The 54,674-nt window shown below is 69.2% G+C and carries 65 protein-coding genes (1 of these 65 running past the window's edge); 41 read left to right on the top strand and 24 right to left on the bottom strand.

The annotated features are described in order from the left end of the window. A protein-coding gene (locus D1J51_RS13185; protein ID WP_119075900.1) for a DUF3560 domain-containing protein crosses the window boundary here: on the top strand, positions 1–96 show its final stretch. The gene continues 864 nt to the left of window position 1, outside the view; 96 of the gene's 960 nt are visible here — the last part of the coding sequence; its start codon lies beyond the left edge, outside the window; the stop codon is at positions 94–96. Between the two features lie 366 nt (positions 97–462). Further along, a complete protein-coding gene (locus D1J51_RS13180) occupies positions 463–873 on the top strand; it encodes a hypothetical protein (protein WP_119075898.1) in 411 nt (136 codons plus the stop codon). Between the two features lie 64 nt (positions 874–937). Here D1J51_RS13180 and D1J51_RS13175 read toward each other — a convergent pair whose 3' ends face one another. Together D1J51_RS13175 and nrdH are read right to left on the bottom strand one after the other, a co-directional pair. Continuing rightward, entirely contained in the window at positions 938–1,162 is a 225-nt protein-coding gene (locus D1J51_RS13175) for a helix-turn-helix domain-containing protein (protein WP_119075896.1), read from the bottom strand. Then, positions 1,159–1,497 (bottom strand): glutaredoxin-like protein NrdH, encoded by a 339-nt coding sequence (gene nrdH / locus D1J51_RS13170; protein WP_119075895.1) that lies wholly within the window; start codon positions 1,495–1,497, stop codon positions 1,159–1,161. Before nrdH ends, D1J51_RS13175 begins: the two co-directional genes overlap by 4 nt. 404 nt (positions 1,498–1,901) lie before the next feature. Between nrdH and mobC the strand changes: the two genes are divergently transcribed. The 18 genes from mobC (at position 1,902) to D1J51_RS13080 (ending at position 18,606) form a co-directional block, all read left to right on the top strand. Then, a complete protein-coding gene (mobC, locus tag D1J51_RS13165) occupies positions 1,902–2,300 on the top strand; it encodes a plasmid mobilization protein (protein WP_119075893.1) in 399 nt (132 codons plus the stop codon). Next, the gene (locus D1J51_RS13160) at positions 2,300–3,871 is read left to right on the top strand and encodes a relaxase/mobilization nuclease domain-containing protein (protein WP_240423266.1); all 1,572 of its coding nucleotides are present in this window, start codon (positions 2,300–2,302) and stop codon (positions 3,869–3,871) included. The genes mobC and D1J51_RS13160 overlap by 1 nt, the downstream gene beginning before the upstream one ends. 9 nt (positions 3,872–3,880) lie before the next feature. Beyond that, positions 3,881–4,681: a hypothetical protein gene (locus D1J51_RS13155; RefSeq protein WP_119075890.1), complete on the top strand. Its 801-nt coding sequence runs from the start codon at positions 3,881–3,883 to the stop codon at positions 4,679–4,681. A 72-nt stretch (positions 4,682–4,753) separates the two neighbouring features. Further along, positions 4,754–5,059: a hypothetical protein gene (locus D1J51_RS13150; protein ID WP_162903836.1), complete on the top strand. Its 306-nt coding sequence runs from the start codon at positions 4,754–4,756 to the stop codon at positions 5,057–5,059. 548 nt (positions 5,060–5,607) lie between these two features. After that, on the top strand, positions 5,608–5,964 hold the full coding sequence (locus D1J51_RS13145) for a hypothetical protein (RefSeq protein WP_240423250.1): 357 nt from the start codon (positions 5,608–5,610) through the stop codon (positions 5,962–5,964). 93 nt (positions 5,965–6,057) lie between these two features. Then, the gene (locus D1J51_RS13140) at positions 6,058–6,669 is read left to right on the top strand and encodes a TlpA family protein disulfide reductase (RefSeq protein WP_240423248.1); all 612 of its coding nucleotides are present in this window, start codon (positions 6,058–6,060) and stop codon (positions 6,667–6,669) included. After that, a complete protein-coding gene (locus D1J51_RS13135) occupies positions 6,666–7,430 on the top strand; it encodes a cytochrome c biogenesis CcdA family protein (RefSeq protein ID WP_119075887.1) in 765 nt (254 codons plus the stop codon). Before D1J51_RS13140 ends, D1J51_RS13135 begins: the two co-directional genes overlap by 4 nt. Continuing rightward, positions 7,411–9,126 (top strand): cytochrome c biogenesis protein ResB, encoded by a 1,716-nt coding sequence (locus tag D1J51_RS13130; protein WP_119075885.1) that lies wholly within the window; start codon positions 7,411–7,413, stop codon positions 9,124–9,126. The genes D1J51_RS13135 and D1J51_RS13130 overlap by 20 nt, the downstream gene beginning before the upstream one ends. 70 nt (positions 9,127–9,196) lie before the next feature. Beyond that, entirely contained in the window at positions 9,197–10,204 is a 1,008-nt protein-coding gene (gene ccsB / locus D1J51_RS13125; protein WP_119075883.1) for a c-type cytochrome biogenesis protein CcsB, read from the top strand. 39 nt (positions 10,205–10,243) lie between these two features. Next, complete coding sequence (lnt, locus tag D1J51_RS13120) at positions 10,244–11,830, top strand: apolipoprotein N-acyltransferase (protein WP_119075882.1); 1,587 nt, start codon at positions 10,244–10,246, stop codon at positions 11,828–11,830. A gap of 24 nt (positions 11,831–11,854) precedes the next feature. Further along, the gene (locus D1J51_RS13115) at positions 11,855–12,451 is read left to right on the top strand and encodes a signal peptidase II (RefSeq protein WP_119075880.1); all 597 of its coding nucleotides are present in this window, start codon (positions 11,855–11,857) and stop codon (positions 12,449–12,451) included. A 186-nt stretch (positions 12,452–12,637) separates the two neighbouring features. Then, on the top strand, positions 12,638–12,847 hold the full coding sequence (locus tag D1J51_RS13110) for a heavy-metal-associated domain-containing protein (RefSeq protein ID WP_119075878.1): 210 nt from the start codon (positions 12,638–12,640) through the stop codon (positions 12,845–12,847). Positions 12,848–12,888: 41 nt separating this feature from the next. Then, positions 12,889–13,788 (top strand): hypothetical protein, encoded by a 900-nt coding sequence (locus tag D1J51_RS13105; protein WP_240423246.1) that lies wholly within the window; start codon positions 12,889–12,891, stop codon positions 13,786–13,788. A gap of 52 nt (positions 13,789–13,840) precedes the next feature. Then, positions 13,841–16,117 carry a heavy metal translocating P-type ATPase gene (locus D1J51_RS13100; protein WP_119075874.1) on the top strand — a complete coding sequence of 759 codons (2,277 nt, stop codon included), beginning with the start codon at positions 13,841–13,843 and terminating at the stop codon, positions 16,115–16,117. A gap of 48 nt (positions 16,118–16,165) precedes the next feature. Beyond that, the gene (locus D1J51_RS13095; RefSeq protein WP_119075953.1) at positions 16,166–16,435 is read left to right on the top strand and encodes a hypothetical protein; all 270 of its coding nucleotides are present in this window, start codon (positions 16,166–16,168) and stop codon (positions 16,433–16,435) included. A gap of 62 nt (positions 16,436–16,497) precedes the next feature. Continuing rightward, a complete protein-coding gene (locus D1J51_RS13090) occupies positions 16,498–16,830 on the top strand; it encodes a metal-sensitive transcriptional regulator (protein ID WP_119075873.1) in 333 nt (110 codons plus the stop codon). A 25-nt stretch (positions 16,831–16,855) separates the two neighbouring features. Beyond that, positions 16,856–18,049 carry an FAD-dependent oxidoreductase gene (locus D1J51_RS13085; RefSeq protein ID WP_119075871.1) on the top strand — a complete coding sequence of 398 codons (1,194 nt, stop codon included), beginning with the start codon at positions 16,856–16,858 and terminating at the stop codon, positions 18,047–18,049. A gap of 245 nt (positions 18,050–18,294) precedes the next feature. Then, complete coding sequence (locus D1J51_RS13080; protein WP_119075869.1) at positions 18,295–18,606, top strand: metal-sensitive transcriptional regulator; 312 nt, start codon at positions 18,295–18,297, stop codon at positions 18,604–18,606. Positions 18,607–18,669: 63 nt separating this feature from the next. Here the strand turns inward: D1J51_RS13080 and D1J51_RS13075 are convergent, their stop codons facing one another. The 4 genes from D1J51_RS13075 to D1J51_RS13060 form a co-directional block, all read right to left on the bottom strand. Further along, a complete protein-coding gene (locus tag D1J51_RS13075) occupies positions 18,670–19,188 on the bottom strand; it encodes a carboxymuconolactone decarboxylase family protein (protein WP_119075868.1) in 519 nt (172 codons plus the stop codon). Between the two features lie 20 nt (positions 19,189–19,208). Next, positions 19,209–20,093, bottom strand: coding sequence for a WD40/YVTN/BNR-like repeat-containing protein (locus D1J51_RS13070; protein ID WP_119075866.1), 885 nt, complete (start codon positions 20,091–20,093; stop codon positions 19,209–19,211). Between the two features lie 141 nt (positions 20,094–20,234). Beyond that, positions 20,235–20,843 carry a DUF305 domain-containing protein gene (locus D1J51_RS13065; protein WP_162903834.1) on the bottom strand — a complete coding sequence of 203 codons (609 nt, stop codon included), beginning with the start codon at positions 20,841–20,843 and terminating at the stop codon, positions 20,235–20,237. Positions 20,844–20,937: 94 nt separating this feature from the next. Next, on the bottom strand, positions 20,938–21,432 hold the full coding sequence (locus D1J51_RS13060; protein WP_119075865.1) for a DUF6153 family protein: 495 nt from the start codon (positions 21,430–21,432) through the stop codon (positions 20,938–20,940). A gap of 259 nt (positions 21,433–21,691) precedes the next feature. Here D1J51_RS13060 and D1J51_RS13055 point away from each other — a divergent pair, with 259 nt between their 5' ends. The 8 genes from D1J51_RS13055 to D1J51_RS13020 all read left to right on the top strand — a co-directional run bounded on the left by D1J51_RS13055 (position 21,692) and on the right by D1J51_RS13020 (position 27,996). Beyond that, positions 21,692–22,615 carry a metal ABC transporter solute-binding protein, Zn/Mn family gene (locus D1J51_RS13055; protein WP_119075863.1) on the top strand — a complete coding sequence of 308 codons (924 nt, stop codon included), beginning with the start codon at positions 21,692–21,694 and terminating at the stop codon, positions 22,613–22,615. Continuing rightward, the gene (locus D1J51_RS13050; RefSeq protein WP_119075861.1) at positions 22,612–23,460 is read left to right on the top strand and encodes a metal ABC transporter ATP-binding protein; all 849 of its coding nucleotides are present in this window, start codon (positions 22,612–22,614) and stop codon (positions 23,458–23,460) included. Before D1J51_RS13055 ends, D1J51_RS13050 begins: the two co-directional genes overlap by 4 nt. Before the next feature lie 2 nt (positions 23,461–23,462). Further along, on the top strand, positions 23,463–24,338 hold the full coding sequence (locus D1J51_RS13045) for a metal ABC transporter permease (RefSeq protein ID WP_119075859.1): 876 nt from the start codon (positions 23,463–23,465) through the stop codon (positions 24,336–24,338). A 183-nt stretch (positions 24,339–24,521) separates the two neighbouring features. Next, a complete protein-coding gene (locus D1J51_RS13040) occupies positions 24,522–24,905 on the top strand; it encodes a DUF6153 family protein (RefSeq protein WP_240423262.1) in 384 nt (127 codons plus the stop codon). 245 nt (positions 24,906–25,150) lie between these two features. Continuing rightward, complete coding sequence (locus D1J51_RS13035) at positions 25,151–25,381, top strand: hypothetical protein (RefSeq protein WP_162903832.1); 231 nt, start codon at positions 25,151–25,153, stop codon at positions 25,379–25,381. Then, on the top strand, positions 25,378–26,145 hold the full coding sequence (locus tag D1J51_RS13030) for a M23 family metallopeptidase (protein ID WP_240423244.1): 768 nt from the start codon (positions 25,378–25,380) through the stop codon (positions 26,143–26,145). Before D1J51_RS13035 ends, D1J51_RS13030 begins: the two co-directional genes overlap by 4 nt. A gap of 65 nt (positions 26,146–26,210) precedes the next feature. After that, positions 26,211–27,716: a multicopper oxidase family protein gene (locus tag D1J51_RS13025; RefSeq protein WP_119075854.1), complete on the top strand. Its 1,506-nt coding sequence runs from the start codon at positions 26,211–26,213 to the stop codon at positions 27,714–27,716. 31 nt (positions 27,717–27,747) lie between these two features. Next, complete coding sequence (locus tag D1J51_RS13020; RefSeq protein ID WP_119075852.1) at positions 27,748–27,996, top strand: hypothetical protein; 249 nt, start codon at positions 27,748–27,750, stop codon at positions 27,994–27,996. Positions 27,997–28,026: 30 nt separating this feature from the next. Here the strand turns inward: D1J51_RS13020 and D1J51_RS13015 are convergent, their stop codons facing one another. After that, positions 28,027–28,644, bottom strand: a complete 618-nt coding sequence (locus D1J51_RS13015) for a TetR/AcrR family transcriptional regulator (protein ID WP_119075851.1) — start codon at positions 28,642–28,644, stop codon at positions 28,027–28,029. Positions 28,645–28,802: 158 nt separating this feature from the next. Between D1J51_RS13015 and D1J51_RS13010 the strand changes: the two genes are divergently transcribed. After that, positions 28,803–30,362, top strand: a complete 1,560-nt coding sequence (locus D1J51_RS13010) for an MFS transporter (protein ID WP_119075849.1) — start codon at positions 28,803–28,805, stop codon at positions 30,360–30,362. A 60-nt stretch (positions 30,363–30,422) separates the two neighbouring features. Continuing rightward, the gene (locus tag D1J51_RS13005) at positions 30,423–32,348 is read left to right on the top strand and encodes a multicopper oxidase domain-containing protein (protein WP_119075848.1); all 1,926 of its coding nucleotides are present in this window, start codon (positions 30,423–30,425) and stop codon (positions 32,346–32,348) included. A gap of 99 nt (positions 32,349–32,447) precedes the next feature. Here the strand turns inward: D1J51_RS13005 and D1J51_RS13000 are convergent, their stop codons facing one another. The 6 genes from D1J51_RS13000 to D1J51_RS12975 all read right to left on the bottom strand — a co-directional run bounded on the left by D1J51_RS13000 (position 32,448) and on the right by D1J51_RS12975 (position 37,556). After that, entirely contained in the window at positions 32,448–33,284 is an 837-nt protein-coding gene (locus tag D1J51_RS13000) for a CPBP family glutamic-type intramembrane protease (protein ID WP_119075846.1), read from the bottom strand. Positions 33,285–33,424: 140 nt separating this feature from the next. Continuing rightward, positions 33,425–34,663, bottom strand: a complete 1,239-nt coding sequence (locus D1J51_RS12995) for an MFS transporter (protein ID WP_162903831.1) — start codon at positions 34,661–34,663, stop codon at positions 33,425–33,427. A gap of 111 nt (positions 34,664–34,774) precedes the next feature. After that, positions 34,775–35,419 (bottom strand): GlxA family transcriptional regulator, encoded by a 645-nt coding sequence (locus tag D1J51_RS12990; protein WP_205547892.1) that lies wholly within the window; start codon positions 35,417–35,419, stop codon positions 34,775–34,777. 80 nt (positions 35,420–35,499) lie between these two features. Further along, positions 35,500–35,853, bottom strand: coding sequence for a VOC family protein (locus D1J51_RS12985; protein WP_162903830.1), 354 nt, complete (start codon positions 35,851–35,853; stop codon positions 35,500–35,502). 47 nt (positions 35,854–35,900) lie between these two features. After that, positions 35,901–36,710 (bottom strand): helix-turn-helix domain-containing protein, encoded by an 810-nt coding sequence (locus D1J51_RS12980; protein ID WP_119075841.1) that lies wholly within the window; start codon positions 36,708–36,710, stop codon positions 35,901–35,903. A 324-nt stretch (positions 36,711–37,034) separates the two neighbouring features. Next, complete coding sequence (locus D1J51_RS12975) at positions 37,035–37,556, bottom strand: AAA family ATPase (protein WP_119075839.1); 522 nt, start codon at positions 37,554–37,556, stop codon at positions 37,035–37,037. A gap of 145 nt (positions 37,557–37,701) precedes the next feature. On the opposite strand from D1J51_RS12975, the gene D1J51_RS12970 reads away from it, so the two are divergent. Together D1J51_RS12970 and D1J51_RS12965 are read left to right on the top strand one after the other, a co-directional pair. Then, on the top strand, positions 37,702–38,331 hold the full coding sequence (locus D1J51_RS12970) for a hypothetical protein (RefSeq protein WP_162903829.1): 630 nt from the start codon (positions 37,702–37,704) through the stop codon (positions 38,329–38,331). A 16-nt stretch (positions 38,332–38,347) separates the two neighbouring features. Then, positions 38,348–39,223 (top strand): alpha/beta fold hydrolase, encoded by an 876-nt coding sequence (locus tag D1J51_RS12965; RefSeq protein WP_240423243.1) that lies wholly within the window; start codon positions 38,348–38,350, stop codon positions 39,221–39,223. 13 nt (positions 39,224–39,236) lie between these two features. Here the strand turns inward: D1J51_RS12965 and lgt are convergent, their stop codons facing one another. After that, positions 39,237–40,118 (bottom strand): prolipoprotein diacylglyceryl transferase, encoded by an 882-nt coding sequence (gene lgt / locus D1J51_RS12960; protein ID WP_119075836.1) that lies wholly within the window; start codon positions 40,116–40,118, stop codon positions 39,237–39,239. A gap of 403 nt (positions 40,119–40,521) precedes the next feature. After that, a complete protein-coding gene (locus D1J51_RS12955; RefSeq protein ID WP_119075834.1) occupies positions 40,522–40,968 on the bottom strand; it encodes a DUF6153 family protein in 447 nt (148 codons plus the stop codon). 108 nt (positions 40,969–41,076) lie between these two features. Here D1J51_RS12955 and D1J51_RS12950 point away from each other — a divergent pair, with 108 nt between their 5' ends. The 5 genes from D1J51_RS12950 (at position 41,077) to D1J51_RS12930 (ending at position 47,445) form a co-directional block, all read left to right on the top strand. Then, positions 41,077–41,385, top strand: a complete 309-nt coding sequence (locus tag D1J51_RS12950) for a metal-sensitive transcriptional regulator (RefSeq protein ID WP_240423242.1) — start codon at positions 41,077–41,079, stop codon at positions 41,383–41,385. Positions 41,386–41,504: 119 nt separating this feature from the next. Further along, entirely contained in the window at positions 41,505–43,928 is a 2,424-nt protein-coding gene (locus D1J51_RS12945; protein ID WP_119075831.1) for a heavy metal translocating P-type ATPase, read from the top strand. 40 nt (positions 43,929–43,968) lie between these two features. Continuing rightward, positions 43,969–45,636 (top strand): ABC1 kinase family protein, encoded by a 1,668-nt coding sequence (locus tag D1J51_RS12940; RefSeq protein ID WP_119075830.1) that lies wholly within the window; start codon positions 43,969–43,971, stop codon positions 45,634–45,636. Positions 45,637–45,675: 39 nt separating this feature from the next. Further along, the gene (locus D1J51_RS12935) at positions 45,676–46,734 is read left to right on the top strand and encodes a type II glyceraldehyde-3-phosphate dehydrogenase (RefSeq protein WP_119075828.1); all 1,059 of its coding nucleotides are present in this window, start codon (positions 45,676–45,678) and stop codon (positions 46,732–46,734) included. 315 nt (positions 46,735–47,049) lie between these two features. Continuing rightward, entirely contained in the window at positions 47,050–47,445 is a 396-nt protein-coding gene (locus tag D1J51_RS12930) for a hypothetical protein (RefSeq protein WP_119075827.1), read from the top strand. A 33-nt stretch (positions 47,446–47,478) separates the two neighbouring features. Here D1J51_RS12930 and D1J51_RS12925 read toward each other — a convergent pair whose 3' ends face one another. From D1J51_RS12925 to D1J51_RS12910, 4 genes are all read right to left on the bottom strand, one after another. Next, positions 47,479–48,237: a hypothetical protein gene (locus tag D1J51_RS12925; RefSeq protein ID WP_119075825.1), complete on the bottom strand. Its 759-nt coding sequence runs from the start codon at positions 48,235–48,237 to the stop codon at positions 47,479–47,481. Beyond that, on the bottom strand, positions 48,234–49,160 hold the full coding sequence (locus D1J51_RS12920; protein ID WP_119075824.1) for a hypothetical protein: 927 nt from the start codon (positions 49,158–49,160) through the stop codon (positions 48,234–48,236). The genes D1J51_RS12925 and D1J51_RS12920 overlap by 4 nt, the downstream gene beginning before the upstream one ends. 88 nt (positions 49,161–49,248) lie before the next feature. Beyond that, positions 49,249–49,632, bottom strand: a complete 384-nt coding sequence (locus tag D1J51_RS12915; protein WP_119075822.1) for a hypothetical protein — start codon at positions 49,630–49,632, stop codon at positions 49,249–49,251. Positions 49,633–49,634: 2 nt separating this feature from the next. Beyond that, positions 49,635–49,889 (bottom strand): hypothetical protein, encoded by a 255-nt coding sequence (locus D1J51_RS12910; protein WP_119075821.1) that lies wholly within the window; start codon positions 49,887–49,889, stop codon positions 49,635–49,637. Between the two features lie 66 nt (positions 49,890–49,955). On the opposite strand from D1J51_RS12910, the gene D1J51_RS12905 reads away from it, so the two are divergent. Further along, complete coding sequence (locus D1J51_RS12905; RefSeq protein ID WP_119075819.1) at positions 49,956–50,204, top strand: hypothetical protein; 249 nt, start codon at positions 49,956–49,958, stop codon at positions 50,202–50,204. Positions 50,205–50,215: 11 nt separating this feature from the next. Here the strand turns inward: D1J51_RS12905 and D1J51_RS12900 are convergent, their stop codons facing one another. Together D1J51_RS12900 and D1J51_RS12895 are read right to left on the bottom strand one after the other, a co-directional pair. Continuing rightward, complete coding sequence (locus tag D1J51_RS12900) at positions 50,216–50,629, bottom strand: type II toxin-antitoxin system VapC family toxin (protein ID WP_240423240.1); 414 nt, start codon at positions 50,627–50,629, stop codon at positions 50,216–50,218. Next, complete coding sequence (locus D1J51_RS12895; protein WP_119075818.1) at positions 50,626–50,880, bottom strand: type II toxin-antitoxin system Phd/YefM family antitoxin; 255 nt, start codon at positions 50,878–50,880, stop codon at positions 50,626–50,628. Before D1J51_RS12895 ends, D1J51_RS12900 begins: the two co-directional genes overlap by 4 nt. A gap of 362 nt (positions 50,881–51,242) precedes the next feature. Between D1J51_RS12895 and D1J51_RS12890 the strand changes: the two genes are divergently transcribed. The 3 genes from D1J51_RS12890 to D1J51_RS12880 all read left to right on the top strand — a co-directional run bounded on the left by D1J51_RS12890 (position 51,243) and on the right by D1J51_RS12880 (position 52,517). Beyond that, entirely contained in the window at positions 51,243–51,548 is a 306-nt protein-coding gene (locus D1J51_RS12890; protein ID WP_119075816.1) for a hypothetical protein, read from the top strand. Continuing rightward, entirely contained in the window at positions 51,545–51,913 is a 369-nt protein-coding gene (locus D1J51_RS12885) for a hypothetical protein (protein ID WP_162903827.1), read from the top strand. The genes D1J51_RS12890 and D1J51_RS12885 overlap by 4 nt, the downstream gene beginning before the upstream one ends. A 139-nt stretch (positions 51,914–52,052) precedes the next feature. Beyond that, complete coding sequence (locus tag D1J51_RS12880; protein ID WP_119075813.1) at positions 52,053–52,517, top strand: hypothetical protein; 465 nt, start codon at positions 52,053–52,055, stop codon at positions 52,515–52,517. Here the strand turns inward: D1J51_RS12880 and D1J51_RS12875 are convergent. The 3 genes from D1J51_RS12875 to D1J51_RS12865 all read right to left on the bottom strand — a co-directional run. Beyond that, complete coding sequence (locus D1J51_RS12875) at positions 52,507–53,214, bottom strand: sigma-70 family RNA polymerase sigma factor (RefSeq protein ID WP_119075811.1); 708 nt, start codon at positions 53,212–53,214, stop codon at positions 52,507–52,509. The genes D1J51_RS12880 and D1J51_RS12875 overlap by 11 nt on opposite strands. A gap of 57 nt (positions 53,215–53,271) precedes the next feature. After that, complete coding sequence (locus D1J51_RS12870) at positions 53,272–53,922, bottom strand: SOS response-associated peptidase family protein (protein WP_240423239.1); 651 nt, start codon at positions 53,920–53,922, stop codon at positions 53,272–53,274. 414 nt (positions 53,923–54,336) lie between these two features. After that, on the bottom strand, positions 54,337–54,674 hold a 338-nt coding region (locus tag D1J51_RS12865; protein WP_162903826.1), incomplete at its 5' end, for an integrase core domain-containing protein.

Genomic DNA, 54,674 nt, shown 5'->3' with positions numbered 1-54,674 from the left:
GTCGAGACCGCCTATTCCTGGACGGATCGCAGCCCGTGGGTCGAGGTGCAGGAACACCGACCCGCAGGCGACCCGCCGCCCGAGTCGAGCGAATAGCCGCCTGCAGCCCGCCGCCCCGCACGGGCGGCGGGCGAGGGGCGCACCCCTCGCGCTCCCCACGACGGCAGCTCGCCGAGCTGCGGCGGCCGCCGACGGAGGGCGGCCGCGTCGACGCCCGAACCGGGCGACGCCTCCCTGTGCTACGCACGAGTGTTTGCCGTTGATGCCTGCGGCAGCATAGCGGCCCCTCCGCTCCACGCCACCGCCCGGTCGCGCGCTGCACGCGCTCCCTCCACGCAGTGCCCTCCCGCGTCTCTCCCGACGGTCGGCCTCGCGGGATCCCCGCTGCAGTGGCACTCCGCCGTCGTGCCCGCGCTGGCACCAGGTGCCATCAACGGCACAACAACTAGGAGGGAAGAGCCCATGATCCAGATCCCATTCACCGCCGCAGAACTGTTCACCGATGACCCGGAGGTGCGTGAGCGGGCCGCTCACATCGGCAACTACTTCCGCCAGGCGCTCGGCCCCGGCATCCTGTTCTCCCTCGGCGCGCGCGAGCTGCGCGCCGTCCCCGGCACCGACCAGATGGGCGGCCTGATGTTCATCGCGTCGATCCTGCCGATGACACAGCGCGGACGCGGCCAGGCCGCCCGGCGCATGGCCGTCATGATCAGTCTTACCGCCCTCGACCTCATCGACGTCGAGGTGCGCGTGCTCCGCACCGGGAGCGTGCACGCGAAGATCGACGAGATCACGATCGACCGCCTCGGACACGCCGTGCTCGCTCTCGACTACGACGGCGACACCGTCCTCAACCCGCGCTACTGGAACTGACCCGGCAGCCGCTGCAACCCGCCGCCCCTCGCGCTCCCCAGAGAGGAACCTCTCGCATCAGCTGTCACGCCGCTCGTCGACGGGGGATCTGCACCCCATCGGGGTGGTCGCTGCGCCACTGCGCGACGTCGGCGGCGAGGTAGCGGATGCGTGAGCCGATCGTGAAGTAGGCCGGCCCGACCTCGGCCTGCCGCAAGCGGCGCAACTTGCGCACAGAGACCCCCAGCTGCGCCGCCGCCTCCGTTGGGACAAGGAACAGCTCGAGCGGCTCAGGAGCCTCGCCGTTCACGACCGCACCTCCTCAGCCAGTACCCCCTGCTCGAGCAGTCCGGCGGCCGCCCGGTCGATCTCATCGGGCCGGAACCCGGCCCAGTGATCGCGGCCGCCGACGACGACGACCGGCGCCGCCGCATACCCGAGCTCCTCGGTGACGTAGGCCAGGGCCTCGGTATCCTCGGTGAGGTCGACGACCCGGTAGGGGACGCCCTTACCGTCGAGCGCCCGATAGGTCATCTGGCACTGCATGCAGCTCGGCTTGCTGTAGACCACCACCTCGACTGCTTCCGCCGGAGCCGCGCACCCCTCGGCGACGACCTCGATTCGCTCAGCGATATTCGCGTACATGGCGCTCTCCTCTCTCAGATCTCCATTGCCTTTCGGCACCTGCCGAACTTCACGCAGGGAGACGGCCGTCAAGGGAACGTGGAATACCGGACTGAGCGCAGCGAGGGAGGATATGCCGCGAAAGCCCTTGACGGTCGGGGAACTGCGCGTACCATCACGCAGTCGAAAGGCAACGGAGTTGCCCGCCGGCGCAGCCGGCCAACAGATCGCGGAGCCGCAGGCTCCCGCTCTCACCGCTCTGCGAGCGGAGGGCCGCTGACGCGGCTTCTAGCGGAGTCTCTGACGGAGCAAGCTATAGACTTAGTTGCACTAAGTCGCTTGCCCTTTCGGGAGCCGAGGCGCATACTGGCCTCAGACGCCCCGCACGGAGGCGGGGTCGCTGCGCTGGCGGAGGAGGTGCTGGGATGCCTGATCAGGAACACGGAGGGATCCTCGGCCGCCGTCGTCGCGCGAACGCGCCGGCGGGGGAGAAGCGCGCGAAGCGCTACACCGTGAAGGCCTCGGCGCGCGAGCAGGCCGAGCTCGAGGCCCGCGCGCGAGCCGCCGGGGTTGACGTGCCGCGGCTCATGTTCGAGGCGGCGCTCGCGTCCGATGTGGAGACGAGCGCGGAGCGCAAGCAGGCGATCGCGGAGCTGTTCGCGCTACGGCGCGAGGTGGGGTCGATCGCGAACAACGCGAACCAGCTGGCGAAGTATGCGAACACCGAGAGCCGCTTCCCGAAAGAGGCGGAGGCCGTCATCGCGGAGTTCCGCGCGCTCTACCCGAGGCTGAGCGCGGCGGTGGAACGGCTGGCCGAGCCATGATGCCGAACGTGACCCGCGGTGACCGGATGGGCGGGCTGCTCAGTTACCTCGCGGGGGAGGGGCGGCGCAACGAGCACACCGAGCCGCACCTGGTGAACGGCGACAGCGCCACCTACACGTTCTACGGCGACGCGGAGCTTGACCGGGCGACGGCGCTCGCGATCGCGCGTGACCTCGACGAGCCGCGCACCGCGTTCGGCGTCGAGGTGGCCGGCGGTCACGTCTGGCACTGCTCGCTGAGCCTGCGCGCCGTGGAGGGGCAGCTCAGCGACGAGCAGTGGTCGGCGATCGCGCAGCAGTTCGTCGACCGGATGGGCTTTACCGAGGCCTCCGGGAAGGCTCAGTGCCGCTGGGTTGCCGTGCGGCACGGGCTCTCCGCGCGCGGCAACGATCACATCCACGTCGCGGTGAACCTGATCCGGGAGGACGGTACGAAGGCGTCGATCCACCACGACTACTCACGGGCGCAGAAGGTCGCCCGTGAGCTCGAGCAGGAGCACGGCTTGCAGGTGCTCGAGTCGCGCGGCTCCGACATGGCGCTGCGGGGCGAACGGCCAGGGGAGCGGGCCAGCGCCGAACGGCGCGGCGAGCAGACGGTCGCGTCGGTGCGGCTCGAGCGCACCGTGCGCGCGGCCGCAGCCGCGAGCACCGATGAGGCGGAGTTCGTGCGCCGGCTGCACCAGTCCGGGGCGATCGCGCGCCCCCGCTTCGCGGCCGACCGCGACGATGTGGTCGCCGGCTACTCGGTCGCGTTGCGCCCGAAGCCCGGCGAACCGATCGTCTGGTACGGCGGCGGCCGGCTCGCCCGCGACCTCACTCTGCCCCGGCTGCGGCAGGGCTGGCCGGACACGCCGGCGTCGGCGCAGGCCGCCGTCGACGAGTGGCGGGCGACGTGGCGCAACCCGCTGCGCTACACCCCGGTCGCGCCCGGCCGCGAGCAGCACGAGCCCGGCCCGGATCTCTGGCGCGAGTACACCGACGACGTCGCCGCGCTGCGGGAGCAGCTGCGCGGCGTCGACCCCCGCGACCGGGCGACGTGGGCACAGGCCGCGCGCGAGACCTCCGGGGCGTTCGCGGCCTGGTCGCAGCGGCTCGAGACGGAGCCCGGGCCGCTCGCCGACGCCGCCCGCACTCTCGCACGCACGGCGCAGATCCGCGCCCGCGACACGGCGCCGAGGGGCACGCACGCGCTGCGCTCGATCGCCGGCGTCGCCTCGCTCATGGCGATGGCCTCCACCGGCGGTCGGGGCACGATGGCGGAGGCGATGCTGTTCCGTCAGCTCATGCGCACCGCGCAGGCGATCCACGACATGCACCGCGCGGTCGAGGAGTCGAGGCAGGCCGCGCAGATCCGCAATGCGCTCGGCGTCCGGCTCGACGCCGTGCGCGAGCGACTGCCGGAGCTGGTGCCCGCGGCACCGGTCGGCCCCGAGACGGAGGCCGTGCAGCGGGCGACCTCCGGGTCGGCACTGGCCCGGCCGGGCAGTCCGCTGCCGACCCCGCTGCAGCCGCACCGACCCACGACGCCGACCGCGCGGCCGGCGCAACCCGAGCGAGGCTCCGAACGATAGGGGATTGAGATGGCCGAGCAGCAAGAATCCGACGGCGTCACCGACGAGGCGCAGGGCAATCTCCGCATGGGGCTAATGACCGCCGCGCAGCTGGCCCGCAGCGCGAGCCTGCGTCGCCGCAGCACCCTCGAGCAGGCCACCCGCCGGGATCTCGACGAGGCCCGACAGATCCAGGCCCGCCTCGACGTCGACCGTATGACCGCCCGCGCCGAGCTCGCGCCGGTGCACGAGGCGTCCTGGTGGGAGCAGGCCGAGACCCGTGACGTCGCCCGCGCCTACGAGACGGCGGTCACCTGGCGCGACGAGGACGAGGCGGCCCGCGCAGCTGAGGGCCGCATCCGGCACGAGCTGCGCGAGCGCTACCAAATCGAGGTCAACGAGACGGGCGCGGATCCCGCCACCGTGCGCGACGCCCTCGCCCGGAACAGGGCGCCGGGGCAGGAGGCGGCCGGCGAACGCGAGAACGCCCGCCGCGACCGCGACGCCACCCTCGGGCTCGTCGCCGAGTCCGAGATCCTCGAGTACGAGATCGATCGAGAAGACGAGCGGGGACAGGCCGAGCGATTCGACGAGGCGCTCGCCCTCGAGGAGGACGCCAACCGCATCTGGGACTCGGCCGCGCGTCGCGAAGAGCACGCGGAGCGGATCAGCCAGGCAGGGGAGCCCGAGGCCGCGGCCGCCTGGAAGCAGGCCGACGTCGACCAGGCGCGCAGCCCCAGTGAGGCTGTCAGGAGCACCCGGCCGAAGCAATCCCTCCGACCCAAAACGAAGACCCGCCCGAACCGCGCGATCGAACGCGGCGGCAGATGACTCCCAGCGGGGATCGAGAGAATGATCGTGGAGTCGGCAGGGACGCCGACGTCACCAGAGAAGGGCAGAACGATGGAGATCATCGACCTCATCGCACGAGTGGGCGCCGCGATCTGCTCGAAGGGCGACCCGACCGGCGCACGCGCCATCACGACGTTCGAGGACAGCAACCCGCACACCAAGGATCTCAGCGCCTACGACCTCGGCCGACTGCTCTCCACGCTCCACGGCCTGCGACCTGAGAACGTCGATGCCGTCTTTCGGATGATGCTCGTCACCGCCGATCGCGCGGGAGGGATGGGGCCGGAGGATGAGCGGGTGCGCGCTGCGCGTCGCGCCTGGATCGAATACGAAATGGCTGCGGCCGAGCGCGAGTAGTCAGCGCGCAGTCCAGACACCGCTCATGCGATACCGAGTGCGCGTGCTCTGCGAGGACTGCACCGGCGCCCTCAGCGGGTGCTGGGACGGCGGGAGCGCCTGGCTGCACTGGCATCAGCTCGGGCGAGACGATTCGCGGCAGCAGCGCACGCATCATGCAATCTCCCCATCTATCGAACAAACTTTCGATACATCATTATCCGCGAAGGCCGGCCCGGATGCGAACCGTGAGCCTCTCGCGCCTATCCTCGGGGCGTCCTCTGACATTGGTCACATCGATTCCCTCGACCGTGCTGCAGGGGTGTCGGGAAGAAGTCGCTGCGCTCCAAGATGAAGACCCGGCCGGACCGGGCGATTGAACACGGCGGGCGGTGAGGGCCCCGAGCTTTACTGAGCTGCCGGGTATCCGGGGCCGAACCAAACCCACAAGTCAGGTTGCTCAGACGCGCCTAGGACTCGCTCGGTACAATCGGGGTCTGCTCCACGCCTTCCGTCCTGGCCGCATGACGCGGCGGAGCCAGGTGCTGCGTGCGGCGACGCTTCTCCTCGTGGCTGTTGTCACGCTCGTCGGGCTCTGGGGAGCCACCCATAGCGAGGAGCTCGGGATCACCGCCTCTGCAGCGGAGTCGGCCCCGGCTTCCGCTCAGACTGTCGGTGAACATTTCGTCACTACGGCGGCGGTGACCGCGATGGACGAAGACATGGTGATCGGGGTCGTCACCTGCATTCTCGGGATCCTCTGCGGGATGGCATTGGCCGTTCTGCTCTCCCTCGCGCTGCGCTTCCGTCTGGTGCGATTCCAGCGGCAGCGACCCGTGCCCGCCCCGATCCGGTGCTCGCCTGCGTTCGGCCATTGCGGCCGACAACGATTCGGGCTGCTCGAACTGAATCTTCTGCGAATCTGACTCCTCCTCACGCTGCCCGCACGGGCAGGAACGGGCCGGTCTGTCCATCGCGGCCCGCGACTTACGCGTTGAGGAACAAGGAGAACCGAGAAATTGAGGACGTCTAGAGGGACGATCCTGCTGGTAACCGCACTTGTGGCGACATCCGCGATCAGTATCGGCCTGATCGGATGCGCCGCCGCCGCACCACTGTCTGAGCGGTACCAGCAGGAGAACGAGCGCACTGGCGCCGCCGACGGCCGGATCGTCGAGATCCCCGTCGATGAGCGCGGCGCTCCGGTGACCTTCGCCGGCACCACCGAGTACGGCGAACCGGTCGCCAGCGACGACTACGCCGAGAGCGTGTATGTCGTGAACTTCTGGTACGCCGCGTGCGGACCCTGCATTGTCGAAGCGCCGATGCTCGAAGAGAGCTGGCAGAAGCACCAGGGCGACGAGGTCGGATTCCTGGGGGTGAACATCTACGACCAGCCGGCGACGGCGCGGGCTTTCGCCGAGGATCATGGCATCACCTACCCCAGCGTGATCGACGTGACCGACGGCCGCGTCAAGCAGGCCTTCGCCGGGGTGACGCCGATCCAAGCGACCCCCACCACGCTCGTGCTCGACCGTGAGGGTCGCGTCGCGGCCCGCATCATCGGCCAGCTCGAATCGGCCTCCATCCTCGACACGCTCATCACCGACACGCTGGCGGAGTCGACATGAATCCCAGCGATCTCGTGTTCGATGGAGCGCTCTGGGTGGGAGTCCTGGTGGCGGTGCTCGCTGGTTTCGTCTCATTCGCCTCTCCCTGTGTGCTCCCTCTTGTCCCCGGCTACTTCGGTTACCTCGGCTCCACCGTGAGCGGTGCCGAGGACGGGGGGTCTCCTAGCGGGAGCAGCGGGGTGCAGCGACGACGCCTGTTGTGGGGTGTGCTGTTGTTCATCGCCGGGTTCTCCGTCGTGTTCGTCTCCGTCACCGTACTCGGCGGGCTCATTGGTCGGGTCTTCATCGCTTACGCGGACCTCACCACCCGCATCCTGGGAGCCGTGGTCATCCTCATGGGGCTTGCGTTCGTGGGCGCCTTCCGGGGGATGCAGCGCACCATCCGTCCACGTTTCCGCTCGCGATTGGGGCTGGCTGGGGCACCGCTGCTCGGACTCGCCCTCGGCGTAGGCTGGACGCCGTGCATCGGGCCGACGCTTGCAGCGATTCTGTCCGTGTCCTGGAACTTCGGCGATCCCGCCCGTGCCGCGCTTCTCGGCATCGCCTACTCGCTGGGCCTCGGCATCCCCTTTGTTCTTCTCGCGCTCGGACTGGGGTGGGCGAGCCGGTCAATGTCGTTCCTGCGCCGCCACATCCGGAGCATCAACATCGCCGGCGGCGTTGTGCTGGTACTCCTCGGCGTGCTCATGGTGACCGGGTTGTGGACCCGGCTCATGTCTGCCCTGCAGGGGGTGATGGCGAGTGTCCAGCTCCCACTCTGAACCGGACACGCTGCCGGCCCGACCGAGTGACCATATCGACTCGATCGAACGGGACCGCGTCGGCGGGCTCGGCTGGCGCGGCTGGCTGCGGTGGGCCTGGCGGCAGCTCACCAGCATGCGCACCGCGCTGCTGCTGCTCCTACTGCTGGCGGTCTCGGCGATCCCGGGATCCCTCGTCCCGCAGCGACAGGCCGACCCGAATGGTGTCGTCCAGTACTACGACACCAATCCCCAGCTCGCCCCCATACTCGACCGGTTCCAGCTGTTCGACGTCTACAGCTCGGCATGGTTCTCCGCCATCTACCTGCTGCTGTTCGTCTCCCTGATCGGCTGCATCATCCCGAGGATCGCCCACCATGCGAAGGCGCTGAGGGCCCCCGCGCCGAAGACGCCGTCACGTCTGCAGCGCATGGCCGCCCATGTGTCGCGCGAGCTACAGTTCGACGGAGAACGTTCCGTGGCGGACATCGATCGAGCGATCGAGATCGCCGCGTCGGAGCTCCGCCGCCGCGGATACCGCATCGCTCGATACGACAGCGAGCAGAGCTGGTCGGTGTCCGCCGAACGCGGCTACCTGCGCGAAACCGGCAACCTCGTCTTCCACTCCGCACTGGTGGGGGTCCTCGTGAGCGTGCTGTTCAGCAGCGGACTCAACTACACCGGTGATCGCGTCATCGTTGCCGGTACCACCTTCGTGAATGCCCAGAGCGCCTACTCCTCGTTCTCACCGGGGCGATTCTTCGACCCGAACTCGCTCGCCCCGTACGCGATAAGCCTCGACGGGTTCGACGTCGAGTACGTCGAACCCGGCCGACCGGGCGCGGGTCAGGCGGGGAACTTCGCCGCCCGACTCACGATCCGAGAGCCTGACACCCCGCAGACGCGCGCAGCGACGGTCCGCGTCAACGCCCCGATCGAGGTGGACGGCGACCGGATCTACTTGCTCGATAACGGGTATGCGCCGATGATCACCATCCGCAACGCCGACGGCGGCATCGTCTACCAGGAACCCCAACCGTTCCTCCCGCAAGACTCCGCGATGACGTCTCTGGGCATTGTGAAGGTCCCCGACGGACTGCCCGAGCAGATCGGACTCGTCGGCTTCTTCTACCCCACCCAGAGCACGCTCGACACCGGCGCCTCCTACTCGGTATTCCCCGATCTCATCAACCCACGGCTCACCTTCAACGTGTTCACGGGCGACCTCGGCATCGACGACGGCACCCCGCGCTCGGTCTACCAGCTCGACACCGATGCGATGACGCAGATCACCGGCGGGGATACCGGGGTCGACTCGATCGACCTCGCCCCCGGCGATACCGCCGATCTCCCGAACGGAATGGGTACCATCACCTTCGAGGATCTCACCGTGACCGAGGGCGCCAAGGAGCCGGTGAAACGGTTCGTCTCACTGCAGATCCAGCGCGACACCGGCGCCACCTGGGTGCTCGTCTTCGCCATTCTCGCCACTGCGGGGCTCATCACCGGGCTGCTCGTGCCGCGCCGCCGGCTCTGGGTCAAGGCCACCCTCACCGACCCGATCGTCGGAGAACGCAGGGTCAGACTCGAATACGCCGGCCTGGCGCGCGGCGAGGATCCGAGCCTCGCCCGCGTCGTCGCCGAGTTCAGTGACCGGCATCTCTCGGTCGTCGCCGAGGCGGCGCAGACGCCACGGTTCACGAAGGGAGCACCGTGACCGAGTACGGCGCCCCGATCGCCCACCGCACCAGCATCACGAGGACCGCGATTGCGGCAGAGGAGTAACGATGGATCTCGAACTGCAGACTGCGCTCGACGCGTATTCGGTGCTCGCCGTCTGGTCGGCGATCACGATTTACGTCCTCGCGTTTCTCGCCTTCGCCTACGACCTCTCACAACGCGCCGCTCCTGCGCCGGCGAGGGAGCGCGAGGCGGCGCTCGTGGGGGCGAGGCCCAGCACCCTGGCCGCGCCACCGGCTGGGCGCGAAGCGCCCAGCCTCCGGATTCCACGAGCGGAGCGATCGCGGCGGCTCTGGGCGCGCCTGGCCCTCGCGCTCAGTGGCCTCGGCTTCGGCCTGCATCTTACCGCCACGCTCGCGCGTGGCATCGCGGCGGAGCGGGTGCCGTGGGCGAACATGTACGAGTTCGCCCTCATCGGCACCCTGCTGATCGTCGCCGTGTACCTCGCCGCACTGCGCTGGTACGATCTGCGGTTCCTCGGCGTGTTCATCGTGGGTATGGTCGTGTTCTTCCTCGGCGGTGCGACGCTCTCCTTCTACGTCGAGGTCACCCCCCTGATGGATCCGCTCAAGAGCATCTGGCTCATCATCCACGTCTTCGTCGCATCACTCGCGACCGCGCTGTTCGCGATCGCCGCTGGCCTCTCCACCACGCAGCTCCGGCAGTCCAGGCAGGAACATCGATCCGCCGAGCGCACCGGCCCGCTGAGGCCGGGCCGCGGCTACCTCCGGGGGCTCCCGGATGCGGAGGCGCTCGAGACGCTCGCCTACCGCTTCGCGATCCTCGGGTTCATCTTCTGGACATTCACCCTCATCGCCGGAGCGATCTGGGCGAACGAGTCGTGGGGCCGATACTGGGGCTTCGACGTCAAAGAGGTGTGGACGTTCATCATCTGGGTGCTCTATGCCGGGTACATCCACGCCCGTGCCACGCGCGGCTGGCGGGGAACGAAGTCCGCGTGGTTGTCCCTGATCGGGTTCGCCGCGGTGATCTTCAACTTCACGATCGTCAATCTCTTCTTCAAAGGCCTCCACGCGTACTCCGGCCTGAGCTGAGTGCAAGCCGCGACGCCTGAGGACCACCCACCACTATCCATGAACGAGAACGCTATGACCGGCGTTGGCCGTATACCCCGGCGCGAGGTGAGCGCGCGGACTGCCGCGCTCCCCCTACGCGCGGCCGGTGCGGAGCGGGGCAGGCTGCCCTGGTACGTCGTGCTCCCGATCGCCGTGATCTCGGGGGTGCTGCTGGATCTCGCCTTCGCGAGCGTGGGCTGGTGGCCCCTCGCTTTCCTCAGCGTCGCCGGTGGGCTCGTCACGCTGGTAGGGCGGAGCGCCGGGGGAGCGTTCGCTGTCGGTTTGGCCTACGGTGCCGCCTTCTATTTCACCCACCTGATGTGGGTGGTGCAGTTCCTCGGCCCGATCCCCTGGATCGCGCTGGCCGGCTTCGAGTCCCTCCTCTTCGCCGCCGGGGCGATCCCCCTCGCATTCGCCTTCCGATGGGCAGGAGCTCCGCCGCGCCGCAGTGCACGCCGTGCGCTGCTTCCGTTGCTTGTCGCCACGATCTGGGCCACCCGTGAACTCCTCCTGGGGGCCTGGCCTTACGGCGGGTTCCCGTGGGGTCGGGTCGGCATGTCACAGGCAAACGGCCCGTTCGCCGACGCCGCCTCCTGGGTCGGAGTGACCGGGCTCACCTTCCTCATCGTCTGCCTCTGCGCCGGAATCGTGCAGTGGGTCACCCGGCCGGCTCCCCGGAACTGGGCGGGGCTGATTCCCGCGGTGGCGATCATCGCCCTCCTATCCATTCCCGCATTCCCCACCGAGACGGCCGGCACCCTCCGCGTCGGTTGGGTGCAAGGGAACGGACCGGCCGGGTACTTCGACCCGCGCCGCGCCGGCGACGTCCTCGCCGCGCAAATACGAGCGACGGAGCGGGTGTCCGGACAGACCATGGATCTCCTGGTCTGGCCGGAAGGCGGCGTCGACTCGGATCCGCTTGCGAACCCGGCTACCGCGACCACACTCGACGAGCTCGTGCAGCGCTACGACGCTCCGCTCCTCATGAACGCGGCAACGACGCGGGGGCAGAACACGTTCAACACCTCACTGCTCTGGGAGCCTGGCGGCGCGGAACAACGCTACGACAAGATCAACCCGGTCCCGTTCGGCGAGTATGTGCCCGACCGCTGGTTCTACGAGCGCATCGTTCCCAACCTCGTGGGTCTCATCCAGCGCGAGTACACTCCGGGGACCGATCCGCCGACGGTCATCCTCGACGGGATCGGTGTCGGACTCGCGATCTGCTTCGACGTCATCTACGACGCCGTGATCTGGGACGGCGTCAGAGACGGAGCCCAGTTCTTCGCCTTCCAGACCAACAACGCCGACTTCCGAGGCACCGATGAGAACCTGCAGCAGCTCGAGATCGCCCGCATGCGCGCCATCGAGACCGGACGTGCGGTGGTCAACGTCTCGACCGTGGGCACCAGCCAGGTCATCGCACCCGACGGCAGCGTCATCGCCGGGGCCGCCGCCGATGCGCCCGCTGCGGCGGTCACGACCGTGCCGCTGCGCACCGGAATCACACCAGCCGTGCGAATCGGCCCCCTCATCAATATATTGCTCCCGCTCGCCGCGTCCGGAGGGCTCCTCGCATTCGGACTGCAGCACCGGCGGGACTAGGAAGTCACACGAGTCGGTGACGCCATGACCCAGAAGGACCCGCACGAGCACGTCGACGATCTGCGTACGGTCCCGACTGTCTGGTTGGGATGCCGATCCACAGAACTGGGGTTCGCCGTGAGCTGCATCGTGGCTGCGCTCACCCTCAGCCTGGATTTGTCGAGCAAGCAGCTCGCCCTGCGCTTCCTCGCCACTGACGACCGGGTCCCTGTGCTCGGCGACCTGCTCGGCCTGCAGCTCGCCTTCAACATCGGCGCCATCTTCTCGCTCGGTTCCGAACTCGCACCGATGATCACTGTGCTCGGCCTCGCATCCGCTGTGCTCCTCACCTGGGCCGCCACGCGGCCCCGGCATATCGTTGAAGCGGTCGCCATCGGTAACCTCCTCGATCGAGTCATCTCCCCACAGGGATTCGGCCGCGGCGCAGTGATCGATTTCCTTATGTACGGGCACTTCTTCATCAGCAATATCGCGGATGTTGCGATCGGTTCAGGCGCACTGTTCTACCTGCTTGCCGCCTGGCGGAATCACGTTCGGTCCACCTGCTGGGCGCACGGCCCCAGACGCCTGAGAGCGGGCCAGGCGACAGCGCCCCGGCTCCGCGCAGACGCGGAGGCCTGAGCGCAGGGCTCCTTGGGCGCGGGTATCGACGGCGCCGACGCCTTTGATGCTGGTGATGTTCGCGACCTTGTCTCTGACGGCTCTGGTCCGATCGTGTTGCTTGCGGGAATACCTCTGCGGGGTATACGGTTGACGTTGTACAGGTACCCCGTAGGGGTACATACGCGATACTGAGGAGGATCTCTGATGACTGCGAACGAGTATCAGGTGACGGGCATGACCTGCGGGCACTGCGAGATGTCGATCCGTGAGGAGGTCAGCGAGATCGACGGCGTGGAGGACGTCCAGGTCAGCGCGCAGACGGGCAAACTCATCGTGACCGCCGCGGTCGAGCTCGACGACGCACGGGTGCTCGCCGCGGTCGAGGAGGCCGGGTACTCGGCGGTGCGCATCTGATGCAGGCCGGGGCACGACTCGCACTGTACGGGGCGGGGCTCGTGGTCGCTTTCGGTGGCGCGTTCGCTGTGGCCGGCGTGCTCATCCCCGACAACTTCGTGGCGGCATGGGCCGCCGGGAGTGAGACGGACGGTCACAATGACGGCCAGAGCGTCACCGCACCGGAACCCGCGACGGACGCCCGGAGCGGGCTCTCGCTCGATACCGATGGTTTCCTGCTCTCACCGGTCGACGCGCCGACGACGATCGGTGAGGCGGGGGAGCTCAGCTTCCAGGTCCAGACGGCGGCGGGTGAGCCGGTGACGGAGTTCACCGAGGCCCATGAGAAGGATCTCCACCTCATCGTGGTGCGCAGCGACGGGACGGGATTCCGGCACGTCCATCCGGAGCTCGACGCGAGCACCGGCACCTGGTCGGTGCCGTGGACGTGGGAGGCGGCCGGCAGCTACCGCGTCTACGCCGACTTCACCCCCTCGGCTGGGGACGCCGAGGGCCTCACGCTCACCCGCACCGTCGAGGTCGCCGGCGACGTCACCCCAGTCACCACCGAGGTGCAGCGCACCGCGGAGGTCGACGGCTTCACCGTCACCCTGGCGGGGGAGCTCACCGCGGGGGAACCGGGCACCCTCACGCTGTCGGTCGAGCGCGGCGGGATGCCGGTCACCGCGCTCGAAGCCTACCTGGGTGCCTTCGGGCACCTGGTCGCGCTGCGCGAGGGCGATCTCGCCTACCTGCACGTCCACCCCGAGGGCAGTGAGCCGGAGGCGGGTGAGACGGGTGGACCGGAGATCGGGTTCACCGCGGAGGCGCCGACGGCGGGCCGCTATCTGCTGTACCTGGACTTCCAGGTCGACGGCGAGGTGCGCACGGCCTCATTCGTCATCGACGCGGTAGCCGGGGACGGTGCCGGCGACGAGGACGCGCATTCCGGAGGCCACTGACCCGTACGGGTCAGTGGTTTCCGATGGACAGAGCTGAGAGAGAAGGAACAGGATGAGCACAGCAGCGCCACCTACGGGTGGGACGGGCATCGAGTTGGAGATCGGGGGGATGACCTGCGCCTCCTGCGCGAACCGGATCGAGAAGAAGCTGAACAAGCTCGACGGGGTGGCGGCGACCGTCAACTACGCCACCGAGAAGGCGAAGGTAACCGTGCCCGACGGGTACGACCCTGCGCTGCTGATCGCCGAGGTCGAGAAGACCGGCTACACGGCCGCCCTGCCGCAGCCCCTGCGTGCGCAGAACGCGCAGACCGGGGCTGCGGATAGCGGGGAGACGGCCGCCGACCTCGAACTCATCTCCCTCCGACACCGGCTCATCGGCGCGATCGTGCTCACCGTGCCGGTGATCGCGATGGCGATGATCCCTGCCCTGCAGTTCACCTACTGGCAGTGGGCGTCGCTGGCACTGGCCGCGCCGGTGATCGTGTGGGGGGCGTGGCCGTTCCACAAGGCCGCCTGGACCAACCTCAAGCACGGCACGGCGACGATGGACACGCTCATCTCGATGGGCACCTCGGTCGCACTGCTGTGGTCGATCTACGCCCTGTTCTTCGGTACGGCCGGCAACCCCGGTATGACGCACCCCTTCGAGTTCACCATCGCCCCCTCCGATGGGGCGGCGAACATCTACCTCGAGGTCGGCGCCGGGGTGACGATGTTCATCCTCGCCGGCCGCTACTTCGAGAAGCGCTCCAAGCGTCAGGCTGGGGCCGCGCTGCGCGCCCTGCTCGAGCTCGGGGCGAAAGAAGTCTCGGTGATCCGGGACGGCGCCGAGGTGAAGATCCCCACCGACCAGCTGCAGGTCGGGGACGAGTTCATCGTGCGCCCCGGTGAGAAGATCGCCACCGATGGCGTCGTGGTCTCCGGCACCTCCGCGGTGGACGCGTCGATGCTCACCGGGGAATCCGTTCCGGTCGAGGTCGGGGAAGGCGACACCGTCACCGGTGCGACCGTGAACGCCGGCGGCCGCCTTGTCGTGCGGGCGACCCGTGTCGGCTCGGACACGCAGCTCGCGCAGATGGCGCAGCTCGTCGAGGACGCGCAGACCGGCAAGGCCGAGGTGCAGCGCCTGGCCGACCGCATCTCTGGGGTGTTCGTCCCGATCGTCATCGTGATCGCATTCGTGGCCCTGGGCGGGTGGCTCGGCGCCGGGTTCCCCGTGGCGGCCGCGTTCACGGCCGCCGTCGCGGTGCTGGTGATCGCCTGCCCGTGCGCGCTGGGCCTCGCCACCCCGACGGCGCTGCTGGTGGGCACCGGCAGAGGCGCGCAGATGGGGATTCTCATCAAGGGCCCCGAGGTGCTCGAGTCCACCCGCCGGGTCGACACCGTCGTGCTCGACAAGACTGGCACCGTCACCAGCGGCAAGATGACCCTCACCGACGTCATCACCGAGCCCGGGGTCGACCGCGCCGCACTGCTGCGCTATGCAGGCGCCCTCGAGGACGCCTCCGAGCACCCGATCGCGCAGGCGATCGCGAAGGGCGCGACCCAGGAAGTCGGGCCGCTCCCCACCCCGGAGGACTTCGCGAACGTGGAAGGCAAAGGCGTGCAGGGGATCGTGGACGGCACCGCGGTCGTCGTGGGGCGCGAGTCGCTGCTGGCCGACTGGTCGCAGCACCTCTCCGCCGATGTCGCCGCAGCCAAGGCGCGCGCGGAGGGGGAGGGCAAGACCGTCGTCGCGATCGGCTGGGACGGTCAGGCCCGCGGCATCCTCGTCGTGGCCGACACCGTCAAGCCGACGAGCGCGGAGGCGATCCGGGGGCTCAAGGCGATCGGCCTGACCCCGGTACTGCTCACCGGAGACAACGAGGCCGTCGCCCGCCAGATCGCCGCCGAAGTCGGCATCGCCGAGGTCATCGCCGAAGTGCTGCCGCAGGACAAGGTCGATGTCGTCGCCCGACTGCAGGGCGAAGGCAAGATCGTCGCGATGGTCGGGGACGGTGTCAACGACGCCCCCGCGCTCGCCCAAGCCGACCTGGGATTGGCGATGGGCACCGGCACCGACGTCGCGATCGAGGCCTCCGACATCACCCTCGTGCGCGGCGACCTCCGGGCCGCCGTCGACGCGATCCGCCTGTCGCGCAAGACCCTGTCCACGATCAAGACCAACCTGTTCTGGGCCTTCGCCTACAACACCGCGGCGATCCCGGTCGCGGCCCTGGGCATGCTCAACCCCATGCTCGCAGGCGCGGCGATGGCGTTCTCGAGCGTCTTCGTCGTGGGCAACAGCCTCCGCCTGCGCGGGTTCCGCAGCGTCACCACCCAGTGACGCCACGGAACTCACCCCACCGATCCGATGTACACGAAAGGCACCCTGATGAGCCACCACGATGACGCCCCCGCCAGCTGCTGCGGCCACGCCGAACCCGCCCCCGCCACGACGGGGCGCCACCACTCCGTCGCCGTCACGGACGCCGACGACATGACCACCTGCCCGGTCATGGTCGGCAACCCCGTCAGCAAGCAGGCGGCCGAGGCCGCCGGCCTGGTCCGCGACTACGACGGCCAGCGCTACTGGCTCTGCTGCGCGGGCTGTGGCCCCCTGTTCGACGCCGATCCAGGCAAGTACGCCGCGAACATGGCTTAACCTGCGCGGCCTGGGGTGCCGCCGGCCGGCGGCACCCCAGGCCGCAGATCGGAGTGATCGAGATGAGCACCACCGCCCCTGCTTACGCATCCGAGTCCCATGAAGCGGGCGCCGGGCACGGCTACATCAGCGACAAGACGCAGTACCGCAACCGGCTGCGACGCCTGGAAGGACAGGTGCGCGGCATCGACCGCATGGTCGACGAGGATCGCTACTGCATCGACATCCTCACCCAGATCTCCGCCGTCACCAAGGCCCTCGAGAACGTCGCGCTCGGACTCCTGCACGACCACCTGCGCCACTGCGTCCTCGACGCCGCCGGCACCGGCGTTTCCGGCGCGGAGGAGAAGATCACCGAAGCCACCGATGCCATCGCACGCCTCGTGCGCTCGTAGCGTCCGACTCCCGGGAGCTCCCCGTATGACCACCCCCCACGTCCTCATCGTCGGCACGGGCGCGGCCGGCGCCGCAGCCGCCCGCCGCCTTGCCACCGAGCGCGAGGTGCGGGTCACGCTCGTGGGCGATACCGAGGTCACCCCGTACACGCGGATGCTCATCAAGGGCATCGCATTCGGGTCGACCCCGCCCGAACTCATCGCGCTCCCTCTGCCCGAGGTGGACCGCCTCGCCGATAGCGTGACCCGCATCGATCCGGTCGATCGGGAGGCGCACCTGGCGTCGGGGGCGAGGCTCGGCTACGACGCCCTCGTCATCGCTACCGGCAGCCGACCCCGCCTGCTACCGGATACCCTCCCCGGCGCACAGACCGCGATGGAGCACGGGCGGGTGAGCCCGCTGCACTCCCTTCCGGATGCGCTGCGCATCCGTGCGCGTCTGGCCTGGCTCGGCCGTCCGGCCAGGGTCGCCATCTACGGCGGCGGGATCATCGCGGCAGAGACCGCGTCGACGCTGCACGATGCCGGGCACACGGTGCTGCTCATCGCGCGCAGCACCGTTCCCGGCGCGGCCGCATTCGGCGCCCCGGTCGCCGAGCGCCTCGTCGCCGCTCACCAGTCTCGCGTGCACACCTACTTCGGGCACACCGTGAGCCGGGTCGACGCCGCCGATCCCGGCGTCGTGGTCACCCTCGACGATGACCGCCCCCTGATCGCGGACCTCCTGCTGCTCGCGCTCGGCACCCTCCCCGCCGCTCCCGCACCGTGGGCGGGCGGGGTCGACGTCGACGAGCATCTCCGCACCGGCCTGCCGCGCCACTACGCGGCCGGCGGCGTCGCCCTGCACCATGACGAGGCACTCGGCGCCTGGCGCATCGACCACTGGGAGGATGCCGTCGCCCAGGGCACACATGCCGCACGGGTTGCCCTGCACGATCTCGATCTCGGCGACGACCCCGGCCCCTACCTGCCGCGCAGCCCCTTCCTGGCGCTGGTCTACGGGCACGCGATCACCGGGGTCGGTGCCACCGTCGGGGCGACCTCCCTCCTCGAAACGGGGGACGAGTTCGTCGTGCGGCACGAACGCGGCGACAGCGTCATCGGCGTCACCGGCATCGACGCCGTCGGCACGGTCGCCCAGTGGGGGCCACGCCTCCACGCAGGAACGGTCACCTGCGACATTGCGCAAGCGCCGCTCCTCGGCGGCGGGGGCGGATGATCCCCCACACTGCCAGTACCCCTGTGGGGTATAATTGTGAGGGAGTCGATCGGCCCAGGGAGTCAGCGATCCTGACGGTCGCGCCATCACTCTCGCACACCAACGGTATCCTGACTCCGGCGCGGATCGTGCCGGCGATGCACACTGCGATGCTTGTGCGCGGGTCCTCTGGCGCATCGAGTTCACCCCGAACCCAGCATTCGTTTCGCTCAGGAACGTGAGCAGTAGAAGGAAAGGACACGCGCATGGTCAGCGAGAACGACACTGCCGCAGGGCACCACGGCTATATCGACGACAAGGAGCAGTACCGGCAGCGCATGAAGCGCATCGAGGGGCAGGCGCGCGGCATCGCGAAGATGATCGACGAGGAGCAGTACTGCATCGACATCCTCACCCAGGTGTCCGCGCTGACCCGCGCCCTCCAAGGGGTCGCCACGGGCCTGCTCGACGATCACCTCAAGCACTGCGTGCTCGACGCCGCGAAGCTCGGCGACGACGCCGCCCACGCGAAGATCCGGGAAGCCAGCGACGCGATCCATCGACTCGTTCGCTCCTGAGCGATCGCCCGGCACCGATCGGCCGCTGGCGTCGCCTCTTCCAGCCCCGGTATCGAGGCGACCTCAATCCTCGCGGGTGAGCCCGGCGACGAGGGTGAAGGCGCCCGTGAGGACATTCAGGGAGACTACCCCGACGACGTCGGCGATCTCCCGAGTGCTGTACCCGAAGCTGCGCAGCTCGGCGATCTGGGCGTCGGTGATCGCAGCCGGCTCCTGGGAGACCTGGAGTCCGAACTGGATGATCGCCGCGATCGCCGGGATCGGGGAGGTGCCCTGCCGGGCGGCCTCGATCGTGGACTCGTACACGCCCAGAGCTTGCGCCGCGGCGATGTGGGATCTCAGGCACCGGTCGCACCCCTGTCGTGCCTGCACCGCGATCGAGATGAGCTCGACGATTTTGCGGTCGAGCTTCGTGCGGCGCATCGCCCGGTTCAACTGCAGATACCAGTCGAGCAGCGCGGGGGAGTGCGCCATCGTCGACACCATGTCCCCGAGGCGGCCGTGCCGGGTCATCAGGTCGCCGAGCAGTTCACGAGAGGCGCCGACCGCGGATGAAGGGGTGCGTTTGGGAAAGCGGGGCATGACGCCTCCTTCGATATCGGTCAGGGGCCCGACAGCGCGGGCAGAATGATGGTGGACTCGTCGCCGTCGAGGGCGACGATGCCGCGCTCGTCGACGAGGATGACCATGCCGGTGGGGGAGAGCCCCACGGCCTCGACGGTGCCCGTCGCCGACCCGATCGTCTCCCAGCTGGTGTCGCCGGCGCGCTGCCAGATCTGCCCGTCGGTGCCGACCCCGATGACCGTGTCGCCTGCGGCCTCGAGCAGATACAGCAGCGGCGCATCAGCTGCGGACGTGAACGACGCCCCATCGTCGGTGCTGGTGCGCAGGCCCTCGGGGGTGGCGGCGGTGATCGTCCCGTCCGTGGTGACGGCGAGATCGACGGCGGCGACCTCGCCGCGGGCCTCCCAGGTGTCGCCCCGGTCGTCGCTGACCCGTAGCGCGGGGCTGGTCGATCCGATGCCGTAGAGCCGACCGTCCGGTCCGGCAGTGAGAACGTGGAAGTCCTCGGTGTTCGTGAACGCGACCGGCTGCCAGCTCTCCCCGGCATCCTCGCTGCGGATGATGCCGAGATTCGGGGAGCCCAGCTCCGCCGGGGTATCAAGGCCGGGATGCCCGGAGGCGATCAGGGCGTCTCCGCTGGCAGCGAGCCCCATCAGGTCGAAGTCGTAGCCTCCCAGGGGACCGTCCACGGTACCGTCCTCCTCGACGCGGTAGAGGCCGGTGTGCGTGCCGACGAGGAGGGTGCCCGCATCCTCGGGGATCACCGTGTGAATGTGGCCGAACGTCGGAGGCGGCGAGGAGGCCGGCGCCGTGGGAGCGGTGGCCGCGCACCCGGTCAGGACGGCGGCGACGGCGGCCGTCGCCGCGGCGAGCAGCAGCCGTCCGCGCAGACGGGGCGTACGGGGGAAGAGGGATGCGGGCATGTGAACACCTTTCAGCGGGATGCGAGCAGGCAGCCCGGTCAACGGAGGGATGCAGGTGGCACCGGGGAGCGGTGCGAACTGCGGGGATGCGGGCGGGATCCCCGCCCGGGCCTAGGCGGGGATCCCGTGCCGGGGCCGGGGTTAGAGGCTGTCCAGGATCTCCTGCATCGTGGTGATCTCCGCGCTCTGGCCGTCGATGACCTGCTGCGCGAGCTCGAGTACGTCCGGGTTCTCCCCGCCGTCGAGGGCGGCCTGGGCCATCTCGATCGCGCCGGTGTGATGCTCGATCATGCCCTCGAGGAACAGGCGCGTTGCCTCAGCGCCGGTGGCCGATTCCAGGGCGGTCATGCTGTCTTCCGACATCATGCCGCCGCCATGATCCATGCCACCCATCGACGAGTCGTCCGCGGACACGCCCCAGTCCTCGAGCCAGGCCTGCATGGTCTCGATCTCAGGGCCCTGGGCGTCCTTGATCTGCTGGGCGAGCTCGATCACCCGCTCGTCGATGCCGTCCTTGGCAAGCAGCATGTCGGCCATCTCGATCGCCTGCTCGTGGTGCGGGATCATCATCGTCACGAACATCTGGTCGGCCGCATTGAACTGCGCGGAGGTCTCGGCAGGTGCCGTGGAGGAGCTGGATCCGCGATCCATGCCGGCCATCCCGTCCGACGTCCCGCTCGGGGAGCAGCCGACCAGCAGCAGGGCGGTGGACAGCGCGGCCGAAGCCAGCGCAAGCGTGCGAATACGCATCAGTATGCGTCCTTTCATTCAGTCAACAAAGTCAGAGATTCGCGCCCCGGGCAGGGCGCAGCCGTGCTCCAGCCGTGGCCGGAGCGGGCGCGAATCAGGTGCGACTGATCGACAGAACGAGAAGAGACGGCGGCCGCGGGCGCGGTAAGACGGTGCCCGCGGGCGGCAGGGAGCGGATCGCGAGGACGAGGGAGCGCCAGGAGTACCCCAGCATGAGCGGCGCGAACAGCAGCACGACGGCCACCAGCAGCGCGAGCACGCACCCGACCATCAGCATGACGTGACCGGGGTCCGGATCCCCGCACGGGCCAGGACAGTGGGCATCCCCGGGTGCGGGGTCCGGTGCGGCCATCGTGCCGGATGCGTGCACCCCCGCCGCCGTGACCACGCTGCCGCCCATGTCGGCGCCCGCGGCTTCGTGATCGGTCGCGATGAGCGCGGCCGGGGATCTCGTGTCGTGGCCGCCGTGCCCGGCCGAGCCGCTCAGCACATGCATGCCGAAGAGCCCCACCAGCACCAGGGTGAGCAGGCCGAACGCGAGCAGGCGGCGTCGCGCGTCGCCGCGCCGTACTCCGGGATCGCTCTGCATCACGGCCTCCTCTCCGCCTTACCGCCCTGCGCTGCGCGCAGCTCGTTGGCATGTTCTGAGTTCTACGCTAAAGCATCCCAGGCGCTCCGCGCTGGGAATCGCGGCGCCCAGTCGAACCGCGCGATGTCGTCGCGTCGACGGATTCGCAGCCGAGACCCAGCCGGCCGCACGATGCCGGGTACCCCTACCCCCTATAATCGAGAACGATTATCATCTGTATGGTCGTGTGAGCGACCTCATGGTGGAAAGAAGATACCTGATGAAACGTGCTGCTGTGCTCGTCCCCCTGCTCGCGCTCGTCGCCGGAGTCGCACTCGCGGGATGTACGAGTTCCCCAGACCCGGCGCCCGCGTCCGCCGGGTCCACCTCAGAGGCCATCACCGTGGTGGCTTCGACGACGGTCTACGGGGATCTGGCGGCCACGGTCGGCGGAGACGCGGTCGAAGTCACCTCAATCATCGACGACCCGAACAAGGACCCGCACGAGTACGAGGCCAGCGCCCAGAACCAGCTCGCCCTCTCCAAAGCACAGGTGATCGTCAAGAACGGCGGCGGCTACGACGACTTCGTCGACACCATGCTCGACGCGGCCGGCAACGACACGGCCACAGTGCTGGACGCGGTCGAGATCTCCGGCAAGACCGCCGAGGCGGGGGAGGAACTCAACGAGCACGTCTGGTACGACTTCCCGTCCGTGCAGAAGGTGATCGAGGAGCTCGCGACCACCTTCGCCCAGATCGACCCCGATCAGGCCGACACCTTCCGGAAGAACGCCGACGAGCTCACGGCCGAACTGGACGCACTCGTGCAACGTGAGGAGGAACTGCAGGGCCAATACGCGGGCACGCCGGTCGCGATCACCGAACCGGTGCCGCTGTACCTGCTCGAGGCCATCGGGCTCGACAACCAGACCCCCGAAGCGTTCGCCGAGGCCATCGAGGAAGGCACCGACGTGCCGGCGAGCGTGCTCCTCGGGACGCTCGAGCTGTTCAGCGGAGCCCAGGTGCAACTGCTCGCGTACAACGAGCAGACCGCCGGCCCGCAGACCGAGCAGGTGCTCGACGCCGCCGAGCAGAATGGGGTGGCCGTGGTGCCCGTCACCGAGACCCTGCCCGACGGGGACACCTATGTGTCCTGGATGTCGGGCAACCTCGACGCCCTCGCCGACGCGCTCGCGTCGTGACCGGAGCCGACGCCGATCCCGGCGCCGCGCCCCGCCCCGCCCGTACCGCGGGCGAGGTTGTGCTGAGCTTGCGGGACGCGAGCCTCGGGTTTGGGGAGCGCACACTGTGGAGCGGCCTCGACCTCGACGTGGCGGCGGGGGAGTTCGTCGCGGTGCTCGGCGCGAACGGTTCCGGCAAGTCGAGCCTCTTGAAGGCGATCCTCGGGCAGCAGCCACTCAGCTCAGGCACGATCCGGTTCCTGGGGGAGCCGGTGCGGGGCGGCAACCGGCGTATCGGCTATGTGCCGCAGCAGCAGCTGTTCGATGACGCCGTCCCGCTGCGCGGGCAAGATCTCATCGGGCTCGGCGTGGACGGGCACCGCTTCGGCATTCCGTGGCCAAGCCGCACCCGGCGCGCCGCGGTCGCCGAGCTGGTCGGTTCGGTGCGCGGAGAGCGCGCGGCGCGCGCCCCGGTCAGCCGGCTCTCCGGCGGGGAGCAGCAGCGCCTCCGCATCGCCCAGGCCCTCGCCGGTGATCCGGCCCTGCTGCTGTGCGACGAACCGCTGCTGTCCCTCGATCTCGCCCACCAGCGCCTGATCTGCGATCTCGTCGACCAGGCCCGCCGGCAGGCGCGCCGCGGCGTGTTGTTCGTGACCCACGACATCAATCCCGTCCTGGGCGCGGTCGACCGGGTCCTCTATCTCGCCGGCGCCCGGTTCCGCATCGGCACCCCCGACGAAGTGCTGCGCTCGGAGGTGCTCTCCGAGCTGTATGGCGCCCCGGTGGAGGTCATCCGCAGCCGGGACCGCATCCTCGTCGCAGGCGTCCCCGATCACCCCCACCACCCGACCGAACCGGAGGCCTGAGCATGCTCCTGCCCAATGCAGCTGACTGGTGGGGCCAGATCTTCAACTTCACCAACTACGGCGAGCTCCTCGCCCTCCTCCAGAACAGCATCATCGCTGGCCTTGTGCTCGGCATCACCGGCGGCATGATCGGCGTCTTCGTGATGGCCCGCGACATGCCCTTCGCCGTGCACGGTATTAGCGAGCTCTCCTTCGCTGGCGCCGCCGCTGGCCTCCTCCTCGGCATCGGCGTCGTCGCCGGTTCGTTGCTCGGCTCTATCACCGCGGCCCTCCTCATCGGGCTGCTCGGCTCCCGCGCCCGCGAGCGCAACTCCATCACCGCCGTGCTGATGCCCTTCGGCCTCGGCTTGGGCATCCTCTGCCTTGCCCTGTACTCCGGCCGGTCCGCGAACAAGTTCGGGCTGCTCACCGGGCAGATCGTCGCCATCGACAACCCGCAGATCGGCTCGCTCATCCTGATCTGCGCCCTCGTGTGCGTCGGACTGCTGCTGATCTGGCGGCCGCTGCTGTTCGCCAGCGTCGACCCGGCCGTCGCCGCCGGCCGCGGGGTGCCCACCCGCGCCCTGTCGATCGCCTTCATGCTGCTGCTCGGCCTCGCCGTCGCCGTCGCCATCCAGATCGTCGGCGCCCTGCTCGTGCTCTCCCTCCTCGTCACTCCGGCGGCGGCGGCGCTGCGCGTCTCCGCCTCACCGGTTCTCGTGCCCCTGCTCAGCATCGCCTTCGCGGTCACCGCGAGCGTGGGCGGCATCCTCCTCGCCCTGGGCAGCGCGATCCCGATCAGCCCCTACATCACCACGATCTCGTTCCTCATCTACCTCGTCTGCCGCCTCCTCAAGCGCCCCCGCCGCGCCGCGGCCGTGCAAGCCGCATCGCGGTAGCCGCGCAGGGTGCATGAAGCGGCGGCCCGAGCAGGGGAAGAAGAAGATCCTGGCCTTCGCCCAGGCGCACATGGTATGGTAACGAAACCATAACGAAAGGGGACTGGTGTGCGAGATGCGCTGAGCCGTGCAGCCGCGCCTCCCCTTTCCCGGAGGGCCGGGACGGTCTTCGCAATCGTGCTGATGCTCATCCTCGGCTTGGTCGCGATGCACTCGCTATCCGGCAGCGCGTCCGCGCACGACGCCCTCGTGCCCGCGAGCACGGTCAGCGCCGACGATACCGGCCACCCGGCGCAGGCGGGTCCCCTCGCGGGCCCGGCGAACGCGGCGGCCGACGGCTGCGACTCCAGCTGCGCCCACAGTATGGCCACCGACCCGGGGCACCTGGGCATGCTCATGCTGTGCCTGCTGGCGCTGTTGACCGGGTTGCTCTTCCTGCTCCGGCCAGCCCTGTTCCGGCTCTCACGGGCTGCAGCGCAATCCCTGTATGCGCCGGCTCTCGCCATGCCCGCCTCCCCGGCGGCCCGTCCGCCGTCGCTGCGGGCGCTGTCGATCAGTCGCACCTGAACCGCTGGACCGGCACGATCCTGCCTGAGCCCGTATTCCTGCCGTGGTGAGCCTCGCCTCCACCCGGCCGGAGCCGCGCAACAGGTCGACGCCGTGCGGCTCGGTATCCGCCGATCCGCCACGCCCGCCGGACGCCGAGCCCGCCTGACGCCCCCTCACCCCGGGGACAGCGGAGGCCGAGCCCCGTCCCGTGAGCGGGGGCATGTCGATCCCGTGCAGTGGCTGCGCGCCCATCCGCGACGCTCGTGCCATCCACGATCCCCGCAGCTCTCCGTCTGCCGGCCCTCAGCCGTGCGGCCCACTGCTCCGATCTCGGAACCGACATCACCATCACCCCGCCGATCAACGGAATGAACAGCATGTCCCCTCGTCGAAACCCGCTCAAGAACCCCGTCGTCTTCATCCCCAGCACCCTCGTGCTGAGCGTCGCCGTCGCGATCGCCAACTACCAGGTCATCGGGGGAATCTTCGCGTGAACGCCCCGCAGGTCTACCTCACCCCCATGCCGTCCTTCGACTTCCTCGCGGACGGAACCGGTGCCGCCGCCGTGCACCGCCGGCCGGCGCGGCGCAGCCTCATCGCCACCGCTACCACGGTGCTCAGCGTCGCCGGCCTGATGAGTCCCGTCGTCTTCCCCACCCCTTTCGCCCCGGTGCCCGCGGCCGCGGCCGCCGAGCTCCCCGCGCAGCAGTTCCTCGTCGGCGCGCGCGCCGCACTCGAGGCCGTAGCGGAGGACGCGATTGGCGCGGTCGAGGTGCAGGCGGCGCCGGTCGCCCCGCAACAGGTGAGCCTCGAGCAGGGCCTCGTCGATCCGGCGCAGCTGAGCGATACGAAGCTGCGCTACCCCTTCGATCAGACCATGCCCCTCACCGACGGTTTCGGATATCGCACTGCTCCCGTGGCGCAGTTCCACGATGCCCAGGACATCGCTGCCGCCAACGGCACCCCGATTCGTATTATCGGCGACGGGGTGGTCGTGGAGGCGGGCTGGGCGAACGACGGCTGCGGGTTCTCGCTCAAGGTGCAGCATCTCGTCGATGGGCAAAATGTCACCAGCCGCTATTGCCACATGGAGGATGGGTCGCACACCTACCAGGTCGGCGACCGGGTGAGCAGCGGCGACGAGGCGGGGCGCGTGGGCAACACCGGCATGTCCTTCGGCTCGCATCTGCATCTCGCGCTGCGCCTGAACGGTGAGCCGATCGACCCGCTTCCCTTCATCGAAGCGAACGCGCAATGACCCCCGCCCCGTATCCTGGCACCTCGCCGACCTCGCCGACCTCGCCGACCTCAGAAAGGCGGCGCATGACCGTTTCCCTGAATCGCCGCCAGTTCCTCGCCGCCGGAACGCTGACGCTCGCCGCGGTGGGCCTGGCCGCCTGCACGCCGAGGCAGGGCTCAGCGTTCCTCTCGCCCACGGCGGACGCGGTCGACGCGGCAGAGGCGAGCCGCCTGACCACGGGTCAGACGCTCGAACGGGCCCTCACCGCGGAGCCGGTTACCCTGGATCTCGCCGGGCAGACGGTGAAGACCTGGGGGTACCGGGGCGCCTCCGCAGCGGAGCCGATCCGCGGCAACGTCGGCGACCTCCTCCGCGTCACCCTCACCAATGACCTCCCCGATCCGACGACTGTGCACTGGCATGGCCTCGCCCTGCGCAACGACATGGACGGTGTGCCGGGCCTCACACAGCCCGCCATCGCGGCCGGCGACACCTTCACCTACGAGTTCGCGCTGCCGCACGCGGGCACCTACTGGTTCCACCCGCATGTCGGCACGCAGCTCGACCGGGGCCTGTACGCGCCGCTCATCATTGACGACCCGGGCGAGCGGGCCGACTACGACCGGGAATGGGTGATCGTGCTCGACGACTGGCTCGACGGCGTCACGGCCACCCCCGACGACGTGTTCGCGGAACTCAGCCGCGGCATGGGCGGCATGGGCGGGATGGATGGTGGCGATATGCCGATGCGGATGGGCAACACCCTCATGGGCGCCACCTCCGACCTCCTCGGCGGCGACGCGGGCGACGTCTACTATCCGCTCTACCTCATCAACGGGCGGCCCAAGCTCGACCCCGAAACGTTCACCGCGAAACCCGGCGAGCGGATCCGGCTCAGGATCATCAACGCCGGCGGCGACACCGCCTTCCGCTTCGGGGTCACCGGGCACCAGCTCACGATCACCCACACCGACGGGTACCCCGTGGAACCGCGCGAGGCCGAGAGCGTCGTGATCGGGATGGGGGAGCGCTACGACGCGGTCATCACCGCCGGCGACGGCGTGTTCGCCGTCATCGCCGAGGCGCTCGGCAAAGTCGACCAGGCCCTCGCGATCCTTTCCACCGGCGCCGGCTCCCCGCCGCCTCCCGGCACCGCGCTGCCGCAGACCCGCACCCCCACGAGCGCCGCCGAGCTGCAGGCCGCGGCCGCGGTGCGGCTCCCCGCGAAGCGCGCCGACCGCACGATCGCCCTGGAGCTCAACGGCAGCATGGAGAAGTACGACTGGGCCATCAACGGCACCCGCCTGGACCTGGATGACCCCCTCCGCGACGTCCTCGCGATCAGCGAGGGAGAACGGGTCGCGCTCACCATCACGAACTCGACCACGATGTGGCACCCCATGCATCTGCACGGACACACCTACCAGCACCCTGACGGCGGCCCCCGCAAGGACACCTCGATCGTGCTCCCCGGCCAGGCCCTCCGCCTCGAGTTCGACGCGGACAATCCCGGACGGTGGCTCACCCACTGTCACAACCTCTACCACGGCGAAGCCGGGATGATGGCGACCATCGCCTACCGGCAGTAGCCCCGCCCGCACCACGAAAGCACGCATCCTCATGAAATCTCAGCAGCCGGCCGGCATGCCTGGCCCCGATCCCGCCTACCGCCGCCATCGCCGTCTCGTGCGCCTGGGCCAACTGCTCATGGTGCTCGGCGCGGTGATCCTCATCGTGCACTGGCTCGCCCACCTCGAAGCCTTCGGCCCTGCTCAGCCTGAGGGGTGGGTCGACCTTGTCGCCGGCTATCCGATGGGCGCCCTGTTCCTCATCGGCGGCGGCATCCTCGCCGGGCGCAAGGCCGCCTGACCCTGCCCGCGCGGTGCGCTGACGGGCAGGTCAGGCGGCGAAGGCCGGCTGCAGGATGGCGTCGATGTACCGGCTGGCCTCGTCCGGATCGAGCCGTCCGGCGGTGACTTCCTCGGCGGCGCCGTTCATCACCACATGCGCGGTGGTGAGCAGCCACCCGACCGGCAGGTCCCGTCGGAACGCCCCCTCGTCTCGTCCGCGCTCGAGCAGGGCGCGCATGCGCGCCTCCGATGCCTCATGCAGCTCGCGGATGCGGACGGGGGAGAGCTCTTTCTGCGCGGCCGCGAGCACCGCGCGCGCCTCGTTCAGGAACGTCCAGCTCGACGCGATGAGCCGGCCCAGCGCCTGCGCGGGGTCGCCATCCAGCGGCACGCCCGAGAGGGTCTCCTCCGCACGCTCAAGACTATCGACGAGCGCGGATTCGAGCAGCTCCCCGCGCGTCTTGAAGTGCCCGTAGAGCGTCATCCGTCCGACCCCCGCAGCGGCTGCGATCTCCGCCACCGACGCCTCCGGGTTCCGCCGCAGCGCGGACGGGGTCGCGGCGAGGATCTTCGCTCGGTTCCGGATGGCATCCGCCCGCAGGTTCGCTGGTGCGCCTGCCGCGCGCCCGGCCTGGCCTGTGCGTCTCCCCGGGGTCTGTGCCGACATTTCCACCTCAAAACTTGTACGGGAATATACGAGTTAGTATAGTGGTTACAACTCGTACATGACTGCTTGAGTTGTGAAGGCGCGGGGATACTCCGGCGCCCGCGGCGAACACGGAAGGAGCCCAGCGATGCGACATATACGACCGTCGGAGGTGCGCCATGGCTGAGCTGCACAGCCCCGCCCCAGCACGGGCGGGCGCCAAGCAGTGGTGGGGGCTCGCCGTCCTGGTCACCCCCTCGACGCTGCTGTTCATGATGCTCACGATTCTCTTCGTGGCCGCACCGAGTCTGGCGCAAGACCTGCGGCCGACGGGCACGCAGCTGCTGTGGATCCTCGACATCTACGGGTTCGTCATGGCGGGCTTCCTCGTCGCGATGGGCGTTCTCGGCGACCGCGTGGGCAAGCGGCTGCTCATGGTCATCGGCGCGATCGTGTTCGCCGCGATCTCCGTGGTGGCCTCGCTCACCAGCGACCCGGCGCTCATGATCGCCTGGCGCGCCCTGCTCGGTCTGGGCGCGGCCATGATGGTTCCCTCCACCCTGGGGCTGATCTTCGTGCTGTTCACCGACGCGAAGCAGCGCGGTGTCGCGATCGGGGTGTGGGCCGGCGGCATCTCCGCCGGTGTCGCGCTCGGCCCGCTGCTGAGCGGTCTGCTGCTGGAGGTGTTCGGCTGGCAGGCCACGTTCCTGGTCGCGGTGCCGATCATGGCGCTGGTCGCGATCGGCGCTCCGCTGCTGCTGCCCGAACACAAGGACACGACGGCACGGATCGACCTGTTCAGCGCCCTGCTGCTGGTGGGCGGACTGCTGGCGATCATCTACGCGATCAAGCGGTTCGCCGCTCAGGAGCCGGCCGGCCCGTCGATCGGGCTGATCGCGGCGGGTGTGCTGATCGGGCTGTGGTTCGTGATCCGCCAGTTGCGCGCGGAACGGCCGCTGCTGGATGTGCGGCTGTTCGCTAACCGCACCGTCTCCGGCGCGCTGGCGGTGTTCCTGCTCGCCGCGGCCGCCCTGGGCGGGATCTACTCGCTGTTCACCCAGTACCTGCAGCAGGTGCAGGGCCTGTCCCCGCTGGAGGCCGGGTTCGCGATCCTGCCCGCCGCGGCGGTGCTGATCGTGGTCTCCACCCTCTCCCCGGTGTTCGCCCGCCGGTTCCGACCCGGCAACGTGATCGCGATCGGGCTGCTCACCCAGGTGATCGGCTACATCCTGTTCACCCAGCTCGACCCGGGCACCGGCCTGGCCCTGGTGATCGGCAGCTTCGTGCTCACCTACCCTGGCGTCGCGCCGGCGATGGCGCTGACCACCGACCTCGTAGTCGGCTCCGTCCCCCCGGAGAAAGCCGGCGGCGCCTCGGGGCTGGCGACCACGGCGAACGACCTGGGCATCTCGCTGGGTATCGCGGTGATCGGCAGCATCGGCATCGCCACCTACCGCAGCCAGATCACCCAGCTGCTGCCGGGCGGTCTGCCCGCCGACGCCACGGCGGCCGCGTCTCGCAGCATCGACGGCGCCCTCACCACGGCGGCCGAGCTTCCCGGCACCCTCGGCGGGCAGCTGGTGACGGCGGCGCAGCAGGCGTTCACGAGCGGGCTGAACGCCGCCGCGATCGTCTCCGCCGTCATCGCTGCGATCGCCGCTCTCGTCGCCGCAACTCGGCTGCGCCACATCCGACCCACCGGGCATACGCAGACGGAATACGAGACCGCCACCCATTGAACGGTACCCGGAGGGGGCATAGGGTACGAGTGACCGTGCAGGAATAAGGAGCTGAGGTACATGATCCAACCGATCGACTACTTCCTGGCCGGCTGGTTCGTGCTGGTCGCGATCAGCACGATCTGGGTCGGGGTGGACCAGTTCCGCCACAACCCGGAACCGGCGGTGATGAAGTGGGGCTTCATCCTGGTCACCCTCTACCTGGGCCCGATCGGGGCGCTGCTGTACGTGCTCGCGGACAAGGAGCCACGGCCCGGAGAGCATGAGGAGTTCACCCGGCCGCTGTGGAAGCAGGGCATCGGCTCGACCATCCACTGCGTCGCTGGCGATGCCACCGGCATCATCGTCGCCGCCGTCGTCGTCGCGTCGCTGGGCCTGCCCATGTGGCTGGATCTGATCATCGAGTACGTCGCCGGGTTCGCGTTCGGGCTGTTCGTGTTCCAGGCCCTGTTCATGAAGAACATGATGGGCGGCAGCTACTGGCAGAACGTGCGCCGCTCGTTCCTGCCCGAGTTCATCAGCATGAACCTGATGATGGCGGGCATGGCGCCGGTGATGTCGCTGCTAATGATGGGCCGCGACATGCGCGCCATGCTGCCCACCGAGCTGCTGTTCTGGGCGGTGATGAGCTTCGGGATCGCGGTCGGGTTCGTGCTCGCTTACCCCGTGAACGTGTGGATGGTGAAGAAGGGACTCAAGCACGGCCTGATGACCGTCCGCCCCCAGCCCGCCACCCGCCCGGAAGCGCACGCCGAGCACAGCCCGCAGCCGCCGGAGGCGCACGCTGGCCACGACGCGCACGCCGGCCACGACGAGACCGGGGGCGGGGCGTCGTCTCCGGGGTCGGGGCACGAGGCGCACCAGCCCTCCGGCGCCGGCCGGGTGACCGTGCCGCAGCTGACCGTGGTCGGCGCGTTCTCCGCGATCGCGCTCGTGGTCGGGATGGTCGCCCCCGCGAACGCCGTCAACATGACTCTCAGCGCGCACGACGTCGGCGGGCTGATCATGCCGCCCGGCATGATCATGACCCGTGACACCCCCGCCGAGGCGATGCGGGACATGGCCGCCGTCGACCCGCGAGCTGCGACCGCCGCCTACGACGTGGACACCCGCGGTGATGAGGTGCTGGAACCCGCCCGCATCGAGGGCGGGGTGAAGGTGTTCGAGCTGACCGTGTCGCAGATCCGCTGGGAGATCCTCCCCGGCGTCACCGTCGACGCGTACGCATACAACGGGCAGATCCCCGGGCCTCGGCTGCAGTTCACCCAGGGCGACCGGATCCGCATCGACGTCACCAACGAGCTCGACGAGTCCACGACCGTGCACTGGCACGGCCTGGACGTGCCCAACGAGATGGACGGGCCCGCCGGGATCACCCAGGATCCCATCCAACCCGGCGACACCTACCGGTACGAGTACACGGTGAAGCAGTGGGGCACGTTCTTCTACCACTCCCACGACCACGCCGACCGGCAGCAGGCGCTCGGCTTGTACGGGGCGCTGATCATCGACCCCGCCGATGCGGCCGCGCAGCCGCCCGCCGATCACGAGTACACGATCCAGTTGCAGGAGTGGCTGTCCCGGGAGGGGCTGACGTATCCGGCGATGCCGATGGAAGGGGGCATGCCGAACTACTTCACCATCAACGGCAAGGCGTACCCGGCCACCGAGACCATCGACATGAAGGTGGGGGAGACCCTCCGGGTGCGGTTCATCGGCTCGAACACCATCGACATCCACCCGATGCACATCCACGGCGGTCCGTTCACCGTCGTCGCCCGCGACGGCGCGGCCCTCACCACGGAGCAGCAGTTCCAGGCCGACACGATCAACGTCGGGCCGGGACAACGCTACGACGTGCTCTGGAACGCGCTCGAGCCCGGCCAGTGGCTCATCCACTGCCACATCAACCACCACACCACCAACAACAACGTCGAAACCGACGGCGCCGGCGGCCTGACCATGATCATCAACGTCACCGAATAGGAGGTGCCGCCGATCCCCGGCGCCCTCGGCGGACGAGCCGGGCAGGTGAGGGCTCGATGACTCGCACGACCCTCAGTTCGGAGTGGAGCGTCATGAACATCAGCTCCGTGCCGGGGCGGGCCCACGCCCACGACGGGTGAGGGTGCCCGGATCGGTCAGCACGACGACGAGGACCGCGGCGGCGGCGTACAATCCCGCGATGATCCACCCGCCCGCGCTGTCGAGCACCTCCGGCGCCGTGAGATCGATGGCGATGTTGTGCGCCGCGTGGGCGACGAGGACCACGGGGAGCGCCCCGCGCGTGCCGTTGTAGAGCCAGGCGTACAGCACCGCGGTGCCCATCAGCCGCACGAAGGTCTGCGCGGTGTCGGCCGGAGTCAGCTGCGCGAGCCCATCGGGGGTGAGCGCCGGCCACATATGCCAGAGCGCCCAGATCGCGCCCACCGCGACGGCGGCTGCGAGCGCTGTCTGACGCAGCTGCAGGCGCGGTTGGGCGAACCCCCGCCAGCCGAGCTCCTCCCCCAGCGACCCCGCGATGATCGGGCCCAGCAGCGCGGGCAGCTGATCGGCCGAGGGCGCCACGATCCACGCCCGCGGCGGGCTCCCGGAGAGCAGGGCGACCCCGGCCGTCGCGGCGAGCACGAAGACCAACGGAGCCAGCACGGCGACGGCGTACCAACCGGGCTTCACACGCCAACGCGAGAACTGCCCGAGCAGCGTGCGGAGCCCGCCGATCCCGCGCTGCACACTCACCGCGACGAGCGCGGCCAGCGCCGGCGCATAGCCGATGACCAGGATCGCGACGGAGAAATCCTGATAGCTCGCGCCGCTGGCGGCGACCCAGACCGCGCCACCGATGGTCAGCGCCGCGAGGACCGCCAGCCAGACCGCCACGGCCGCAATCGGCTCGCGCATCGGTGCCCGCCGGGAAGCCATAGACGAATCTTAACTGGGGCAGGTATTCCTTCGGGCTGATGCCGACCCATCGGTTGAACGCGCGATCCAGAGACAGTGAACCGATGGGGACCGGTCCGGGGGCGTCTCCATCGGCGGGAGGGCGACACCCAGGGGGAGGCCTATTCGGGCGCCTGAACGCGGTGCGCGTCGGCTGACGCGGCCCTGGCGCGGGTGGCGGTGAGGGCGAGGAGGGTGAACAGCGCGAGGACTGCGGCGGTGAACCCGACGACGGTGGGGCCGCGCACCCCGAGCCCGCTGTCGAAGGCTGTTCCGCCGAGGGCGGAGCCTGCGGCGACGCCGATCTGGATGGCGCTGGTGCCCAGGGCGATGGCGAGAGTGTTCGCGGGGCCGGAGGCGCGGGCGATCAGCGACATCATGATCGGGTTCCCGACGAACCCGAATACGCCGACCAGCGCGATCAGGATCACCGCGACCACGCTGCTGGTCGCCCACCACACGATCGCTGCGAGGACCACCGCGAGCAGACCGACGGCGATGTTCACTGTGCCGTAGGGGCGCCGGTCACCGAGACGACCACCGAGGATATTGCCCACCACGCCGCCGATGCCGTAGCCGAGCATAGCCAGCGGTACCAGGGCGGCGGGCAGGCCGGCCTGATCGGTCAAGAGCGGGGCGACGTAACTGTAGGGCGCGAGGAACGCCGCCTGGATCAGCGCCGTCGCCAGGTACACGGCCCAGAGCCTCGGCCGCCGTATCGAGGCGACCTCCTCCCGCAGTGTCGCCCGGTGTCCCCGCACGTCCGGGGGCAGCACCCAGGTGAGCAGGAGCGCGGTCGCCAGGGACAGCCCGGCGAGGATCCAGAACGGTCCCTGCCAGGTCAGCGCCTGCCCGAGCGCGGTGCCCAGCGGCACACCGACGATGTTCGCGAGCGTGATGCCGAGCACGAGGATACCGGTCGCGCGGGCGGCGGCCGCCTGCCCGGACGCGGCGACGGCGACCACGAAACCGACCGCCCAGAAGGTGCCGGTCGCGATGCCCGCGACGAACCGGGCGACCAGCACCACCGTGAGATCGGTGCTCACCGCGCTCAGGACGTGTGCGATCCCGAACACGACCAGGGCGAGGATCAGGGTCGCGCGTCGCGGCAGCCGCATGGTCGCGAGCGCCATCACGGGTGCGCCGATGATCATGCCCGCAGCGAACAGGGTGATCATCAGGCCGGCTCGGGAGACGGTCGTGTGCAGCGCTGCCGCGATGTCCGGGAGCAGGCCGGCGACGATGAGCTCGCTGGTGCCGATCAGGAAGGTGACGGCCCCGAGGAGATAGACCACCGGCGGCAGACCCCGCGAGGCGGTCACCGGTGCGGCGGCGGTCGGCGTGTGCGGTGCAGAACTCATGCGAAACCTTTCGATCGGGACCAGGGGAGAGCCGCTGCTCGCCGACATGATTCGCACCATGCCAAGGAACTCCCCGCCCCGACTACGCTAGAACCTCAAGTCGAGTTGAGATCAAGGAGCGTGCGGCGGTATCCGACGTGCAGAGTCATGAGCACGGTCCTGAGTAGCTGCTCTCCGAGCCGGATCATTCCGGGCGGACGCGGAATCGTTTGCGGTATTCGGTGGGTGCGATCCCAAGGGAGCGGCCGAAGGCCGGGCGAGGGTGTCGACGGTGCCGAACCCGCAGTCTGCGGCGATGCGGGCGAGGGTGTCGTCGGTGGTCTCGAGCCGGTTCCGGGCGGCCTCGACCCTGGCGGCCTCGACGTAGGCGGCGGGAGTGATGCCGAGTTCGCTCTTGAAGATGCGGGTGAGCTGGCGCTCGCCGACGTGCGCGTGGGCGGCGAGATCGGTCACCGGGAGGGGTCGGTGGAGGCTCTGGGCGATGTGGCGGCGGAGCTCTTCCACGCGGCGCGTGGGCGAGACCGGGTCGAGGGAGACGCTGAACTGGCTCTGCCCGCTCGGGCGCTGCAGGTACATCACGAGCTGCCGGGCGACTCGCAGCGCGTAGTCCTGCCCGAAGTCGTCGGCGACCAGGGCGAGGGCGAGGTCGAGGCAGGCGGTGAGGCCGGCGCCGGTCCAGATCTTCCCTTCGCGGATGAAGATCGGGTCGGCGTCCACGGTCGCCGTCGGGTGCTCGGCGGCGAGCTGCGCCGCCATCGCAGACCTCTACGCCGTCGTCGTTCCCACGGCAGACGATCTCGTCTGATGCGACCCGTGAGCCTGTAAGAGCAATGGGGTCATCCGGCTGGCTGTCGGAGTCCGAGCAGGGTGCCGCCGGGGTCGGTGACGTAGGTGACGAGTCCTTGGCCGGGAATCTCGTTGATGTCATCGGAGTGCGTTCCGCCTGCGGCCTCGACCGCAGCGATGCTGGCGCGGAGGTCTTCGACTTCGAGCCAGATGATCACCGGCTGCTGTCGGTACTCTCGGCTCATCACCGCGCCGTCGATCCCGTCCCCGTCGCCGGTGCCCGCCAGGTAGTAGCCGGGCAGGGAGGGCGATGCCGTGTTGTTCCATCCGAACGCATCTGCGTAGAACTGCGTCACAGCCTCGGGTGAATCAGCGGTGATTTCAAAGTGGATAATGCGTCCCATGCGAACGAGTGTAGGAGGGCAGCACCATCGTGACTTGAACGAATCGTTCACGCTCCGGAGAGGTCGCGAAACATCAGCTCAGCGATTCCGTCCAAGCGGTCGCGGAAAGCCGTTGCAGTCATGCCCGTGTGCCGTCGAAACTCCCGCGCAGCGTGAGCTTGATCGGCGTAGCCCGTGGCCGCGGCCAACATCGCCGCACTGTCGCCGGGCTTGCGCTCCTGCAGCGCTGACGTGAACGAGGCGTAGCGGCGCACCGACAGATACTCCTTGGGGCTGATGCCGATCCATCGGTTGAACGCGCGGTACAGTGTCGGTCGCGACACCGCGAGCTGAGCGGCCACGCTCGAGACGGTGAGGTGCCCGACGTTCTGATCGATCAGCCGGACGGCCGTCATGACGAGATCCTTTCCATGCGGCGCCTGAGCGCCTTGCATTGCGGCGAGCAGCCACGAGTCCAAGGCTGTCGCTGGATCATCTCTCAATGCCGAAGCAGACGGGCGATCCAGAGACAGCGAATCGATGGGAACCGGTGCGGCGGGCACTCCCGGCCAGACCTCTGCTGCACCCCACGGCGTGAACTGCACCCCGACGTAGTGAGAGGGGCCGTCCTGCACGAGCACATACGGTTCCGCGGTCACCGGGAGAAACACATCGGCATTCACCTCCGGCACCGAGGATCCGAGACAAAGCCGATAGCCGGGCTGATCCAGGCAGAACTGCACGGTGGCACGGCCGTTGGGGATCAGCACCGCACGAACCTGCTCTGCCTGCGCCGGTGCGACGACCGCCCAGTAGTGCTCCACTGTCTCGACCAGACGCTGGTCGGGAGAAAATCGTCGATACTGCACAGCAGCCATCCTTCCAGCAAGGAGAGTTCATTGATCGAGTTGAGCGCGATGAGGTCTCGGAATGTCGGCCAGGTCTCTGCTCACCAGCGTTCGCAGATAGGAACGACACCACTACATGGAGCGCGCAACCCCATGAGCCTGTAAAAGTAATGCGGTCTTGAATGGGCCTTGATCACTTGAGCGTGATCCTGCGAACCATCGCCGAACTCCTATAGCAACCCTCTCCGAGGGAGTAGTTCCATCGACGGGAACCCGCATGGAGTTATCGTGGCCGAGCGCATGAGATTCGTCATGAGGTGCTCAACTCGCATCGATCCTTCGTCGGCCACGCGGTCAGAGGCGGTCGAGGATGAACTGGGTGCGCTCCTCGGGACTCAGCACGGGGACCGTCACCACCGGGAACGGCAGCGCGCGGTAGACCTCGGTCAGCAGCTCGTGGATCTGCCGCTGGGCGGCCGTATCCTCGGTGCGGGCATAGTCGGGGGCTAGCGGCAGCAGATCGAGGATGAACGTCTTGCGATACTGCACCCGATCGAGCGCGGCGCGCAAACGCGGGTCCGGGGGGAGGTCGAGGAAGCGGTAATACGCGAGGGCATCGGGGAGGGCCCGGTCGAGGAAGACGGTGGCCTCCGGGTCGAGGGCGGCTTCTTCGGCGAGCTGCATGTCGAGCACACCGCGCTGGAAGTCGCGCCGCTTGGCGCGCACCTCCTCGACCGTGCGGCCGGCGATGCGTTGCAGATCGAGATAGTGGCGCGCGTGCTCGATCGTGGTGGTGAAGCCGCGTTCGCGCAGCAGATTCACGGTGGTGGTCTTGCCCGAGCTGGGCCCGCCGGTAATGACGTACCAGTTGCTCACATTCGGCCTTTCCGTCGCTGTGGTGCGGACACCCGCCTTTCCCAGTACCTTATACCCCTAGCCGGTATATGATCTGAGGGAGGCCGGGATCGCGCGGCCCGCCGAGGCGTTCCACCACCCGCGACCGCAACCGGATGGGGGCGCAATGGATACGGCAGTCGGTGTGGTGCAGGCCTACCTGCGGGTCAACGGGTACTTCACCGTCGCCGAGTATCCGGTGCTGGACGCGAGCGGCCCCGACGGGCCGCGCACCGTCACCGACCTCGACATCCTCGCCGTGCGTCTGCACCGCACCGCAGCATCCTCGGGGTTGGTCGATGCTCCTCTGGATCCGGCGCTGGGTGCGGGATCCGCGGCCGACATGATCGTCGGCGAGGTCAAGGAGGGCCGCCCGCACCCGAATCCCGCCATGCGCGACCCCGCCGTCCTCGAGGCCGCCTTCACCCGGTTCGGCTGCTGCCAGCCCGCAGATGCGCCGCGATTGGTCGCCGAACTGCTGGACACCGGGCGGACGGTGGCGCCCGAGGGGCACACCATCCGCATGGTCGTGTTCGGCAACCCCCGGTCTGCGGCCCCCGCGGGAGGGGCGTGGCACACGGTGCCGTTCGCGCAGGTGCTGCGCTTCCTCGAAGACCACCTGTCCACGCACTGGCGAATACTCGGCCGCACCCAGATCAAGGACGACGCGCTGGGCCTGCTGGCGCTGCGCGAGAAAGCGCACCGCAGCGGCCGCCGCCGCGCCGCGCCGCGGTCGGCGCACGGACGCCCCGACTGAGCGCGGGAGGCGGCTCGTGCACACGCAGGGCGAACCGGTGCGCGTGCGCACCCGAGACGGGCGGACACTCTTCGCGATGCTGCTGCCCGGCCCCGCCGGGCAGACCGGGGCGCCGACCGTGGTGTTCGAGGCGGGATCGGCCGCCACGCGCTCCTCATGGGCGCGCGTGCAGACCCGGACCGCGGCCTTCGCCCGCGCCGCCGTCTACGACCGGGCGGGGCTCGGGCGTTCCGCGCCCGACCCGGTGGGGCGCAGCCTGGATCGCATGGCCGACGACCTGAACGATCTCCTCGACGGTCTCGGATCCGGCAGGTTCCTGCTCGTCGGGCACTCCGCGGGCGGCCCGATCGTGCGGCTGGCCGCCGCCCGGCGTCCCGAACGCGTGGCCGGGCTGGTGCTCGTGGATCCGACCGACGAGGCTACCGAGCTCCTGTTCAGCCCGCTGTTCCGGATCGGCGAGAGAGTCGTGATCGCTGCGGAGATGGCGCTGGCCCGCCTGGGTCTGCTCGAGCGGCTCTTCCGGTTCATGAGCGAGGGAGCCCCCGCTGACGTGCGCGCGGACCTGCATCGTGAGGCATTCCGGCCCTCCGTGGTCGCCACCCAGGCGCGTCAGGCGCGCACCTTCCTCCGCGAGCTGCGCGGCTGGCAGCGCACACCCCCGATCCTGCCCGATGTGCCGGTCACCGTGATCTCCGGCGGACGCGCGGGCGGGTTCCTCGGCATGCCGCAGCGGATCCGCGACGCCATGACCGCCGCCGGCAGATACCGTGCCGCGCAGTCACCCCGCGGCCGGCACGTCGTGGCAGACCGCTCGGGCCACGACATCCCCCTCACACAGCCCGAGCTCATCGCCGACGAGATCCGGCGCCTCCTGCGCACGGACGGGCCGTAGTCCCCGCCTCCGGTCACCCCGACGCGACGTCGGCACCCGGCGGTGCTGCGGGCGGCGGTGCCGGGCGCCGCTCGCGCCGTGCCGAGGCGACCAGCAGCGCGACGCCGGCGGCGGCCAGGACGAGTGCGGTGACACTGTTCGCTTTGACGCCGGCGATGAGCAGCTCGGTGGGATCCAGCCGGATCCATTCGAGCACGGTCCGCCCGATCCCGTACCACACCAGGTACAGCCCCAGGGTGCGGCCGGTCCCGAGCGCCGGCCGGCTGCGCCGACGGCGTTCGACGAGCACGATGATGGCGGCACCGGCCAGATTCCACAGCAGCTCGTAGAGGAACAAGGGGTGGAACAGGGTGCCCGCGGGCGTCCCGAGCGGGATGGCGGGATTGCCGGCATCGATCTGCAACCCCCAGGGCAGCGTCGTGGGCGGCCCGAACAGCTCCTGGTTGAAGTAGTTCCCCAGTCGTCCCACTGCCTGTGCCACCAGCATGCCCGGTGCGAGCGCGTCCAGAAACAGCAGCGTCGGAATACCGGCGCGACGGGTGCCGATGACGATCCCGACCAGGCCGCCCAGGACGGCCCCGAAGATCGCGATCCCGCCCTCCCAGATGTAGAACACCCGCCACAGATCGGCGCCGGCGAAGAAGTAGTCGCCGGGGTGGGTGAGCACATGGTAGAGACGGGCGCCGACGATCCCCAGCAGCACCGCCCACATCACGACGTCCAGCACCGTTCCCGGCGGCTGCCCGGCGGCGCGCAGCCGGCGGGACGTGATGATCGCGGCCAGCACGATCCCGACCAGAATGCACAGCGCATAGAATCGGATCTGGACCGGCCCCACCTGCACGAAGCTGATCTCCGGGCTCGGGATCAGCGCTGGAAGCGTCCCGAGGCGCATCAGCACGCTCCTTCCGTCCGAGGCGATGACGACCCGTGCAGTGGTATCCCTTCCGGCCGGAGTGCCCGGCGGGGGAGGCGATCGTGTCGGTCGCGCGGATCGCGAGCGGTGGCCAAGGTGGCTGGGCGCGGCGCCGTGCGGGTCGCGGCGCTCATGAGTGGCTCCCATCCGCGCTGCGGGCGGCCAGGGGTGCGCTGGTGCGGATGCTCCGCGGGGTATCACGGAGATACCGGGGCTGCTGAGGCTTCATAGTGGTCTTTCGGGGTCGAGCAGGAACTGCGAGAGCGCTCGGTGTACGCACGAGCACGCGGGAGAGCGGGCCGTCGGCTCGCTCACGAGTCGCCCCACGCTGGGGCGCACTCGGCAACGGACGCGGGCCGCGAACGGCGCGCCCGACCGCAGCTCAGGTGCGGCTGATCGACAAGCGGATCAACGAAGGACCGGCCCAGGGCGACACGGACCCCCGGCGGGGCAGGGCCGTGCGCAGGTGTCGCGTCCGCGCCAGCAGAGTGGCCCAACCGGACCGTGCCGGCAGAATCAGCAGGAAGAGCGTCAGCAACGCCAGCAGGCAGGTGACGATACCGGCGACGTGCGTCGATCCGCAGACCAGTTCCTCGCAGGCGGCGGGGGCTGCCGTGCTGGCAGTATCCGTCCCCGCGGCAGCCGTCTCCGCCGCGATCGCGGGGATGACGGTGCCGGTGACGTCATCCTCAAGATTGAAGGAGTGCATCGCGAGCAGCCCCGCGATGATCATGATGACCGCGGTGAGGAAGCGCAACGATCCGAGCCGCAGTCGCCGCTGCGGCCGATCCAGCACGGTCACCTGGTCCACCTGCACCACCTCTCCCATCGCCCAGAATACCGTCGGCTTCTCGTGTGAAGGCCTAGAGTGCTCTCCCCGCTCGTCGGCGACCGGGAATACTCCCCACGGTCTATACCTTATACCCCTAGTAGGTATATGATCGAGAGGGGAGGTGAGGGCATGCCGCACGGCTATATCGACCACAAGCAGGCGCTGCTGACACGGCTGCGCCGTGCCGAGGGACAAGTGCGCGGCGTCGCGCGGATGATCGATGAGGAGGTCTACTGCATCGACATCCTCACCCAGGTGTCAGCGGTGACCAAGGCACTGGAATCGGTCGCGCTGAGCCTCTTGGAAGACCATCTCGGCCGGTGCGTCGCACAGGCCACCGCCGAGGGCGGACCGGTCGCGCAGGAGAAGCTGAGCGAAGCCCACGCCGCGATCACCCGCCTGGTGCGCTCCTGACGCCGCCCGGATCCGAGGCGAACCGTGGACCAGCAGCAGATCATCATGACCACCGAACCGACCCGTCGGCCCCGTTCCGACACCACCTCACACGGCACCAACACTGGGAAGGCACCGCGATGACCGATACCGAGACCGTGACCCTTGAGGTCAGCGGCATGATCCGCGCGACTTCGAAGCACATCACCGAGGCTCATCTGGGCCGGCAGCCCGGGGTGGTCAGTGTGGATGCGAATCCGGTCTCGCAGACCGCGACCGTGACCTACGACCCCGAGGCGACCTCGGTGGCGCAGCTGCAGCAGTGGGTGACCGACTGCGGGTACCATTGCGCCGGCCAGTCCGTCCCGGACCATATCTGCGATCCCGACCACGATCCGCATGCCGGGCACGACGCGCATGCCGGGCACGACGCGCATGCCGGGCACGCCGGGGCTGCTCCCGCGGGTGATGGTCATGGTGCGGCCTCGCATAGCGCGCAGGAGTTGATGGGGCACGGCGGGCATCACGGTGGCGGATCGATGGAGTCGATGGTCCGTGATATGCGCAACCGGTTCCTGGTCGCTTTGGTCTTGTCGATCCCGATCACGTTGTGGTCGCCGATCGGGCGGGAGGTGATCGGCTTCGAAGTGGCGGCGCCGTTCGGGTTGCGGGATGACGTGTTCATGCTGATCTTGTCGTTGCCGGTGATCTTCTATTCCGCGTGGATCTTCTTCGATGGCGCCTACCGGGCGCTGCGTGCGAGGACGCTCGACATGATGGTGCTCGTCGCCGTCGGGGTCGGCGCCGGTTGGGTGTACTCTCTCGCGGTCACTCTCACCGGTGGGGGTGAGGTGTTCTACGAGGCCGCGACCGTGCTGGCCACGTTCGTGCTGCTGGGGCACTGGGTGGAGATGCGCGCCCGCGGCGGCGCGAACGATGCCATCCGCACTCTGCTCGAGCTCGCCCCGTCCCGGGCCGTCGTCATCCGCGACGGGGAAGAGGTCGAGATCCCCACGAGCGAGGTCGTCCCGGGGGATCTGATGCTGGTCCGCCCGGGCGCGAAGATCCCCACCGACGGGGTCGTGGATTCCGGCGAGTCCGAGGTGGACGAGTCGATGGTCACCGGCGAGTCCATGCCGGTGACCAAGAGTCCCGGGTCGGAGGTGATCGGGGCCACCGTGAATTCCGTCGGCGCCCTGCGGGTGACCGCCACCAAGGTCGGGTCGGACACGGCGCTCGCGCAGATCGTGAAGCTCGTGCAGGAGGCGCAGAACTCCAAGGCGCCCGGGCAGCGGCTCGCGGACCGGGCCGCGTTCTGGCTGGTGCTGGTCGCTCTGATCGGCGGCACGCTCACCTTCCTGGTGTGGCTGCTGGCGGGGGCCGCGGTGCCGATGGCGATCCTGTTCGCGATCACCGTGGTCGTCATCACCTGCCCCGACGCCCTGGGATTGGCGACCCCGACGGCGATCATGGTCGGCACCGGGCTCGGTGCGAAGCGGGGCGTCTTGTTCAAGAACGCCGCCGGCATCGAGACCGCCGCCCATATCGACACGATCGTGTTCGACAAGACCGGCACTCTCACCAAGGGGGAGCCCGAAGTCACCGACTACGTCGCCGTCGGCGGCGGCGATGTCGAGCTCCTGTCCCTCGCCGCAGCGCTCGAGCGGGAGTCCGAGCATCCGCTCGCCCAGGCGATCGTGAGCTACGCCGACGCCCGCGACGTTCCCCGGCGTGCCGCGACCGCGTTCCGCAACGTCACCGGGCAGGGCGCGATCGCGACCGTCGACGGCAGGCGGGTCGTGCTGGGCAACGCCCGCCTGATGGCCGCCGAAGGCATCGACACCGGCCCGGTCGCCGCCCAGCAGCAGGCTCTCGCGGCCGGCGGCCGCACCGCCATCATGTTCGCCGTGGACGGGCAGATCGCCGGGGTCATCGCCCTCGCGGACGCGCCGCGCGACAGCGCGAAGACCGCGATCGAGGCCTTGCACGAGCAGGGCGTGGAGGTCGTCATGCTCACCGGCGACAACCAGCCCACCGCCGACCGCATCGGCGCCCTGCTCGGCATCGACACCGTGATCGCGGACGTGCTCCCCGAGGACAAGTCTGCGAAGATCGCCGAGCTGCAGCAGTCCGGCAAGAAGGTCGCGATGGTCGGCGACGGCGTCAACGACGCCCCCGCCCTTGCTCAGGCCGACCTCGGCATCGCGATCGGCGCCGGCACCGATGTCGCGATCGAGACCGCCGACGTCGTCCTGATGCGCTCCGACCCGCTCGATGTCGCGATCGCGCTGAAGATCGGGAAGGGCACCCTGCGCAAGATGCGGCAGAACCTGGGCTGGGCCATCGGCTACAACGCTGCGGCGCTCCCCATCGCCGCCGGCGTGTTCTACCCCGCGTTCGGGATCATGCTGTCCCCGGAGATCGCCGCCCTGTCGATGTCCGGCTCCAGTGTGATCGTCGCCGTCAACGCGCTCCTCCTCAAACGCCTCCGCCTGCCCGCGCAACCCGAACCGCAGCCGGAACACGCCACCGCACCCGCCCCAGCGGCCGGCGGTGCGGTATGACCCACCGCCCCGCCCGCACACGCCGCCGGGGGAGCGGGTCATGACCGCGCGCCCCAGCGGCGCGGGCGCGCGCCGCCGGCGTATCCGCCGCATCGCCGCCGTCCTCCAGCGGCATGGCCTGGGGCTGGCCGCGGGTCTGCTGGGGCTGGACGGATGGATCCCGTTCAACCGGGGAGTGCTCGGGCACGCAGCACGGGACGAGCCCTACACGAGCCCCGATCACGTGCGGCTGGCGCTCGAGGAGCTGGGCCCGACGTTCATCAAGCTCGGTCAACTGCTCTCCACCCGCCCCGACCTGCTGCCGCCGGACTACGTCCGCGAGCTCGCCAAGCTGCAGGACGGGGCCCCGGCAGACGACTGGGAGTCCATCAGGGAGGTGCTCCGTGAGGAGCTCGGCGCCGACCCCGACGAGGTGTTCGCGACCTTCGACCCGCAGCCCCTCGCGGCCGCCTCGATCGGGCAGGCCTACGCCGCCACCCGGCACGACGGCACCGAGGTCGTCGTCAAGGTGCGCCGCCCCGGGGCGGTCGCCCAAGTGACTCAGGATCTCGAGATCCTGCAGAACCTCGCCCAGCGCGCCGAGCAGCGCTGGGACCAGGCCCGCCAGTTCAACCTGCCGGGCCTGGTCGACGAGTTCTCCCGCACCCTGCGCGCCGAACTGGACTACCTGCAGGAGGGCCGCAACGCCGAACGTTTCGCGCGCGACTTCGCCGACGCGTCCGACGTCGCGATCCCGCGTGTCTTCTGGGAGACGACCACCTCGCGGGTGCTGACCCTGCAACGGATGCGCGGCATCCGCATCGACGATCTGACCGCGCTCGACGCGGCCGCCATCGACCGCCCCCAGCTCGCGCATCGCGGTGCGCATCTCATCCTGACGATGGTGTTCGAGCATCGTTTCTTCCACGCCGACCCGCATCCGGGGAACATGTTCGTCCATCTGGAGGGGTCGCTCGCTCTGATCGACTTCGGCATGGTCGGGCAGCTCGACGAGGAGGTCGCTGAGCAGCTCGCCGACATCCTCCTGGCCTTCACCCGCGCCGACGCCGATGCCCTCACCACCGCGGTGCTGGCACTGTCGGTGACCAAGGATTTCGCCGACCGCGACGAGCTGCGGGCCGCATTTGCCTCCTTCCTGGCGCAGTACCGCGACCGGCCGGTCGCGGAGATCAACCTCACTCGTCTCCTCGGCGAGGTGCTCGGTCTGCTGCGCCGCCACCACCTGCAGCTGCCGCAGCAGACCGCCCTGCTGTTCAAAGTGCTCATGATGGGGGAGGGCCTGGCGTCTCACCTGGACCCCGAGTTCGACATGATGCAGGCGCTCGCGCCCTTCTCCGAGCGGATCATCCGCCAGCGGTTCTCCCTCCACGCACTGGCGAAGCGCTGGGCAGAGGCCTCCTCCGACGCCGGGGCGCTGCTGCTCGAGCTGCCCCGCACGCTAAGACAGCTGCGCCGCGTGCTGGACGCGAACGGCTTCGCCGTGCACCTGCGCGCTCAGGAGCTGGAACCGCTGGTGAGCCGGGCGGAGCGCATCGGCAACCGGATGGTCGCCGGACTGATCGCCGCCGCACTGATCAACGGCATCGGCGAGCTCGTGAGCGGCAACACTGGTTGGCGCGGCCGGGCCCGCGTGCTCATCGGCACCGGGGCCAGCGTCATCGGTGCTCTCGGCGGCTACCTGCTGTGGACGACGCGCCGGCGACGGTGAACGACGACACCTTCTACCCACCTCGAAGAAAGGCACACCATGCACCCCATCCGCGTCGGCGTGAACGGATACGGCGTCATCGGCAAGCGCGTCGCCGACGCCGTGCTCGCGCAGCCCGATATGCACCTCGTCGGCATCGCCGACATCGCCGCCGACTGGCGCATCAAGTCGGCCGCGCTCCGGCTGCCGGTCTTTGCCGCCACCGACGCCGCCCGCCAGGCCATGCAGGACGGCGGAGTGCACGTCCGCGGGAGTCTCGAGGAGATGCTCGCCGACTGCGAGGTCATCGTCGACACCACGCCGAAGCACATCGCCGCCGGCAACATAGAGCGCTACCGCGCCGCCGGCGTGAAAGTGGTCCTGCAAGGCGGTGAATCCCACGCCACCACCGGGCACTCGTTCGTCGCGCAAGCCAACTACGCGTCAGCCGTCGGCCGCGACAGCACGCGCGTCGTCTCCTGCAACACCACGAGCATCGTCCGCGTCCTCGGCGCCCTCGACGATGCCGGATTGCTGGGGCGTGCGCGAGGCGTGCTCATCCGCCGCGCCACCGACCCGTGGGAATCGCACCTCGGCGGCATCATGAACACGATGGTGCCCGAACCGACCATCCCCTCCCACCAGGGTCCCGACGCGCAGACGGTGCTGCCCGATCTGGACGTTGTCACCATCGCCGCCAAGGGTGCGCACACGCAGACGCACACCCACTTCTGGACCCTGCAGCTCACCCGCCAGGCATCGCGGGAGGACGTGCTCGCAGCACTGCGGGCCGCGCCCCGCATCGCCTTCGTGCGCATGTCCGACGGGCTGGTAGCCCTCAACTCCACGATCGAGCTGATGCGCGACCTCGGGCGGCCCCGCGGCGACATGTGGGAGGTCGCCGTCTGGGAGGACCTCGTCACGGTCACCGGGGACGAGGCGTACCTCACCTACCAGGTCTACAACGAAGCGATCGTCGTCCCCGAGACCATCGACGCGATCCGCGCCCTCACCGCGCGCGTGCCGGACGCACACGCCTCCATCCGACTCACCGACGAGAGCCTCGGTATCCGTCAAGACTTCCTCCTCCCCGCACAGCCCCACGGTCACCACGGCTGAGGATGCGCCCCTCGGCGGTCGGCGGTCGGCGGTCGCATGAGTGTCCCCCGCTGCGAGGAGGCCTGCCGCTGAGCCTGGCTATGCGTTGGTCAGAGTGCCGCCTTCAGGTGCCAGCTAAGATCGCGCACCGCGTCCCTGCACGCAGCCCGGCAGTGTGTCGGGGGAGCAGGCTACGAGACTTCCCCGACCTGCGCACGGCGCCCGCGCCCGCCCCACTCGTGGGTCGGCGCGTCGCGTGCTCCGGCATCGCTCGCCCCGTTATCGCCGGCCCCTGCCGACACACCCACTCCGGGCGCGGCAGGAAGGAACGAGATCATGAGCGCATTCATGGTGCCGATCGAGCACATCCGGGCGATGGTCAACGCCGGGCTCAACATCGAGTACGGGCTGATGACGTGGCTGACCGCGGGGGTACTGATGCCCTCGACGGCGGAGAAGGTCGGAGCGATGCTGCTCGCCGAGAATCAGCGCAGCGTCAACTACCGCTACAACGAGCAGAAGCTCGAGGAGCACTACACGCACGGCCCCTCGAGCCCGCGCAGTCCAGTCGAGATCCTCTTCGCGATCGCCTGCTACGAGTACCAGTCCTGCGAGACGCCCGACTGGGAGCAGAGCGAAGCCGCCGCGTTCTGCCGGAAGCTGCGAATGCACATGATCGTCCAGATCCCCGGCTACGGGGACGCGCAGGCGTGGCCGATCACCACCGCCTGAACCGCTGCGGGCGGGCCCCGGCCGAGCCGGGGCTCACCGAGCGAGCTGCGCGCGAACAAGCTGCGCGAACGCCGGAGCCGTCACCCCCGTGCCGAACAGCGCGGCACGCAACCCCGGCATCGTACGCAGATGCTCAAGTTGCCGCGCCGCATCCCGGCGCGCGCCGATCGGTTCGGGATCGTCGAGCCGCCACCCGCCGAGCTCGTCGCGCGGGTGCTGCTCGGCGATGAGGAGCAGGTTGTAGAGGTCGACGAGATCCTTCGCCGCGTGCCGGCTGCGGGTCGCCAGCGCCTTCACCACGACCGCGAGCTCGACCGTGGGCGTGCGCACCTCCACCTGGCGGGAGCTTCCGTCGGAGAGTGCCACCTCGAGGCGGTGCAGGATCGGCGGGGCGGCCAGGGCGAGCGAGAGCCCCGGCGCGGAGTCGAAGCCGCGCCCGCCCAGCACCGCCGCGGCGAAGCGGCCGTTTGAGGACGGCACGAGCACGTCGACCACCCGCCCATCGCAGACGTAGCGGTTCCCGCCCGAGGCCGTGTAGCCGGCGGCGATCAGCCGCTCGTGCAGCGCCCCCGAATGGGCGATCTCCACCGAGATCGCCGTATCGACGTCGGCGGTGCGGCGTACGACGAACCCCTCGGCCGGGAACGCCTCGGTGAGCAGCGCGACCATCAGGCCGCCGACGACCCGTGTGTCGTCGAAGTCGCGGGTGACATGGGCGACGTCCTCGAGTGCGAGGAACGCGCGGTCGTCGGCGTGCGAGGCCGAGAACGTGCTGTAGCTGCGCTCGATCATGCGGGGATGCTCTCGAGCACCACGCGCCGCAGCTGCGCGATCGCTTCGTCGGCGTCGTTGCCGCCGATGTCGCGGAGATCCCATGCGACGAGGAGCGGGTCGGCGACGTCGAGGCCCCAGGCGGCGGCCGTTGCGAAGATCGTGCGGTCGGCGGGGATCACCACATCGACGGTCGCCTCCTCCGTCGTGGCGGGGGAGAAGCCGAGGGCCTCCATGTCGATCGGCTCCGCGACATAGGCGACCGCGCGCATCGGCGTGCGCCACGGCGCGATGCTCTCGGCGCCGGCATCGGCCGAGAGGCGCGCGAGCGGCCGGAGCAACTCGGCCTGCCTGACGAACGGCTGCCGCGAGTACCAGTGCGTGCGCACCCCCTGGGTACCGGGATACTCCGTCAGGAAGGCGTCCCAGAGCTGCTGCGGGTCGCCGGCCGTCCAGCCGGCATCGCTCGCGCGCACGGCATCCCCGAGTCTCGCGAGCGCGCCGGAGACCGCGCCCTGCGTCAGGCCGATCTCGGCGGCGAGCTGCAGCTGCGTGCGCGGCTCGAGCTGTCGCACGAGTACCCGCATGAGCGCATACCGCCCCCACGGGACACGTCCCCGCGCCGTGCGACGATCGGGAATGGCCGCGCTCGGCTCCTCCCCGAGGATCTCAGTGCCGTCGTGCGTGACGAGCCAGGCGCGCGGCTCCTGGACGACCAGTTGACGCACGCGCGGGGTCGCCCGCGGTGTCACGAACAGGACGACCTCGCCGGCGGGCAGCTCGCGCGTCTGCTCGAGCTGGGCGCGCGTCGGGCTCGTCTTCTGCCGCACGAGGTGCGCGACGAGCCGCTCATGCCCGTACACCAGGTCGAGCTCGGAGGCGCTGCGTGCGCGCACGGTGAAGCCCGCGCGGGTCAGCGCGTCCACTTCGATCGTGCTCGTCACCGCGGTGCACCTCCCTTGGGTATTAGTAAATCAGCGATTCTTCGATTTAGCTAATATCGGGCTTGTGCAGGCCCTCCCCGCACGTCGCCTACCTGGTGATGAACCCCATCACCAGGGCCAGCACTCCGAAGACGAACACGGCCACGAGACTCCCCAGGAAGAGGCGGAGATCCTGCCCGTGCCGGTGCTGCAGCAAAGCGATCTCCTCGGGATCCTCGGTGCGGCTCAGCGCGAGCCTGCCCTGCCACAGCCGCAGCACGATCACCAGCATGACGGTGAGGGCGACTGCAGGGAGCAGCGCCCACGGCTGGCTCGTGAAGCCGATGTAGAAAGTGCTTCCCGCTCCGCCGATGAAGGCGCCCACCCACGCCACCATCAACACTCGCGTCGACGGTTCGCGGCGACGGAGGAGGGTGACGACGAGCGGGAGCATCGAGAGCATGAGGGCGCCCAACAGGATGTACTGCACCATGTTCAGCGACCCGTATCGTCGTTCGGGGGCACCTCGAGCCCGCCCTGGTGCTCTTGCTCGGCTGCGGCGATTCTGAGTTCCTCGATCGCTGGCAGTAGAGCCGTGTACAGCTCGAACGGGATCACCACCGCCTCCGGTCGGCGATGAGCCCCGAAGACCACCGGCTCAGCCAATGCGCCCTCACTGCGGAAGCGCTGCAGCGCCTGGGGGATCTCGGCGCGCGCCTCACGGCTGGGAAAGACACGAGGGATCGACATACGCCCAGTCTAGGCGTTGCAGCATAAAGGTGCTCACAAACGTGACACATTCGCTAGGATCGGGATATGTCCGGCCTGATCCCGCTTCCCGACGAGCACGCCAGCGTCGGCGCGGCACGCATGTGGATCAACCCCGCGCACGTCGTCACCGCCACTGCGATCGTCGACCGGCACCATGAGCCGCCGCGACTGCTCGTCGAGCTCAAGCTCACCGGCCTGAACATCAGCCGGCACTGGCTCGCCTCCGGCACCGACGAGGAGCTGCAGGCGGCCTGGGATGCGTTCGCCGCACAGCTGGCACCGCCCAGCGAGTAGGGAGCGCCCGGCTACACCGGCGCGATGACCTCGAGTCCGTGCGCGCGCGCAGCCTCGGCAAGCCTGACGTCATACGTCAGCATGGCCGAAGCATCGACGCTCAGCGCCCCGGCGAGGTGCAACGCGTCGAGACTACGCAGGCCGGCCTGCGGGTACATTCCCGCCTCACGAAACTCGTGCCTCGTCAACGGGGTCAGCGTCACACCGTCCAGCACGGCGGTGATCAGCACCTGGTCGATGCCGTGGCGCACGCCGATCCTCCGCAGCTCGGTCTCGAGGAGGTCGCTCGAGACTACCATCGGCCCCTCGTCCAGATACCTGCGCAGCTCGTCCGACTCCCGTTCGTCGCTGATGAGCTTCACAGCTGCGGAAGTGTCGAGATAGATCACCTGCGAGGCCGAAGGTGCAGGAGTCGGAGCCGTCACCAGCGATCCTCCCGCTCGAGATCGATGATCTCGTTTACAGGACGGTCGAGCGTGACCTTCGGAAGCGTCGACCAGCCGCCGCTCCGTCGAGCGGCCCGAGACACTGGGAACGGGAGCGCCGGAGTCGCGGCGGGGGAGAGGTGCGCGACGACCACGCCGCGGTTGGTCACTTCCATCGCCTCGCCGTCGGCGACGCGACGCAGCACCTCGGCGGAGTTGTTGCGGAGTTCGCGATGCGTGATCGTAGCCATACCCCAAGTGTAGCACTTTCCGTAGCACGCCAGCGCGACGGACAGGTCGCATCGCGGAGAACGCACCCTCACCGGGTGCGCGCAGATAATGCAGCTCGCACTCCCGTGCAGCTGGGGCACCGGCTACGCCGTTGCCTTCCGGGTCTGGATTGTGCGGACGCGCGAGCAGCTCGTCAAGGCACGCGAAAACTTCTCGACCGCCCGCTGCCGCTCAGCTGCGGCCGAGAACTTGTGCGCTCTATCGGCCTTGACCAGCCGCTCCCGCGCCCATCCAGCGGCAGGTGCCGGAAGGCAATGGGCGATGAGGAGGAGCAGGCATACGGCGTGTTCCCCGACCGCCCGCTCAGAGAAAGGCACCGATCATGCAACTCACCATCGAACTCGGGCACCGCCAGATCGAAATCGACCTCGGGGAGCCGAGCGACACCGAGGGCCACGGCTTCTTCGACGACGGCGACCTCGCCGCCTATGGGGGCAACCTCTACCTCTACCTCGACGGCCAGGAGTACGGCTCTCTGTTCTTCTACACCGTCGACGGAACGCCCCGCATCGAACTCGGCCAGTTCCGCCCCGAACCGCAGCAATGGGAATCGGTCAACCCGCTGGTGACCACCGTGCCCGAGCTGCAAGCCGCACACGATGCCAAGCAGGAGGGGGCAGGACGATGAGCATGGACACGACGATCACCGTCAACCACGTTCCCGTCGACCAGGAGGAAGCCGCCCGGATCGCGAGGTGGCTCGACGAGCTAGCCGAGCGATACGAGTTCTTCCAACCAGAGATCGGCGTCGAGTGCCGCAACGAGCAGTTCCTCGGGCATGTATTCCTGGCGAACTACGACCACAAGTACCAGATCGACGGCCTCGACACCCTCGCCCGCGTTCTCTCCCGGCTCCTACCCGGCTGCGACGTCGACGTCGAGGAAGAAGGATTCCACGACGGGCACTGGGCGGAGCGGGCCACCTACCGCTCCGGCCGCAAGCTGCGATCCAGCAGCAAGCAGTGGGTCGACACCGACGTCAACGAGGACTGACTGCACGGCACGAGACGGGTGCCGACCGGAGCTCCCCGGTCGGCACCCACCCCTCTCAATGTCAGCGGTCGCGCGTACTATCGAAGAGCAGCATTCGCAGCGGTCGACGCGGCGGCAACTGCAGAAGGAGGACACGCTCATGGGGAACCTGAACGCCCACGCGCTGCACGAACTCGAGCTGCAGGGCTGGACGGAAGCCGACTGGTGCCGGCTCCACGGCCACGACCCCGCGCAGCCGTGGGGCGGCGACGCCTGCGGTTGCTCCGACGATCGATGCATCGGGCATCACCACGACGCCACCGACGAATGCCAGTGCCTCCCCGCCATGATCGACCAGGTGCGCGAGCAGGAATACCTCAGCATGGTCGGCAAGAGCATCTGGGCCGAGCACTGCGACGCCATCGAGCAAGACTCCGCCGCGAAGCGCGAACGCGCCGACACGATGCTCGCGAAGATGATCGCCGGCTACTACGCCGGTGCCACCTGGCACGGCTTCGTCGATCGCGGCATCGCCTACCGCAACCAGCACAACGACTCGACCTGGCTCATCTACGACGCCGCGAATGAAACGGCGACCAGCGAGGAACTGCTCGTCACTGTGTAGGCGTGCTGGTGGCGGCGATACCGGCCGTCCGAAGCCCGTTGTCCAGCCACTCGCTCGGCACGTCTGCAACCGGTACGCCGAGCAGCGCGGCGACCGTCGACGCCGGGACACGGGGGAGCAAGCTGGACGCCTCCTCCACGCCCTGGGGGATATACACGCCGACTCGCAGTTCCTCGGCGCCCGGCGCGACGTCGAGGAACGCACGCCGCGACCAGTCCCACAGCATGCCGAGGAGCAGCTCGGCCTCCTCGGTTCCCGGCGTCGGCAGTGCCATCGACACCGAGCGCACAGAAGCCCCGGCAGGGGCGGGATCTGATGCATCAGCCTTGCGGGGCTCCGTGGGTGGCTCCGGGGCGCCACCGCTGAGATCGAGATCGACGGCGTCTCGAAGCTCCGCAAGCGTCACCGCGGCGCTCTCCCGCAGGCCGGCAGACCAGCATCTCGCGGCCGCGATCTCCACGATCGGCGTCGACGAGAGCATCCTCGTCGCGAGCCCATACCCCACCGCATCCCGAAGCGGGAAGAGGTGCTCGGTCTCATTCGCGAGGCGATTCACCCGCGACTTGCTCGTGTCGAGCTCGGCGGCAATCTCACGCTGCGAGAGGCCCTCGAACAGCGCAGAACGCACCAGGATGCCCTCAAGCGCATTGAGGAGGGCCTCGAGTTCCCGCCGCGGTTCGTATGATCGGTGTCCCATAACCAATACTCTATCATATACGGTACTGATTATGGGACAAGTACTCGCAAGTATTCCTCACGGACGCGCCGCGATCGGCTCGGCGAGTACGCCGCCCAGCACGGCCTCGGATACGCCCAAGGCCGCGTCGACCAGTTCACGCGTCGGCGCCGGGCTCGTGAGCCAATCGGCCACGAAGTCGGCTGGGAGCACGAGCGGGGAGCGGTCGTGAATACCCGCGTGCCGATCCTGCGCCGTCCGCATCACCAGCGAGTAGCAGGTGAAGGTCGCCCCATCGGTCGTGCGGCCGGGGCGAGTGACCGCGGCCATCGCGAACAGCTGCGCGTCGGACTCGGTGAACTGGAACCACTGACGCTGCGGCTTCTGCATCTCGAACCACGCGGTCGCAGGCACGATCGCCCGACCCGGCCGGCCATTCTGGGTAAGCAGTCGCTCGGACTTCGTGTTGATCGAAGGAAACTTCGCTGGCACTCCGTCGACGAGGTAGCCCCACCAGGCGAGCTCGAGCTCGCGGCGGCCGTCGACGCCGTGCACGATCGGATTCAGATTCCGCTTATCCTTGCCCGTCGGATAGAGCGTCTTGCCCTCATTCTGCTCGGCCCAGCCGCGGAGTCCGTCGAGCAGCTCGAGGTCGTGCGCGAGGATCTCGTCGCGATCAGTGAACCGTGGATCCAGGCCGTAACTCGCGCACATGATTCGCACCCCCATCCAGAGAAATCCTGCTCTCAGTGTCCCAGGGAAGCGCGGTCAGGTCGAGGCCCGAAACCCTCAAACTGACATAACGAAGGTTATCGGTGAATAGGTATCTCTTGCCGCGCCAGATGTGGACAGCTGAAGGTGTTGGCGGTTGAGGCGTAGCACGGGTCGGTGTTGTCCGGCCTCATCGTGTGCCCGCCGAACCGGTTCACATCGCTTCGCTGTCTCTGGATCGCCCGTCCGCTTCGGCATTGAGAGATGATCCAGCGACAGCCCTGGACTCCTGGCGGCTCGCTGCAATGCAAGATGCCAAGGCTTCGCATGGAAAGGATCTCGTCGTGACGGCCGTCCGGCAGATCGACCAGAACGTCGGGCACCTCACCGTGTCGTGAATTGGCCTGGTTTGAGTTCCGACCGGTTTTCCTGTCAGCCGGTTGGTGACAGAAGCATCTCGGTTCCAGCGTAGTAGGCCTGTTCGACCTCGGCCGGGGTACGCATGTCGAGTTCCCCGTGGAGGCGTTCGTGGTTCCACCACCACACCCACTCGAGCGTCGCGAGCTCGACCTGCTCAACGGTCCGCCACGGGCCTTGCTGACGAATCAGCTCGGTCTTGTAGAGATTGTTGACCGCCTCGGCCATCGCATTATCAAAGCTGTCACCAACCGTTCCAGTTGACGGGACAGCGCCGAGTTCTTGGATGCGGTCGGTGTAGACCATGGCGGTGTAGTTGGTGAGTTCAACCGGTCGATGCAACACCGGGTCGT

The organism is Leucobacter sp. wl10, assembly GCF_003569785.1.
Classification (GTDB): Bacteria; Actinomycetota; Actinomycetes; order Actinomycetales; family Microbacteriaceae; genus Leucobacter.
This window is presented reverse-complemented; position numbering and strand designations above follow the sequence as displayed.

Coding starts and splice junctions, on each gene's coding strand:
- D1J51_RS13180 (WP_119075898.1), top strand. CDS start 463: ATGATCCAGATCCCATTCACCGCCGCAGAACTGTTCACCGATGACCCG.
- nrdH (WP_119075895.1), bottom strand. CDS start 1,497: ATGTACGCGAATATCGCTGAGCGAATCGAGGTCGTCGCCGAGGGGTGC.
- mobC (WP_119075893.1), top strand. CDS start 1,902: ATGCCTGATCAGGAACACGGAGGGATCCTCGGCCGCCGTCGTCGCGCG.
- D1J51_RS13160 (WP_240423266.1), top strand. CDS start 2,300: ATGCCGAACGTGACCCGCGGTGACCGGATGGGCGGGCTGCTCAGTTAC.
- D1J51_RS13155 (WP_119075890.1), top strand. CDS start 3,881: ATGGCCGAGCAGCAAGAATCCGACGGCGTCACCGACGAGGCGCAGGGC.
- D1J51_RS13150 (WP_162903836.1), top strand. CDS start 4,754: ATGGAGATCATCGACCTCATCGCACGAGTGGGCGCCGCGATCTGCTCG.
- D1J51_RS13135 (WP_119075887.1), top strand. CDS start 6,666: ATGAATCCCAGCGATCTCGTGTTCGATGGAGCGCTCTGGGTGGGAGTC.
- ccsB (WP_119075883.1), top strand. CDS start 9,197: ATGGATCTCGAACTGCAGACTGCGCTCGACGCGTATTCGGTGCTCGCC.
- lnt (WP_119075882.1), top strand. CDS start 10,244: ATGAACGAGAACGCTATGACCGGCGTTGGCCGTATACCCCGGCGCGAG.
- D1J51_RS13115 (WP_119075880.1), top strand. CDS start 11,855: ATGACCCAGAAGGACCCGCACGAGCACGTCGACGATCTGCGTACGGTC.
- D1J51_RS13110 (WP_119075878.1), top strand. CDS start 12,638: ATGACTGCGAACGAGTATCAGGTGACGGGCATGACCTGCGGGCACTGC.
- D1J51_RS13100 (WP_119075874.1), top strand. CDS start 13,841: ATGAGCACAGCAGCGCCACCTACGGGTGGGACGGGCATCGAGTTGGAG.
- D1J51_RS13095 (WP_119075953.1), top strand. CDS start 16,166: ATGAGCCACCACGATGACGCCCCCGCCAGCTGCTGCGGCCACGCCGAA.
- D1J51_RS13090 (WP_119075873.1), top strand. CDS start 16,498: ATGAGCACCACCGCCCCTGCTTACGCATCCGAGTCCCATGAAGCGGGC.
- D1J51_RS13085 (WP_119075871.1), top strand. CDS start 16,856: ATGACCACCCCCCACGTCCTCATCGTCGGCACGGGCGCGGCCGGCGCC.
- D1J51_RS13080 (WP_119075869.1), top strand. CDS start 18,295: ATGGTCAGCGAGAACGACACTGCCGCAGGGCACCACGGCTATATCGAC.
- D1J51_RS13075 (WP_119075868.1), bottom strand. CDS start 19,188: ATGCCCCGCTTTCCCAAACGCACCCCTTCATCCGCGGTCGGCGCCTCT.
- D1J51_RS13070 (WP_119075866.1), bottom strand. CDS start 20,093: ATGCCCGCATCCCTCTTCCCCCGTACGCCCCGTCTGCGCGGACGGCTG.
- D1J51_RS13065 (WP_162903834.1), bottom strand. CDS start 20,843: ATGCGTATTCGCACGCTTGCGCTGGCTTCGGCCGCGCTGTCCACCGCC.
- D1J51_RS13060 (WP_119075865.1), bottom strand. CDS start 21,432: ATGCAGAGCGATCCCGGAGTACGGCGCGGCGACGCGCGACGCCGCCTG.
- D1J51_RS13055 (WP_119075863.1), top strand. CDS start 21,692: ATGAAACGTGCTGCTGTGCTCGTCCCCCTGCTCGCGCTCGTCGCCGGA.
- D1J51_RS13045 (WP_119075859.1), top strand. CDS start 23,463: ATGCTCCTGCCCAATGCAGCTGACTGGTGGGGCCAGATCTTCAACTTC.
- D1J51_RS13040 (WP_240423262.1), top strand. CDS start 24,522: ATGCTCATCCTCGGCTTGGTCGCGATGCACTCGCTATCCGGCAGCGCG.
- D1J51_RS13025 (WP_119075854.1), top strand. CDS start 26,211: ATGACCGTTTCCCTGAATCGCCGCCAGTTCCTCGCCGCCGGAACGCTG.
- D1J51_RS13020 (WP_119075852.1), top strand. CDS start 27,748: ATGAAATCTCAGCAGCCGGCCGGCATGCCTGGCCCCGATCCCGCCTAC.
- D1J51_RS13015 (WP_119075851.1), bottom strand. CDS start 28,644: ATGTCGGCACAGACCCCGGGGAGACGCACAGGCCAGGCCGGGCGCGCG.
- D1J51_RS13010 (WP_119075849.1), top strand. CDS start 28,803: ATGGCTGAGCTGCACAGCCCCGCCCCAGCACGGGCGGGCGCCAAGCAG.
- D1J51_RS13005 (WP_119075848.1), top strand. CDS start 30,423: ATGATCCAACCGATCGACTACTTCCTGGCCGGCTGGTTCGTGCTGGTC.
- D1J51_RS13000 (WP_119075846.1), bottom strand. CDS start 33,284: ATGGCTTCCCGGCGGGCACCGATGCGCGAGCCGATTGCGGCCGTGGCG.
- D1J51_RS12995 (WP_162903831.1), bottom strand. CDS start 34,663: ATGAGTTCTGCACCGCACACGCCGACCGCCGCCGCACCGGTGACCGCC.
- D1J51_RS12990 (WP_205547892.1), bottom strand. CDS start 35,419: ATGGCGGCGCAGCTCGCCGCCGAGCACCCGACGGCGACCGTGGACGCC.
- D1J51_RS12985 (WP_162903830.1), bottom strand. CDS start 35,853: ATGGGACGCATTATCCACTTTGAAATCACCGCTGATTCACCCGAGGCT.
- D1J51_RS12980 (WP_119075841.1), bottom strand. CDS start 36,710: ATGGCTGCTGTGCAGTATCGACGATTTTCTCCCGACCAGCGTCTGGTC.
- D1J51_RS12970 (WP_162903829.1), top strand. CDS start 37,702: ATGGATACGGCAGTCGGTGTGGTGCAGGCCTACCTGCGGGTCAACGGG.
- lgt (WP_119075836.1), bottom strand. CDS start 40,118: ATGCGCCTCGGGACGCTTCCAGCGCTGATCCCGAGCCCGGAGATCAGC.
- D1J51_RS12955 (WP_119075834.1), bottom strand. CDS start 40,968: ATGGGAGAGGTGGTGCAGGTGGACCAGGTGACCGTGCTGGATCGGCCG.
- D1J51_RS12950 (WP_240423242.1), top strand. CDS start 41,077: ATGATCGAGAGGGGAGGTGAGGGCATGCCGCACGGCTATATCGACCAC.
- D1J51_RS12945 (WP_119075831.1), top strand. CDS start 41,505: ATGACCGATACCGAGACCGTGACCCTTGAGGTCAGCGGCATGATCCGC.
- D1J51_RS12940 (WP_119075830.1), top strand. CDS start 43,969: ATGACCGCGCGCCCCAGCGGCGCGGGCGCGCGCCGCCGGCGTATCCGC.
- D1J51_RS12935 (WP_119075828.1), top strand. CDS start 45,676: ATGCACCCCATCCGCGTCGGCGTGAACGGATACGGCGTCATCGGCAAG.
- D1J51_RS12930 (WP_119075827.1), top strand. CDS start 47,050: ATGAGCGCATTCATGGTGCCGATCGAGCACATCCGGGCGATGGTCAAC.
- D1J51_RS12925 (WP_119075825.1), bottom strand. CDS start 48,237: ATGATCGAGCGCAGCTACAGCACGTTCTCGGCCTCGCACGCCGACGAC.
- D1J51_RS12915 (WP_119075822.1), bottom strand. CDS start 49,632: ATGGTGCAGTACATCCTGTTGGGCGCCCTCATGCTCTCGATGCTCCCG.
- D1J51_RS12910 (WP_119075821.1), bottom strand. CDS start 49,889: ATGTCGATCCCTCGTGTCTTTCCCAGCCGTGAGGCGCGCGCCGAGATC.
- D1J51_RS12905 (WP_119075819.1), top strand. CDS start 49,956: ATGTCCGGCCTGATCCCGCTTCCCGACGAGCACGCCAGCGTCGGCGCG.
- D1J51_RS12895 (WP_119075818.1), bottom strand. CDS start 50,880: ATGGCTACGATCACGCATCGCGAACTCCGCAACAACTCCGCCGAGGTG.
- D1J51_RS12890 (WP_119075816.1), top strand. CDS start 51,243: ATGCAACTCACCATCGAACTCGGGCACCGCCAGATCGAAATCGACCTC.
- D1J51_RS12885 (WP_162903827.1), top strand. CDS start 51,545: ATGAGCATGGACACGACGATCACCGTCAACCACGTTCCCGTCGACCAG.
- D1J51_RS12880 (WP_119075813.1), top strand. CDS start 52,053: ATGGGGAACCTGAACGCCCACGCGCTGCACGAACTCGAGCTGCAGGGC.
- D1J51_RS12875 (WP_119075811.1), bottom strand. CDS start 53,214: ATGGGACACCGATCATACGAACCGCGGCGGGAACTCGAGGCCCTCCTC.
- D1J51_RS12870 (WP_240423239.1), bottom strand. CDS start 53,922: ATGGGGGTGCGAATCATGTGCGCGAGTTACGGCCTGGATCCACGGTTC.